The 48,138-nt window shown below is 63.7% G+C and carries 48 protein-coding genes and 4 tRNA genes; 24 read left to right on the top strand and 28 right to left on the bottom strand.

The window, feature by feature from the left end; translation table 11 throughout:
• Positions 1 to 130: 130 nt before the first annotated feature.
• Together C7411_RS37690 and C7411_RS31785 are read left to right on the top strand one after the other, a co-directional pair.
• Entirely contained in the window at positions 131 to 280 is a 150-nt protein-coding gene (locus C7411_RS37690; RefSeq protein WP_028226747.1) for a hypothetical protein, read from the top strand.
• Positions 281 to 530: 250 nt separating this feature from the next.
• Positions 531 to 1,121: a chorismate mutase gene (locus C7411_RS31785; RefSeq protein WP_110388020.1), complete on the top strand. Its 591-nt coding sequence runs from the start codon at positions 531 to 533 to the stop codon at positions 1,119 to 1,121.
• Positions 1,122 to 1,130: 9 nt separating this feature from the next.
• On the opposite strand, the gene C7411_RS31790 is transcribed toward C7411_RS31785, so the two are convergent.
• Both C7411_RS31790 and C7411_RS31795 read right to left on the bottom strand, forming a co-directional pair.
• Positions 1,131 to 2,297, bottom strand: coding sequence for an exonuclease domain-containing protein (locus C7411_RS31790; RefSeq protein WP_110388021.1), 1,167 nt, complete (start codon positions 2,295 to 2,297; stop codon positions 1,131 to 1,133).
• Positions 2,298 to 2,571: 274 nt separating this feature from the next.
• A complete protein-coding gene (locus tag C7411_RS31795) occupies positions 2,572 to 2,775 on the bottom strand; it encodes a cold-shock protein (protein ID WP_028205165.1) in 204 nt (67 codons plus the stop codon).
• Positions 2,776 to 3,188: 413 nt separating this feature from the next.
• On the opposite strand from C7411_RS31795, the gene C7411_RS38490 reads away from it, so the two are divergent.
• Entirely contained in the window at positions 3,189 to 3,389 is a 201-nt protein-coding gene (locus tag C7411_RS38490) for a hypothetical protein (protein ID WP_110388058.1), read from the top strand.
• A gap of 570 nt (positions 3,390 to 3,959) precedes the next feature.
• Positions 3,960 to 5,126 carry a porin gene (locus C7411_RS31805; protein ID WP_110388022.1) on the top strand — a complete coding sequence of 389 codons (1,167 nt, stop codon included), beginning with the start codon at positions 3,960 to 3,962 and terminating at the stop codon, positions 5,124 to 5,126.
• Positions 5,127 to 5,207: 81 nt separating this feature from the next.
• On the opposite strand, the gene greB is transcribed toward C7411_RS31805, so the two are convergent.
• On the bottom strand, positions 5,208 to 5,771 hold the full coding sequence (gene greB, locus C7411_RS31810; protein ID WP_110388023.1) for a transcription elongation factor GreB: 564 nt from the start codon (positions 5,769 to 5,771) through the stop codon (positions 5,208 to 5,210).
• A 150-nt stretch (positions 5,772 to 5,921) separates the two neighbouring features.
• On the opposite strand from greB, the gene C7411_RS31815 reads away from it, so the two are divergent.
• Together C7411_RS31815 and C7411_RS31820 are read left to right on the top strand one after the other, a co-directional pair.
• Positions 5,922 to 5,998 (top strand) — tRNA-Arg (locus tag C7411_RS31815).
• 85 nt (positions 5,999 to 6,083) lie between these two features.
• Positions 6,084 to 6,160, top strand: a tRNA-Arg gene (locus C7411_RS31820).
• 89 nt (positions 6,161 to 6,249) lie between these two features.
• On the opposite strand, the gene C7411_RS31825 is transcribed toward C7411_RS31820, so the two are convergent.
• The 5 genes from C7411_RS31825 to C7411_RS31845 all read right to left on the bottom strand — a co-directional run bounded on the left by C7411_RS31825 (position 6,250) and on the right by C7411_RS31845 (position 11,297).
• Entirely contained in the window at positions 6,250 to 6,732 is a 483-nt protein-coding gene (locus tag C7411_RS31825) for a phage protein NinX family protein (protein WP_110388024.1), read from the bottom strand.
• 166 nt (positions 6,733 to 6,898) lie between these two features.
• Entirely contained in the window at positions 6,899 to 9,265 is a 2,367-nt protein-coding gene (locus tag C7411_RS31830) for a RelA/SpoT family protein (protein WP_110388025.1), read from the bottom strand.
• 121 nt (positions 9,266 to 9,386) lie between these two features.
• The gene (rpoZ, locus tag C7411_RS31835) at positions 9,387 to 9,590 is read right to left on the bottom strand and encodes a DNA-directed RNA polymerase subunit omega (protein WP_006400783.1); all 204 of its coding nucleotides are present in this window, start codon (positions 9,588 to 9,590) and stop codon (positions 9,387 to 9,389) included.
• A 40-nt stretch (positions 9,591 to 9,630) separates the two neighbouring features.
• On the bottom strand, positions 9,631 to 10,344 hold the full coding sequence (gmk, locus tag C7411_RS31840) for a guanylate kinase (RefSeq protein ID WP_110388059.1): 714 nt from the start codon (positions 10,342 to 10,344) through the stop codon (positions 9,631 to 9,633).
• A gap of 14 nt (positions 10,345 to 10,358) precedes the next feature.
• Complete coding sequence (locus C7411_RS31845; protein WP_110388026.1) at positions 10,359 to 11,297, bottom strand: YicC family protein; 939 nt, start codon at positions 11,295 to 11,297, stop codon at positions 10,359 to 10,361.
• Positions 11,298 to 11,589: 292 nt separating this feature from the next.
• On the opposite strand from C7411_RS31845, the gene rph reads away from it, so the two are divergent.
• The 8 genes from rph to C7411_RS31885 all read left to right on the top strand — a co-directional run bounded on the left by rph (position 11,590) and on the right by C7411_RS31885 (position 17,541).
• Complete coding sequence (gene rph / locus C7411_RS31850) at positions 11,590 to 12,330, top strand: ribonuclease PH (RefSeq protein WP_110388060.1); 741 nt, start codon at positions 11,590 to 11,592, stop codon at positions 12,328 to 12,330.
• Positions 12,323 to 12,970, top strand: coding sequence for an RdgB/HAM1 family non-canonical purine NTP pyrophosphatase (gene rdgB / locus C7411_RS31855; protein WP_110388027.1), 648 nt, complete (start codon positions 12,323 to 12,325; stop codon positions 12,968 to 12,970). The genes rph and rdgB overlap by 8 nt, the downstream gene beginning before the upstream one ends.
• 44 nt (positions 12,971 to 13,014) lie before the next feature.
• Positions 13,015 to 14,184: a radical SAM family heme chaperone HemW gene (gene hemW / locus C7411_RS31860; protein WP_110388061.1), complete on the top strand. Its 1,170-nt coding sequence runs from the start codon at positions 13,015 to 13,017 to the stop codon at positions 14,182 to 14,184.
• A 65-nt stretch (positions 14,185 to 14,249) separates the two neighbouring features.
• Positions 14,250 to 14,339 (top strand) — tRNA-Ser (locus C7411_RS31865).
• Between the two features lie 308 nt (positions 14,340 to 14,647).
• Positions 14,648 to 14,860, top strand: a complete 213-nt coding sequence (locus tag C7411_RS31870; RefSeq protein WP_042261279.1) for a hypothetical protein — start codon at positions 14,648 to 14,650, stop codon at positions 14,858 to 14,860.
• A gap of 204 nt (positions 14,861 to 15,064) precedes the next feature.
• Positions 15,065 to 15,499: a TonB family protein gene (locus tag C7411_RS31875; RefSeq protein WP_110388062.1), complete on the top strand. Its 435-nt coding sequence runs from the start codon at positions 15,065 to 15,067 to the stop codon at positions 15,497 to 15,499.
• A 388-nt stretch (positions 15,500 to 15,887) separates the two neighbouring features.
• Positions 15,888 to 17,204, top strand: a complete 1,317-nt coding sequence (locus tag C7411_RS31880; RefSeq protein ID WP_110388028.1) for an MFS transporter — start codon at positions 15,888 to 15,890, stop codon at positions 17,202 to 17,204.
• A 157-nt stretch (positions 17,205 to 17,361) separates the two neighbouring features.
• A complete protein-coding gene (locus tag C7411_RS31885) occupies positions 17,362 to 17,541 on the top strand; it encodes a hypothetical protein (protein WP_110388029.1) in 180 nt (59 codons plus the stop codon).
• Between the two features lie 27 nt (positions 17,542 to 17,568).
• Here C7411_RS31885 and C7411_RS38690 read toward each other — a convergent pair whose 3' ends face one another.
• The 8 genes from C7411_RS38690 to map all read right to left on the bottom strand — a co-directional run bounded on the left by C7411_RS38690 (position 17,569) and on the right by map (position 23,642).
• Positions 17,569 to 17,694 carry a hypothetical protein gene (locus C7411_RS38690; protein WP_256094537.1) on the bottom strand — a complete coding sequence of 42 codons (126 nt, stop codon included), beginning with the start codon at positions 17,692 to 17,694 and terminating at the stop codon, positions 17,569 to 17,571.
• Between the two features lie 262 nt (positions 17,695 to 17,956).
• Entirely contained in the window at positions 17,957 to 18,964 is a 1,008-nt protein-coding gene (gene waaC, locus C7411_RS31895) for a lipopolysaccharide heptosyltransferase I (protein WP_110388031.1), read from the bottom strand.
• Positions 18,965 to 19,345: 381 nt separating this feature from the next.
• The gene (locus tag C7411_RS31900; RefSeq protein ID WP_110388032.1) at positions 19,346 to 19,663 is read right to left on the bottom strand and encodes a YXWGXW repeat-containing protein; all 318 of its coding nucleotides are present in this window, start codon (positions 19,661 to 19,663) and stop codon (positions 19,346 to 19,348) included.
• A 232-nt stretch (positions 19,664 to 19,895) separates the two neighbouring features.
• The gene (gene minE, locus C7411_RS31905) at positions 19,896 to 20,150 is read right to left on the bottom strand and encodes a cell division topological specificity factor MinE (RefSeq protein ID WP_028215841.1); all 255 of its coding nucleotides are present in this window, start codon (positions 20,148 to 20,150) and stop codon (positions 19,896 to 19,898) included.
• Positions 20,151 to 20,164: 14 nt separating this feature from the next.
• Complete coding sequence (gene minD, locus C7411_RS31910; RefSeq protein ID WP_042260914.1) at positions 20,165 to 20,980, bottom strand: septum site-determining protein MinD; 816 nt, start codon at positions 20,978 to 20,980, stop codon at positions 20,165 to 20,167.
• Positions 20,981 to 21,078: 98 nt separating this feature from the next.
• Positions 21,079 to 21,945 (bottom strand): septum site-determining protein MinC, encoded by an 867-nt coding sequence (gene minC / locus C7411_RS31915; RefSeq protein ID WP_110388033.1) that lies wholly within the window; start codon positions 21,943 to 21,945, stop codon positions 21,079 to 21,081.
• Between the two features lie 220 nt (positions 21,946 to 22,165).
• Entirely contained in the window at positions 22,166 to 22,714 is a 549-nt protein-coding gene (locus C7411_RS31920) for a GNAT family N-acetyltransferase (protein WP_110388034.1), read from the bottom strand.
• Between the two features lie 142 nt (positions 22,715 to 22,856).
• Positions 22,857 to 23,642 (bottom strand): type I methionyl aminopeptidase, encoded by a 786-nt coding sequence (map, locus tag C7411_RS31925; RefSeq protein ID WP_110388035.1) that lies wholly within the window; start codon positions 23,640 to 23,642, stop codon positions 22,857 to 22,859.
• 470 nt (positions 23,643 to 24,112) lie between these two features.
• On the opposite strand from map, the gene C7411_RS31930 reads away from it, so the two are divergent.
• From C7411_RS31930 to C7411_RS31965, 9 genes are all read left to right on the top strand, one after another.
• On the top strand, positions 24,113 to 25,402 hold the full coding sequence (locus C7411_RS31930; RefSeq protein ID WP_110388063.1) for a tyrosine-type recombinase/integrase: 1,290 nt from the start codon (positions 24,113 to 24,115) through the stop codon (positions 25,400 to 25,402).
• Between the two features lie 74 nt (positions 25,403 to 25,476).
• Positions 25,477 to 26,202 carry a hypothetical protein gene (locus C7411_RS37695; protein WP_165822930.1) on the top strand — a complete coding sequence of 242 codons (726 nt, stop codon included), beginning with the start codon at positions 25,477 to 25,479 and terminating at the stop codon, positions 26,200 to 26,202.
• A gap of 128 nt (positions 26,203 to 26,330) precedes the next feature.
• The gene (locus C7411_RS37700) at positions 26,331 to 26,648 is read left to right on the top strand and encodes a helix-turn-helix transcriptional regulator (protein ID WP_165822931.1); all 318 of its coding nucleotides are present in this window, start codon (positions 26,331 to 26,333) and stop codon (positions 26,646 to 26,648) included.
• 97 nt (positions 26,649 to 26,745) lie between these two features.
• The gene (locus C7411_RS31940; protein WP_110388037.1) at positions 26,746 to 29,445 is read left to right on the top strand and encodes a TOPRIM and DUF927 domain-containing protein; all 2,700 of its coding nucleotides are present in this window, start codon (positions 26,746 to 26,748) and stop codon (positions 29,443 to 29,445) included.
• 245 nt (positions 29,446 to 29,690) lie between these two features.
• Positions 29,691 to 30,080 (top strand): hypothetical protein, encoded by a 390-nt coding sequence (locus C7411_RS31945; RefSeq protein WP_110388038.1) that lies wholly within the window; start codon positions 29,691 to 29,693, stop codon positions 30,078 to 30,080.
• A 142-nt stretch (positions 30,081 to 30,222) separates the two neighbouring features.
• The gene (locus C7411_RS31950; RefSeq protein WP_110388039.1) at positions 30,223 to 30,609 is read left to right on the top strand and encodes a single-stranded DNA-binding protein; all 387 of its coding nucleotides are present in this window, start codon (positions 30,223 to 30,225) and stop codon (positions 30,607 to 30,609) included.
• A gap of 178 nt (positions 30,610 to 30,787) precedes the next feature.
• The gene (locus tag C7411_RS31955; RefSeq protein ID WP_110388040.1) at positions 30,788 to 31,363 is read left to right on the top strand and encodes a hypothetical protein; all 576 of its coding nucleotides are present in this window, start codon (positions 30,788 to 30,790) and stop codon (positions 31,361 to 31,363) included.
• On the top strand, positions 31,360 to 32,328 hold the full coding sequence (locus C7411_RS31960) for a hypothetical protein (RefSeq protein ID WP_110388041.1): 969 nt from the start codon (positions 31,360 to 31,362) through the stop codon (positions 32,326 to 32,328). Before C7411_RS31955 ends, C7411_RS31960 begins: the two co-directional genes overlap by 4 nt.
• A 145-nt stretch (positions 32,329 to 32,473) precedes the next feature.
• Positions 32,474 to 32,917, top strand: coding sequence for a hypothetical protein (locus C7411_RS31965; RefSeq protein ID WP_110388042.1), 444 nt, complete (start codon positions 32,474 to 32,476; stop codon positions 32,915 to 32,917).
• 367 nt (positions 32,918 to 33,284) lie between these two features.
• On the opposite strand, the gene C7411_RS31970 is transcribed toward C7411_RS31965, so the two are convergent.
• The 6 genes from C7411_RS31970 to C7411_RS31995 form a co-directional block, all read right to left on the bottom strand.
• Positions 33,285 to 34,010, bottom strand: a complete 726-nt coding sequence (locus tag C7411_RS31970) for a hypothetical protein (protein WP_133253730.1) — start codon at positions 34,008 to 34,010, stop codon at positions 33,285 to 33,287.
• Between the two features lie 481 nt (positions 34,011 to 34,491).
• Positions 34,492 to 35,466, bottom strand: a complete 975-nt coding sequence (locus tag C7411_RS31975; protein WP_110388044.1) for a hypothetical protein — start codon at positions 35,464 to 35,466, stop codon at positions 34,492 to 34,494.
• Between the two features lie 189 nt (positions 35,467 to 35,655).
• Positions 35,656 to 36,183, bottom strand: a complete 528-nt coding sequence (locus tag C7411_RS31980) for a hypothetical protein (RefSeq protein ID WP_165822932.1) — start codon at positions 36,181 to 36,183, stop codon at positions 35,656 to 35,658.
• A 197-nt stretch (positions 36,184 to 36,380) separates the two neighbouring features.
• Positions 36,381 to 36,471: transfer RNA gene (locus C7411_RS31985), tRNA-Ser, on the bottom strand.
• A 147-nt stretch (positions 36,472 to 36,618) separates the two neighbouring features.
• Positions 36,619 to 37,911: a serine--tRNA ligase gene (serS, locus tag C7411_RS31990; RefSeq protein ID WP_110388046.1), complete on the bottom strand. Its 1,293-nt coding sequence runs from the start codon at positions 37,909 to 37,911 to the stop codon at positions 36,619 to 36,621.
• A gap of 97 nt (positions 37,912 to 38,008) precedes the next feature.
• Positions 38,009 to 39,340, bottom strand: a complete 1,332-nt coding sequence (locus tag C7411_RS31995; RefSeq protein ID WP_110388047.1) for a replication-associated recombination protein A — start codon at positions 39,338 to 39,340, stop codon at positions 38,009 to 38,011.
• 221 nt (positions 39,341 to 39,561) lie between these two features.
• Here C7411_RS31995 and cytX point away from each other — a divergent pair, with 221 nt between their 5' ends.
• Positions 39,562 to 40,878 carry a putative hydroxymethylpyrimidine transporter CytX gene (cytX, locus tag C7411_RS32000; protein WP_110388048.1) on the top strand — a complete coding sequence of 439 codons (1,317 nt, stop codon included), beginning with the start codon at positions 39,562 to 39,564 and terminating at the stop codon, positions 40,876 to 40,878.
• A gap of 85 nt (positions 40,879 to 40,963) precedes the next feature.
• Here the strand turns inward: cytX and bioB are convergent, their stop codons facing one another.
• The 6 genes from bioB to C7411_RS32030 all read right to left on the bottom strand — a co-directional run bounded on the left by bioB (position 40,964) and on the right by C7411_RS32030 (position 48,109).
• Positions 40,964 to 42,040 (bottom strand): biotin synthase BioB, encoded by a 1,077-nt coding sequence (gene bioB / locus C7411_RS32005; protein WP_110388064.1) that lies wholly within the window; start codon positions 42,038 to 42,040, stop codon positions 40,964 to 40,966.
• 41 nt (positions 42,041 to 42,081) lie between these two features.
• Positions 42,082 to 42,792 carry a dethiobiotin synthase gene (gene bioD / locus C7411_RS32010; protein ID WP_110388049.1) on the bottom strand — a complete coding sequence of 237 codons (711 nt, stop codon included), beginning with the start codon at positions 42,790 to 42,792 and terminating at the stop codon, positions 42,082 to 42,084.
• The gene (gene bioF / locus C7411_RS32015; protein WP_110388050.1) at positions 42,789 to 44,012 is read right to left on the bottom strand and encodes an 8-amino-7-oxononanoate synthase; all 1,224 of its coding nucleotides are present in this window, start codon (positions 44,010 to 44,012) and stop codon (positions 42,789 to 42,791) included. The genes bioD and bioF overlap by 4 nt, the downstream gene beginning before the upstream one ends.
• Before the next feature lies 1 nt (position 44,013).
• On the bottom strand, positions 44,014 to 45,411 hold the full coding sequence (gene bioA, locus C7411_RS32020; RefSeq protein ID WP_110388051.1) for an adenosylmethionine--8-amino-7-oxononanoate transaminase: 1,398 nt from the start codon (positions 45,409 to 45,411) through the stop codon (positions 44,014 to 44,016).
• A gap of 439 nt (positions 45,412 to 45,850) precedes the next feature.
• Positions 45,851 to 47,245, bottom strand: coding sequence for a dienelactone hydrolase family protein (locus tag C7411_RS32025; RefSeq protein ID WP_110388052.1), 1,395 nt, complete (start codon positions 47,243 to 47,245; stop codon positions 45,851 to 45,853).
• Between the two features lie 522 nt (positions 47,246 to 47,767).
• Positions 47,768 to 48,109 carry a YchJ family metal-binding protein gene (locus C7411_RS32030; protein ID WP_165822933.1) on the bottom strand — a complete coding sequence of 114 codons (342 nt, stop codon included), beginning with the start codon at positions 48,107 to 48,109 and terminating at the stop codon, positions 47,768 to 47,770.
• Positions 48,110 to 48,138: the final 29 nt, after the last annotated feature.

Genomic DNA, 48,138 nt, shown 5'->3' on the forward strand with positions numbered 1-48,138 from the left:
TGCGCCGTTAATCCCTTGTATCGCTGTGCGAAGAAAGCAACACGCGTGCGAGAAAAGCACTGTTACGGTAAGCGGGACTAGCGCAGTAGAAGTGACGAGCCGGATAATCGGCTTACATAGGAGAAAGATCATGGATGCCAAACCGCCAAGGATTCCGACCCCGGACAAAGTCTTCAGCCCGGATCCGGAACCGGTGGCCGTCGAGTTTCTCGGCGACGAATTGCCCGCTCACGTGCGGGCATTTCTCGACGAGCAACGCAAGGCACACGAACAGAAGTGACGGGGAAGTGCACACCTACGCGCTCGCGGGTTCACACGCTGCAGGTGTTCGTGTGCATATCGACACGCGTAGCCGAGGAACGCGCGTGGCATGCTGCGTGCGCAATGTTGCGTCGTAGCGGCTAGTACCCGGTGCGCTCGATCGCGGGCGCGCCTCGCTTCGACCATCTCGATTCGACCTCAGCGCCGTTAAACGCAAGGGCACCATAACCGGCTATGCTTCGGTTTTTATTGCCGGCTTCTTCCACTCGATGACATTGCTGACCCGCGCGAGCGCGCGTTGCGCTGCTGCGCTGCTCTTCGCGCTGCCGATCGCATCCGTCCATGCCGATGGTGACGACACCGCCCTGACCAACCTCGTCGCGCTCGTTTCGCAGCGGCTGGCGCTCGCCGAGCCGGTCGCGCGCTGGAAATGGCAGCATCACAAGCCCATCACCGATACGCCCCGCGAAGACGCCCTGCTCGCCGACGTGCAGAAGCGCGCCACGGCAACCGGCGTCGATCCCGCGTTTGCGCGCGCGTTCTTCCGCGACCAGATCGACGCCAGCACGCAGGTGCAGAAGTCGCTGTTCGACACGTGGCGTGCCTCCCAGGCACCCAGCGACCCCGCGCCGGATCTCGCCACGGCGACGCGGCCGCAACTCGACAGACTCACCGGAGAACTGATCGGCGCGCTCGCGCGCGTGCAACCGCTGCGCGGCGCGCCGGATTGCCCGGCGCGCGTCGCAAGAACGGTGGCGAACTGGAAGGAGCTCACGCGTTACGACTCCGCCCGCGCGAATGCGATGAATCAGGCGCTCGAACACGTCTGCGAATCGGGCGGCGTGGGCGGGGTCGCCTAAGCGCGGCTGTTATGCCGCGCTCGTGAGGCCGTCGGCCTCGGAAGGCTGCAGCACCTGCACGCGCAGGCCGCGCTCGAAGTGTGTTTGCAGAATGCGCCAGGTCGAAAGCTCGAACACGCGCTCGGCGCTGCTGTCCACCAGCGCCTCCGCCTCGGCCGTACTCGGAAAGGCGCCCATATAGCACCAGCGATCGATCAGGTGATAAACGTCGGCGTCATTCGTCGAGTCCTGTTCGAGCACGACCACTGCGCCGGCGAATGGCCAAGGCGCGGCTCCAAGGTCGGCTGGGTCGCGCTTCGATACCCGCGGGACGCGGTTGAACGAGGGCTTGAGCCTTGCGATCCACTGCGCCTCGACAAGAAGCGCACCAAGCTCCCCGCCTGTTGCACGCCACTCCACGCGGCGGACCTGCTGCGCCATCCGTTGTTCGCGCGACGAGCGCCGCTCACCCGAAAGATGTGCGCGCACACGCTGGCGCACCCGCACGCTGCGCCCCACATAGAGCGGAACATCGTTCTCGCCGTAAAACGCATAAACGCCGTGGCCTGCCGGCGCCGTCTCGATCAGTTCGTCGGTGATGTCGCCAGCCAATACGTGGCGACGCGTCGTGCGCTCGATCTGCGATGCCAGCGCGTCCCCTGGCACCAGTGCGGGCAGGCGTTGCCAGAACTGCCAGAGCAGATCGGCATCGGCGAGCGCGCGATGGCGATCCGACGGCACGAGCGCGTGGCGCTCGACCAGCGCGTCGAGCCCGTGGCGCTTCTCACCCGGAAAAAGCGCCCGCGAAAGGCGCACGGTGCAAAGCACATCGGGGTTGAACGAATAACCGGCACGCTCGAACTCCGCGCGCAGAAAGCCGCGGTCGAAGGCCGCGTTGTGCGCGATGAAGAGCTTGCCGGCGAGTCGCCCGTGGAGTTCCGCGGCGATCTCGGCGAAGCGCGGCGCGCCGCGTACCATCTGGTCCGTAATACCGGTGAGCTGCTGGATAAAGGGCGGGATAGGCTGACCGGGATCGACGAGGGTGCTCCATCGTGTCACCCGTCCTTGCGCCACCTCCACAACGCCAACTTCGGTAATGCGGTGCTCGCCTACCGAACCGCCGGTCGTCTCGAGGTCCACGAAGACGATGGGAAGGTCGCCGGCCAGCTGTGCGGCGCTCAAGGAGGAATCAAACATGCGAAAACGACAGAGGAAATGGAAAACGGCCCAAGTATGCACCGTTTGGACGGCACCCGCCGACGGTGCCGGCAGTGTACATGTGACCTTTGGCTTTTAGTGAAAACCCGAATCAGAAAATCGCAGATTCCCAGGGTTTTCCCGATTAATTCCGGGCAAAAAAACTCGACCGGCAAACTCGGCCAAATATCAATATGTCAAAAATAAAAAAGCCCCGGGGTTAGACCGGGGCTTAGTGTCGCATGCGCGTTCGCGCAGCGATCGCTCGCTGTACTTACAGCGGCTGGATGTTCGCTGCCTGCTTGCCCTTCGGACCGACCTTGACGTCGAACGACACACGCTGGTTCTCCTTCAACGACTTGAAGCCGTCGGCGCGGATTTCCGAGAAGTGCGCGAACAGATCGTCGCCGCCGGCGTCAGACGTGATGAAGCCAAAGCCCTTCGCATCATTGAACCATTTGACGATACCGGTTTCCATGTTTCAGTTTCCCTCGAGATTTTAATGACGCGGGTCATAACCCTCACGCCGTATCCAGCCAATTCCCGCTGTTCCACTTCAGCGAATTCCACGTCTTGAAATTGCAGCAGAACGAAAATCAGCCTTGCCGTTATACGGGGAACGCCAATCGCCAGTCAAGCGAATTTTTTATAACAGCAATCCCGATTCAACGATAAAAGCGGCGCACATCAAAAAGCGGCAAGAAAATCGTATGCGAACCGGATCGATATATCGCGCCGCGTCATTATTACTCGATTATCTCGCTTGCGTCATTTTTACCGGGAAGTTTTCCCGAAATGTAACAATCCGTGTCAAACGTAAGTGTTTCTCCCGGTTGTTCGAGTAATACATTCAATTCATGATTCATATTGTTAGCGGCATCGGAGGTCATCATGCTGACAACTCTGCGGCGATGGATTCACTGGCTCGTACAAACGGACGGGATTACGCCAACGGCGGAAGAAGCCGAAACCTATGGCACATGGCACGGGGACCACTGGCACAACCTGCTGTGTTCCCCTATGGACGCAAGACACTACGTAATGGAAGACTGGAGCCTGCAGCCTGAGCCGCCGCAAGCCGGCACCCAGTAAGTGCTGCAGGTAGCGCTAGCGGTGCAGGTGGCGCGCCTGGCCTGAAGACGGGCAAAAAAAAGCGCGGCTGAAAAGGCCGCGCCGACAAAGGTTTGGAGATCTTTTTCGTCAACGAAAAAGTCTGCTTCGGAAAGCAGTGATTGAAGTATAGCCGGACCCACGTCTGACGATTAAGCATATGGCGCACAATCATCTGTTACGCGGGGCGCAATAATCAGTTGAGACCGTTTTAGGCCGTTTTTCGCAATCAATTGTTGTAGCGATTGCACAACGCTTGAGCGGTTGACAGTTCTACCTCCTTCCCCGGAAATCCGCTCAAAGCCTTTACCAGCAGGGCTTGAGGCGAGCGAGATAATCATTTCCGATAGCGCAATACTTTATTGCGAAATTCGGAATCCCCCCTCTTCGAGCACCCTCTCTACACTCTGCCTGTCTGGAAACCGACTCGGACGGATTGTCGCAGACGGATCAATTCGTACCACGCGAACTTTGCCTCTCGCTGCGCTTCGCATGGACGGTTTCCCAAACGGGGTTCAACGAAACCCACCTCTGTTCTCGGAGTTTACAAAGATGAAAAAGACTCTCATGGTCGCCGCCCTGACGGGCGTTTTTGCAACGGCTGCACACGCGCAAAGCAGCGTTACGCTGTACGGCCTGATCGACGCAGGCATCACCTACTCGAACAATCAGCGCGTGAACGCTACGAGCGGTCACAGCGCCTGGCAAGCCACGAGCGGCACGATCAACGGCAGCCGTTGGGGCCTGCGCGGTGCTGAAGACCTCGGTGGCGGTCTGAAGGCCATCTTCACGTTGGAAAACGGTTTCAACATCGACAACGGCAACCTCGGTCAAAAGGGCCGCATGTTCGGCCGTCAAGCGTTCGTGGGTCTGGCCAGCGACCAGTACGGCGCGGTCACCCTCGGTCGTCAGTACGACTCCGTCGTCGACTACCTCGCACCGCTGTCGAACACCGGCACGCAATACGGCGGCACGATCGCTGCTCACCCGTTCGACAACGACAACCTGAACAACTCGGTTCGTTTCAACAACACGGTCAAGTACTCGAGCGTCAACTACGCTGGCTTCAAGTTCGGCGGTACGTACTCGTTCTCGAACAGCACCCAATTCGCGAACAACCGTGCTTATAGCTTCGGCGCGACGTATAACTACGCCGGCCTGAACTTTGCAGCTGCTTACCTGCACGCGAACAACGACATCAACAACCAGCAGTTCAACGCGGCTACGTTCTCGGGCGCACAAGCAGGCGATTACACCTTCGGTGCAGCTCGCCAAAGCACGTTCGGCGGCGGCGTGAACTACACGTTCGGCCCGGCAACGGCAGGCTTCGTCTACACGCAGACGCAACTGGGCAACGCGATTGGCATCTCGCCCACGCAGTCGGGTACGGCCAACGGCATCAATCTTCACGGGAACAGCGTCCGTTTCCAGAACTTTGAAGGCAACATTCGTTACGCTCTGACCCCGGCACTGAGCCTGGCCGGCGCGTACACGTACACGCGCACGAACTTCGGCGGCGGCGTGAACCCGAACTACAACACGGTTTCCCTGCAGTCGGACTACGCTCTGTCGAAGCGCACCGATGTGTACCTCCAGGGCAACTGGCAGCACGTCTCGTCGAACTCGGCGAACATCGGACCGTACCTCAACGGCCTGACGTCGGCTTCGGCTACGCAAGACCAGGTTGCTGTGACGGTTGGTATGCGTCACCGCTTCTAAGCCGTATGCTGCTGGCCGCCTCGGCCAGCACTGCAGCTAAAAAGGCACCCTCGGGTGCCTTTTTTCATTTCTGCCCCTGGCTCAGGCGTGCCGCGGCGGATAGCTCACATCGAGCACATCGATGGGCTGCGGACCCGTAGGCGTATAGAGCGTCACCTGGTCGCCGATTTTCGCCTTCAGCAGTGCGCGCGCAACCGGCGAAACCCAGCTCACGTGACCGAGGTCGAGATCGACCTCGTCGATGCCGACGATCGTGATCGTATGCGATTCGCCATCTTCGGTGCCGTACTCCACGGTCGCCCCGAAGAACACCTGGTCGACACTCTCCTGCCGGCTGCTGTCCACGACTTCCGCCAGATCCAGCCGCTTCGTGAGAAAGCGGATGCGGCGGTCGATTTCGCGCAGGCGCCGTTTGCCGTAAATGTAATCGCCGTTCTCGGAGCGGTCGCCGTTCGAGGCGGCCCACGAAACGAGCTTGACTACCTCCGGCCGCTCCTCGTCGATCAGATGCAGCAACTCGCTGCGCATGCGTTCGTAGCCGGCAGGCGTAATGTAGTTCTTCGTGCCAGCGGGAATCTCCGGGTAACCGGCTTCGAGATCGTCGTCGTCGTTGTCGGTCGATTCTTTGACAAAGGCCTTGTTCATGATGGTTTGCTGCGGTGGTGGTGCCTGACTTGACTGGCGCGCTGCATCCCAGCGCGTACTACAGTCAGGTTACACGAAGCGCGTCTCAAGACAAATCGCGATAATGGTCTTCCCTTTTTCCGAAGCTCTGCTATAATCTTTTTTCTGCGTGCGGCTGTAGCTCAGTTGGATAGAGTACTTGGCTACGAACCAAGGGGTCGTGGGTTCGAATCCTGCCAGCCGCGCCACTTATTCGAAGCGTTTCTCGTCTGAAGATGATTCGGGAAGGGTTTCAGCAGTATCCTGTAGTACCAGGTTGTATCGTTTTAGCGTGCGGCTGTAGCTCAGTTGGATAGAGTACTTGGCTACGAACCAAGGGGTCGTGGGTTCGAATCCTGCCAGCCGCGCCACCCATTGAAGGGCCTTTCCAAATGGAAAGGCCCTTTGTCTTTTCAGCTGCAGAATTGAGTGCGCCTGGCGTCTCGCGCAAAGCGAAATCCTAGCGCGGCGGCGTGCCGATGTCGCCGATCTGGGCATCGGGACGCGGCAAGTCCTCCACGTCGCCAATCGCACTGGGCTCCGCCACAGGCTCCATGCCCATGCCCAGCAACGCCTGAGGCTGCCGCAGCATCTCCCCTACCGTCTTGCCGAAGCGGCTCGCGACGAACGCCCGCAGCAACGCTTCGCGGGTGGTTTCTCCGTAGGCCTCCACGACTGCCACTGATTCCCCCTCGAACTCGGCCACGCAGGAGGCCGGTTCGCCTTCGCGCAGCTCGACGCGCCTCGCGCGGTCGAGCACCACGCCGGCCGCCTCCCACGAATCGGTGGGCATGAAGCGGCCGTCCCACGCACGCCCACGGTCGTTGCCGCGCACGGCAACCGTCTCACCACTGTCGGTGAAATAGATTTCGCGCACGAAGTCCGGCAGGCTGCGCGCCACCCAGTAGTCGAGTGCGAGGCCGGTCAGTTCAGCTACGTTCATTGCGAGTCCCTCGTTTCGGTTCGAAGGAAGATGGCGACGTGACCGGCAAGCGCGGTCAGCGCTGCCGCGAAGGCGCGGCCGATAAGAAAACAATAGATTACCGCGCGAGACGCGCCATGGAAGCGATCCGTGCCACGCGACGGCGTTACCGGGCTCGCCGCCCGCGTCAATAATCCGCGCGCTCGCGCTCGATGCGCATGCCGCCGTCGTGGCGATGGTGCCCATCGTCGCTCGAACGCTCGCGCGCGATGCGCATCACGTCCGGATTCGTGCGCACGCGGCGCATGACGTTCGCGAGGTGCACGCGGTCGCTCACCTGGATCACGAAGCGCAACAGGTTCGATTCCTGCGCCAGATCATCGTCCATCGCGATGTGCACGATGTTGGCGTCCGCCGACGTAATGTCTGCCGCCACGCGCGCGAACACGCCCTTGGTGTTCTTCACGAGCACCTTCACCGCGACGTCGAACAGACGCCCCGGCTGCGGCGCCCACGCCACGTCGATCCAGCGGCCCGGGTCGCGCCGGTGGATGCGCTGCGCCACGCGGCAGTCGGTCGTGTGGATCGCCATCCCAAGACCGATGCCGATGTAGCCCATGATGTCGTCGCCGGGAATCGGTCGGCAGCAAGCCGAGAGCTGCACCGACATGCCCTCGGTGCCCGTGATGACGACAGGCGGCGCCTGCGGCGCATTCGGGTCGCGCGGCGGATGGTGATGCTCGGCGTCGTCGGCGTCCTGGCCGCTCATCAGCACTTCGATGCGCTTGGCCATGACCGCCGCCACGCGCCGGCCAAGACCAATGTCCGCGAAAATTTCCTGGCGGTTTTTGTTGCCGGTCCACAAGACCAGCTTCTCCCACACTTCCGGCGTGACCTCCGAAAGCTGGTAGCCATAGCCCTTGAGCGCCTGATCGACGAGCCGCTCGCCCAGCTGCACCGACTCCGTGAGACGCATCGTCTTCAGGTAGTGCCGGATCGCCGAGCGGGCCTTGCCGGTGCGCACGAAACCGAGCCACGCCGGATTCGGCTTGGAGTACGGCGCCGTGATCACCTCGACGATGTCGCCACTCTTCAGTTCCGTACGCAGCGGCAGCAGTTCGTTGTTGATCTTCACGGCCACGCACTGGTTGCCAAGGTCGCTGTGGATCGAATAAGCGAAATCGAGCGCTGTGGCGCCGCGCGGCAGTGCCATGATCTTCGACTTCGGCGTGAAGACGTAGACGGCGTCCGGGAACAGGTCGATCTTGACGTGCTCGAGGAATTCGCTCGAGTCGCCCACCTCGCTCTGGATGTCGAGCAGCGACTTGAGCCACTGGTGCGCGCGCTTTTGCACGTCGTTGAGATCCGCGCCGCCGTTCTTGTAGAGCCAGTGCGCCGCCACGCCGGCTTCGGCGATTTCGTGCATCTTGCGCGTGCGCACCTGGAACTCGATCGGCGCGCCGAACGGGCCCACGAGCGTCGTGTGCAGGGACTGATAGCCGTTCACCTTGGGAATGGCGATGTAGTCCTTGAACTTGCCCGGAACCGGCTTGTAGAGCGCATGGAGCGCGCCGATGCAGGTGTAGCACTCGAGCGCCGACTCGACCACGACGCGAAAACCGTACACGTCGAGCACCTGCGAGAACGACAACTGCTTGTCGCGCATCTTCTTGTAGATGCTGAAGATGGTCTTCTCGCGGCCGGTGACTTCGGCGTCGAGCTTCGCGTCGGCAATGGCGCGCTGCACCGCTTCCAGAATCTTGCTCACCACTTCGCGGCGATTACCGCGCGCGGCCTTCACCGCTTTTTCGAGCGTGGCGTAGCGATTCGGATTGAAGTTCGCGAAGCTCAGGTCCTGCAGCTCGCGATAGGTGTTGTTCAGGCCGAGACGGTGCGCGATGGGCGCGTAGATGTCGATGGTCTCGCGCGCTACGCGGCGGCGCTTTTCGGGCGGCACCGCACCGAGCGTGCGCATGTTGTGCAGCCGGTCGGCGAGCTTCACGAGAATCACACGCACGTCGCGCGCCATCGCGAGGAGCATCTTGCGGAAGTTCTCCGCCTGTGCCTCCTCGCGGTTGCGAAACTCCATCTTGTCGAGTTTCGACAGGCCATCGACCAGTTCCGCGACCTTCGCGCCGAAGCGCTCGGCGAGTTCCGCCTTGGTCACGCCCTGGTCCTCCATCACGTCGTGCAGGAGCGCGGCCATGATGGACTGCGCGTCGAGCTTCCAGCCGGCACAGATTTCGGCAACGGCGACGGGATGGGTGATATAGGGTTCGCCGCTCTGGCGATATTGCCCGAGGTGGGCTTCATCGCTGAAGTGGAACGCCGCCTTGACCTCCTTGATTTCCTCGGGAGTGAGGTAACCGGAGAGCGCGGCGGTCAGATTGGCGATGGAGACGACCCCGTGTTTGCGGGGCTGCTCTGGCGTCGCGGTCGGCCCGAACAGATGGCGAAACGACTGTTCGAGGACCGCGTCGATGTAATTGCGCGCAGGGCTCGCAGTCTCGGCTTCCTGGTCCACCTCGGTGGCCGGCGAGGGCGTGGTGCTCATGTTCCCCTCCGTATCAGGTTTGGCGTTGACGGTTAAAGCGGCTGCGGCGGTACGAAACTACGGGGCAAACTATGGTGCAAACCAAACTACAGGGCGATCGACAATGCCCCGGAACGCGCCCTTAGACGGGCACCTTCTTCAGCATTTCGAGGCCGACCTGGCCAGCCGCGATCTCGCGCAGCGCGACAACGGTTGGCTTGTCGCGGCTTTCGATCTTGGGCGTGTGACCTTGGGCGAGCTGGCGGGCGCGATACGTCGCGGCGAGCGCCAGTTCGAAGCGGTTCGGAATCTGTTTCAGACAGTCTTCGACGGTGATGCGGGCCATGTCGGGTTCCTTCTCATTCTCAGCAGGTTCTTATTCTACCTTATGTGCCCGATGCGCCGGGCTGCGGGTGGTGGATACCGAGCTGCACGAAGAGCTCGGTATGCCGGGCGTATTGCGAAGCGAAGCGCAGACGCGTAGCGCTCACGATATTGCGCAGCTCCTGCAGCGCGCGATCGAAGTTCTCGTTGATCACGACGTACTCCGATTCGCTCGCATGCGCGATCTCGCTGCCCGCTGCAAGCAGGCGTCGCGTGATGACATTCGGCTCGTCTTCGCCGCGCTTTTTCAGGCGGTCGGCGAGCGCTTCGAGCGACGGCGGCAGGATGAAGATTTCCACGGCATTGCGGAACTGCTTCTTCACTTGCTGCGCCCCTTGCCAGTCGATTTCGAGCAGGACGTCATGGCCGATTTTCATCTGGTCTTCGATCCATACGCGCGACGTGGCGTAGTAGTTGCCATGCACTTCCGCGCTCTCGAGGAACTCGCCCGCAGCGTGGCGCGTGAGGAAGTCGTCGACAGTCGTGAAGTGATAGTGCTCGCCGTCGCGCTCCTTCGAACGCGGCGCGCGCGTCGTGTACGAGATCGACAGGCGGATCGCGCTGTCTTCAGCGAGCAGCGCGTTCACGAGCGTCGACTTGCCCGCCCCCGAAGGCGCCACCACCATGAAGAGGTTGCCGGGGTACATGCCCGCGTACGGATTGCGCTTCTTGTCCTGCTTCGCGTCCGTTTTGGGGGCGCTGCTTTGGTCGGTCATGTTCGTTGCTTCCTTCATTCGAGATTCTGGACCTGCTCGCGCATCTGCTCGATGAGCAGCTTGAGCGTCATCGAGGCGTCCGCGAGTTCCTTCGCCGCCGCCTTCGAGCCAAGCGTGTTCGCTTCGCGGTTGAGCTCCTGCATCATGAAGTCGAGACGCTTGCCGACGCGGCCGCCCTTCTCGATCACGTGGCGCGTTTCGTTCAGGTGCGCCGTGAGGCGCGAGAGCTCTTCGGCGATGTCGATACGAATGCCATACATCGTCACTTCCTGGCGAATGCGCTCGGCGATTTCTTCGCGCGAAATGTTGCCGATGCTGCCGCCGTTGCCGTTGCTGTCCGGCGCGGCGATGCCGAGCGCTTCCTGCAGACGCTCGACGATCTTCTGCTGGTGCTTCGCGATCAGCTCCGGCACGAGCGGCGTGATGCGCGCGACGATCGCTTCCATTTCGGTCACGTTCGCAAGCAGCATGTTGGCGAGCTGCGCGCCTTCGCGAGCGCGCACTTCGATCAGGTCAGCGATGGCCTGCTTGCCGCAGCCGAGCACGGCGTCGCGCAGCACCTCGGCCGCGACGCCGCTTTCCGCCAGCACGCCGGGCCAGCGCAGGATCTCGCCCGTGCGCAGACGGCCCGACTCGGGAAACGCTTCGAGCACGGCGCGCTCGAGCCCGGCAAGCTGATCGAGCGCGTCGCGGTTGAGCGCGCCAGCGTTGGCGCCCTGCTCGCTCTTCTGGATGTTGATGCGGATGTCGACCTTGCCGCGCGAGAGCTTCGTCATCAGCATTTCGCGCAGCGTGGGCTCGCACACGCGCACGTCTTCGGGCATGCGGAAGTTCAGGTCGAGAAAGCGCGAATTCACCGTGCGCAATTCGACGGAAACGCTCGCGCCGCCCGTGCCCGAAGCCGCAGCAAGCTCGCGCGTGGCACTGGCATAGCCGGTCATGCTGTAAATCATGGTTCGTCTCGCGAAGAAAGCCGTGGCATCGTGCGCAGGGCGCGCGGGTCACGGCGAGGAAATCGAGGCGCCCGGCGTGTTGTCGCGAATGGACGAAAAGCGCGGGGCGGAGAAATCGCATTATCCCATTTTTGAAGGCGCGCCTTCGCAAGAGCGGGCCGCACGTCGCGTCTGGCTGGGGCGGCCCCCTTTTTCCCTTCCTGCCGCCTTCCGGCCGCGCCCCTCGCGTGGCGCGCGGAGGCGGTAAAATCACGGCTTCCCCTTTCCTCTCGTGCCCTCGCGCACCTTCACGATGACCCAATCCATCCAGCGCCCCTCCGGCCGCGCCGCCGACCGGCTTCGCGACGTCCGCATCACCCGCAACTACACGAAGTACGCCGAAGGATCGGTCCTCGTCGAGTTCGGCGACACGAAGGTGTTGTGCACCGCAAGCGTGTCCGAAAGCGTGCCGCCGTTCCTGCGCGACAAGGGCCAGGGTTGGCTCACCGCCGAATACGGCATGCTGCCGCGCGCCACGCACACGCGCAGCGACCGCGAAGCCGCGCGCGGCAAGCAAACGGGCCGTACGCAGGAAATCCAGCGCCTGATCGGCCGCGCGATGCGCGCGGTGTTCGACCTCGAGGCGCTCGGTGCGCGCACCATCAACCTCGATTGCGACGTGCTGCAAGCCGATGGCGGCACACGCACGGCAAGCATCACGGGCGCGTTCGTGGCGGCCCACGACGCCGTCTCGAAGCTGCTGGCCACGGGCCGCATCGAACGCTCGCCGATCTCCGACTACGTGGCCGCGATCTCGGTCGGCGTGTACGAAGGCGTGCCCGTGCTCGACCTCGACTATGACGAAGACTCGCAGTGCGACACCGACATGAACGTCGTCATGACGGGCTCGGGCGGCATGGTCGAAGTCCAGGGCACGGCGGAAGGCACGCCGTTCTCGCGTGAAGAACTGAATGCGCTGCTCGATCTGGCGCAAAGCGGCATCCGCTCGCTGATCGAAAAGCAGAAGGCCGCGCTGGAGATCTCGCATGGCTGACCGGCAGCCGGCTTCGGCGGCACAAACCCCGGCTCGCGCGCTCTCGCGCGTCGTGCTCGCCTCGAACAACGCAGGCAAGCTGCGCGAGTTCGCGGCGCTCTTCGGCGCGGCCGGGATCGAACTCGTGCCGCAAGGCGCGCTGAACGTGCCCGAAGCCGAAGAGCCGCATCCCACCTTCGTGGAGAACGCGCTCGCCAAGGCACGCCATGCGGCGAAGCTCACGGGCCTGCCCGCGCTCGCCGACGACTCGGGCCTGTGCGTGCGCGCGCTGCGCGGCGCGCCGGGCGTGTATTCGGCGCGTTACGCGCAGCTCGCGGGCGGCGAGAAGAGCGACGCAGCGAACAACGCGCTGCTCGTCGCGAACCTGAAAGGTCACACGGATCGCCGCGGCTACTACTACTGCGTGCTCGCGCTCGTGCGCCATGCCGACGACCCCGAGCCGCTCATCGCCGAAGGCCGCTGGCACGGCGTGGTGCTCGACGCGCCGCGCGGCGACAACGGCTTCGGTTACGACCCTTACTTCTACGTTCCGGAGTTCGAGGCCACGGCCGCCGAGCTCGATCCGGCGCTCAAGAACGCGTCCAGCCATCGCGCAATCGCCCTGCGCCAACTGCTCGCACGACTCGAGGAGGAAGCGTGAGCCAGCAGCATCGAATTGGCGTCGACGTGGTCCAGTCGTTCACGATGCCTGGCAGCATTCGCCTCACTTCGCTGCCACCGCTTGCGCTCTACGTGCATTTTCCGTGGTGCGTGCGCAAGTGCCCGTATTGCGATTTCAACTCGCATGAATGGAAGGGCGAGCGCTTCCCCGAAGACGATTACCTCGACGCGCTGCGCGCCGATCTCGAGCAGGCGTTGCCGCTCGTCTGGGGCCGCCAGGTGCATACCGTGTTCATCGGCGGGGGGACGCCCAGCCTGCTCTCCGCTGCGGGTCTCGATCGACTGCTTTCGGACGTGCGCGCCCTGCTGCCGCTCGACGCCGACGCCGAGATCACGCTCGAAGCGAACCCCGGCACGTTCGAAGCCGCGAAGTTCGCGCAGTTCCGCGCGAGCGGCGTGAACCGGCTCTCGGTGGGCATCCAGAGTTTCAACGAGGCGCATCTGAAGGCGCTCGGACGCATTCACGACGCGGCGCAGGCACGCCATGCGGTCGAAGTCGCGGCGAAGACTTTCGACAATTTCAACCTCGACCTGATGTTCGCGCTGCCGCAGCAGACGCTCGCCGAATGCCAGGCCGACATCGAGACGGCGCTCTCGTTCAAGCCGCCGCATCTGTCGCTGTATCACCTGACGCTCGAACCGAATACGTTGTTCGCCAAATTTCCGCCTGCCCTGCCCGACGACGACCAGTCCGCCGATATGCAGGACTGGATTCACGAGCGCACGTCGGGCGCGGGATACGGACGCTATGAGGTTTCGGCTTACGCACAGCCGGATCGCCAATGCCGGCACAACCTCAACTACTGGCGCTTCGGCGACTATCTCGGGATCGGCGCCGGCGCGCATACGAAGCTCTCGTTTCCGAACCGCATCGTGCGCCAGGCGCGCTACAAGCATCCGGCGACCTTTATCGAACAGGCGCGAGCGGGCACGCCGGTCCAGGAAGAGCACGAAGTCAGCGCGCGCGATTTGCCGTTCGAGTTCATGCTCAACGCGCTGCGGCTCGTGGAAGGGTTTCCGGTGCATCGTTTCATCGAACGCACGGGCTTGCCGATCACGACGATCGAACCGGCGCTGCAGGAAGCCGAGCGGCGCGAGCTCATCACGCGCGACTACGAAAAGATCGCGCCGACCGAGTTGGGGCAGCGCTTCCTGAACGACTTGCAGGCGCTGTTCCTCAAAGACCCGCACTGAGGCCGACGCAGATCGATTGGGCGACTGCCGCCGCGTGTGCGTTTCGGGTTACAATGCGCGGCTCCGGAGGTGTGGCAGAGTGGTTGAATGCACCGGTCTTGAAAACCGGCGAAGGGGTAACCCTTCCGTGAGTTCGAATCTCACCGCCTCCGCCAATTCTTGAAGCCTGGCGCGTCTGCGCGCCAGCGTGTCGTCAAGGTCCCGGCCGTCAGGCCGAAACGCCACTGATCAACGAGATACCGCCCCTGCGCCACGCGAGAATGCGTGGTCAACATCGGATCGCGAATAATCAGGACTGCAAGGTATTTTGCGCTGACAGATCGTGCTCGCGCAGAGCACATCGACATTCCCACCTCGATTAAAGGGTCAAGTTCAAAGATCACCTCGGCAAATGGCACCCAATTCACTAGGTGAAAACCCTAATCATGAGGTAAAATCCCACCCATTGATGGGAAAGATTGCCATGCCGCACCAATACCAGCTGCTCGAAAAATTCGCGTTTTCGCTCGTCGTCCTGTTCGCCGTGATGTGCTCCAGCTACATCGCGTGGGAAAGCTCGCCCAATCTGCGTGACAACTTCCAGGTCGGCAAGGAACTGTTCCTGAAGAGCGGCGAATACTCGTACGCCTGTGCAACGACCGCCTCCGATCCCTGCGCGCAGTTCCCGGTCGAATAAGCAGCCTGAGCATCTCGCCGTTTCGCACGTCCCGTGAACGACACGGGACAGTTCTGATTGCTTCCTGCTGCGTATCGTCTAAGCTCGATTCAGGTTCCGCTTCCGAGCTTGCTCGACATGCTCATCCGCGTCCAGTGGTCCTGCGGTTCATCCGCACCTCGCGCCTCCCTCGCACGGCGCCTCGGTCTGGTTTTGCTGTTCGCGATGCTCGGGTGCCTCGGCGCCTGCACGATCACGCCGCCGCCCAGACCGCTCCTCGTCATTCCCCCCGCGGCGATCAACAGCGTCACACTCGACGACTATCGCAACACGGTCGCGAAACACATCGTCGAGCACAACCCGTCCTACGTTCTGCATGGCGCGCCACAGGCCATGCTGCGCTCGCTCGTGGTCGTCTCGTTCACGGTCAATCGCAATGGCCAGATCGTGAAGTCGTCGGTTTACCGGACCAACGGCGACGACGAAGCCGAAGCCACCGCCCTCGCAACATTGCGCCGTGCCGCGCCGCTGCCGCCGCCGCCGGGCGGCCTGCTGAATTCCGCCGGCCAGCTCGAGATGTTCGAGGACTGGCTCTTCAACGACAACGGCAAGTTCCAGTTGCGCACGCTCGCCTCGCCCCAGGCGCAGAACTACCAGTGACCAAGGCCCTTCGCGCCGATGCCTGACGCGCGCGAGCCTGCTTGGCCCGCCTTGCTGCACGGCGCGCACGGTCGTTATAATTTTCCGCTATCCCCAGCCGGCACCCGCCGGCCACGCCTGTCGCCACGCGCCATCCGCGCCGCCGCGCGAGGCTTCGACCGCGCTTTCGCTCTTTTGCGCCTATCGGCGCGCGCTCCGGCCGGTCAGGAATCAACGCGCACGGCTCGCGCCGGGCGATGCATACTGGCGACGCGTCGCCGCCTGACGGACGCTGCCGCAGCGTCGAGCGCCAACTATGCGCCCCGCCACGTTTCGAGCCTGAACAAAGACGCCCGCGCAAGCCTCGCAAGACCCAGCGCAAGCGCGTCACAACGACTGGAGACCCTGGATGTCCACCTCACCCATTTCGCCCGCGCGCGCCGATCAGGCAGACGCAGCGAAGCAGCAAAGCACCGCGCGCGTGATCTTTGCGAGCTTTATCGGTACCGCAATCGAGTTCTACGACTTCTATGTGTACGCAACGGCCGCCGCGCTCGTGATCGGCCCCGTGTTCTTCCCGCACGGTTCGGCCACGGCGCAGGCGCTCTCGGCGTTCGTCACCTTCGGCATCGCGTTCGTCGCGCGGCCGATCGGCTCGTTCATCTTCGGCCACTTCGGCGACCGTATCGGCCGTAAATCGACGCTGGTGGCGTCGCTGCTCGTCATGGGCCTCTCCACCACGCTGATCGGCTTCCTGCCCGGCTATGACGCGATCGGCAGCCTCGCGCCGATCCTGCTGTGCATCCTGCGCTTCGGCCAGGGCATCGGCCTCGGCGGCGAATGGGGCGGCGCCGCTCTTCTCGCGACGGAATACGCGCCGCAAGGCAAGCGCGGCTGGTTCGGCATGTTCCCGCAGCTCGGGCCGTCGGTGGGCTTCCTTGCCTCGAACGGCCTTTTCTTCGGCCTCGCCTCGACGCTCTCCGACCAGCAGTTCCGCGACTGGGGCTGGCGCGTGCCGTTCATCGTCTCGGCGGTGCTCGTCGCGCTCGGTCTGTACGTGCGCCTGAAGATCGCCGAAACGCCCGCCTTCAAGGCCGCCGTCGAGCGCGAGGAACGCGTCAAGGTGCCGGTCGCGACGCTGCTCTCGCAGTACTGGTGGCCGACGCTGCTCGGCGCCCTCGCCATGGTCGTGTGCTACACGCTCTTCTATAACGCCACGGTGTTCTCGCTCTCGCACGGCGTGACGGCGCTGCACATTCCGCGCCCGACCTTCCTTGGCATGCTGTGCATCGCGGTGGTGTTCATGGGCATCGCCACGCCGATCTCGGCCTGGCTTTCCGACCGCTTCGGCCGCAAGCCCGTGCTGATCGTCGGCTGCATTCTGGCGATTCTCTCGGGCTTCACGATGGAGCCGCTGCTCGGCAGCGGTGCGACGCCGCTCGTGTTGCTCTTCCTCGTGATCCAGCTGTTCCTGATGGGCGCCACGTTCGCGCCGATGGGCGCGCTGTTGCCCGAGCTGTTCCCGACCAGCGTGCGCTATACAGGCGCGGGCGTGGCGTACAACCTGGGTGGCATTCTCGGCGCATCGGTCGCGCCGTATATCGCCCAGGTGCTGGCCGCGCGCGGCGGTCTCTCCTGGGTCGGCGCGTATGTGTCGATTGCCGCCTGCGTGAGCCTGTTCGGTGTCCTGTGCATGCGCGAAACGCGCCATACTTCGCTCTCGTAACGCATCGCCTCATCAACAAAAAAGCGCAGGTCGCCAGACGGCCTGCGCTTTTTTTACGCCTTTTTGATCGCTTTGGGTACGCGCGATGCGTGCCTATACTCGAATCGACAAGCGCTCGAATCGACAAGCGGAAACCATCTCCCAGGGGGAGCCGACGATGAACCTGCATCTGGGCAACGCCGACATTGTTCTGATCATCGCCCTCGCCCTGGGCATCTCGCTCCTGCTGGCGTTTCGACTGCGCACCTCGACCTGGCGTGCGGTATTGCTCGAAGCGCTGGCGGCGAATGCCGCGGCAATTGCCGCGGTTATCGCGCTCGAAATACTGCTCGCCTGAACGCCGTCATGCCGCGTCCGGCGGCGATCAGCGATAGTAATAGCCGTGATGGTAGCCGCCGCCGTAGTAGCCGCCGGCCGGCACCACGACGCAGCCGCCCAGCGAAGCCGCGAGCAATGCGCCGGCGATGAGGGTAAGCGTCAATCGTTTCACAGTGGTCTCTCCCTTCAGGTCAGTGTCTGTGTCCGGCCATGCGATGTCGGGCTGGACGGTTACGATTGAACACGACGGCGAAGGCGTGAGGCGTTGCAATTTGTAAGCGGCGGTGTGGCTCATGTAACAGCGTCGGCGCTCAAAGCCTTTTGCGTGCGCTGTCAGACGCGCGCCTGCAATACAAGCGCGACACTTTTAACAAGCTCGTAATGGGAAACTGCTGGGAAAGCACGCTGCAACGCGCGTGCCGGCCCGCGAAATCTCAAGCGGCGTGAACGCGCGATGACTGCGCAGACGCGCCGCCATGGCGCGCCGGGTAGATACGATCGACGGCATCGATCGCCACCTGCACGGGCGGCACGTGACGACCGTCGCCAATCGAGATCGAGCGATTGGGCGCATGCACGCCGCTGTGCTCGGCGTCGGTCGAAACGAAGATCATCACGGTCGGCTTGACGAGCGCGTGCGACAGATGCACGAAGCCCGTGTCGGTGCCGACCACGAGCGCGCAATCCTCGATGCGCTGTGCGACCTGGGAAACCGTGAGCCGAGGCAGCACCGTCGCGCCCGGAATCAGCGCTGCGATCTCGCGAGCCGTGGCGTGCTCGTTGTCGGAACCCCACGGCAGTTCGACGCGCAGGCCACGCGCGATCAAGGCATTGCCCAGTTCGCCCCAATGCGCGACCGGCCACTTCTTCTCGTCTTTCGAAGTGGCGTGAAAGAGCAGCGCCGTGGGCGCTTCAGGCGCAGGCAGCGCGGTGCCGTCGCGCGGTACGCGCATCTGGAACTCGGGCGGCGTGTCGACCGTATAGCCGAGCGCCTCGCCGGCGCTGATGCGCAAGCCGTGCCACGCATTGCACTTCGGACGCGGCCCGAAACGGCCGTTGTATGCGAAGGCCGCGCCGCGCTCGCCGAGGTCCTGCGAGAGATAGCCGAAGCGGCGCCGCCCGCGCGCGAGAAACGCGATGATCGCGCTCTTGTACACACCGTGAATGTCGACGATAGCGTCGTAGCGGTACGCGCGCAGTTCCGCAATCGACGCCCAGATCGCCTTGAAGTCGCTCCAGCGGCGCGCCTTCTTGAAGCGCCGCAGCGGCGCGCAGAGCACGCGGTCGACGCCGGCGTTCCAGCGCACGATATCGGCAAAGGCCTCGTCCGCGGCCCAATCGACCTTGACTCCGGGGAAGGCGCGCTGCACGTCGGCCACGACCGGGAGCGCCTCGACGATATCGCCGAGAGAAGTCACTTTGACAATCAAAACTCGTTTCATTGTGCTGCGGACCGCAGGGCCCAATATTCCAGTCTTCAAGGGATTTGCAGAGATTTTAGCGGACGAACCCTTGCATCGGCCGGCGAACGGGCGAGCCACGATGAGCGAAATCTGTCCCTTTGTTACAGGGTCCTCGTGCTGCATCGACAATGTATGCTGCAAAAGGCGCCGGGCCCGACACGCCAATACGCGTCGGGCCCGATCGGGACGATCCGTCGAGGGATCAATAAAAGCGGTCAACGACTAGTAGACGACAACCGGTGCGGGTCTCACGTACATGGGCCGCGCCGGCACGACGATGCAGCCCGCCAGCGTAAGCGCAAGCACAGCCGCCGCGAGCAGTTTTTGACTCATGCCGGGGCTCTCCTCAGGCTTGAAAGATCAGGCAGCCCAGTGGCCTTCGACCCAGCGCCAGTTCGGGCCGTGGGCGATCCAGTGGCCCGGCACCCAGTGGTAGCCGACACGCTCGGCCTGCCAATGGCCCCGCACCCACACGTACTGGCCGTGGTCCCAACGCCAGTGGCCCTTGTCCCATACGTAGCCCGCACGCGGCGCCGGCACGACTTCCACGCGTTCGGCAGGCGGCGGCGCGCTCGGCTCGACCACGACGATTTCGGCAAGCGCCGGAGCCGCGACAGCGCAGGTGCCAGCGGCAACGATCGCGGCCTTGGCGATGAAGAGGCGAATGGAGTTGTTCATGTGGATCACCCTTGATTGTGGACGCCATGATTGGCGTTAGCCGATCAATGCGCGAGCACGGCGATGCGCTGACAGCGGCGGTGTTACGGCGCAGGGTGAAGTGAAACCGAATATTTCGGTAAGGCAGGCGGCTGGGCCAAAGCGCGGCGCGCGGGAAAGGAAGGCGTGCGGAGGAAAAGTGAAGCAATACGACGAGCGGCGCGCGCAGCGCAGCGGCTGCGCGCGTTGAAACTCAAGCCTGGGGAATCTCGATCTTGACCTCGAGCACTTCGAGATCGTCCTGACGTTCGAGGCTCACGCGAATGTCGTCATCGGAGATCTTCACGTACTTCGAGATCACCGCGACCAGTTCGCGTTGCAGGGCCGGCAGATAGTCGGCGGGCGGATGGCCGCCTGCGCGCTCGTGAGCAATGATGAGCTGCAGGCGTTCCTTCGCTACCGAGGCGGACTTCTTCTTCTCGCCGAGAAAAAACGAAAGAAACGACATGACGTTCGCCTCCCTTACTTGCTACCGAAGAGGCGCTGCAAGAGGCCCGGCTTCTGGTAATCGGTGAAGCGAAGCGACTTGTCCTCGCCGAGAAAGCGCGACACGACGTCCTTGTACGACTCGGCGACGTCGGTGCCGTCCAGATGCACTGCCGGCAGACCCTGGTTCGATGCGTGCAGCACCGCTTCCGACTCGGGAATCACGCCGATCAGTTCGATGCGCAGGATCTCCTGAATGTCGTTCAGCGAGAGCATCTCGCCTTCGCTCACGCGCTTCGGGTTGTAGCGGGTGATGAGCAGGTGCTCCTTGATCGGGTCCTTGCCTTCGATCGCGCGCTTCGTCTTCGACGACAGCATGCCGAGGATACGGTCCGAGTCGCGCACGGAAGACACTTCCGGGTTCGTCACGATGAGCGCTTCGTCGGCGAAGTGCATGGCGAGCAGCGCGCCCGACTCGATGCCCGCAGGCGAATCGCACACGATGTACTCGAAGTCCATCTTGCGCAGGTCCTCGATCACCTTCTCCACGCCTTCCTTCGTGAGCGCGTCTTTATCGCGCGTTTGCGAGGCCGGGAGAATGAAGAGGTTTTCGCACTTCTTGTCCTTGATGAGCGCCTGATTGAGGTTCGCCTCACCCTGGATCACGTTGATCAGGTCGTACACGACGCGGCGCTCGCAACCCATGATGAGGTCGAGATTGCGCAGGCCCACGTCGAAGTCGATGACCGCGGTCTTGTGGCCGCGCAACGCGAGGCCCGATGCGAAACTCGCGCTCGTGGTCGTTTTACCGACACCACCTTTGCCCGAAGTCACCACAATGATTTTTGCCATTCCCTTACCTTGCGTTCGTCAGTTTCCCAATTTGGTCTCGTCCTGGTCTCGCGCCGCTCATGCCCCTGCCCGCCTGCGCACGACGCTCGAGCTGCGGCTCAGGTGAGCCTCAACGGTTCGATCAACAGCTTTTCTTCCTCGAGCCGGATCTGAGCCGGCTTGCCCCGCACGTCGTCGGCGAGTGGCACTTCAGTGGTACGGTAGATGCCCGCAATCGAAATCAGTTCCGCCTCGAGGCTCGTGCAGAAAATGCGTGCGTCGTGGTTGCCGTGCACGCCCGCGAGCGCGCGGCCGCGCAACGGCGCGTAAATATGGATGTTGCCCTCGGCGATCACTTCCGCGCCGTTGGAAACGAGGCCGAGCACGACTACGTCGCCCTTCGCATAGATGCGCTGGCCCGAGCGCAACGGCCGGTCGATCACGAGCGTGGGTTCTGCGCGCGCGCCCGATGCGCCGGCGTCGAGCGTCGCCGCCGCGCTCACCGTTGCCGCTGCGCTCGTTGCGGCGGCGGCCGGGTCCGTTTCGGCGGCAAAGAGTTCGGGTTGCGCGGCGGTGACTTGCGGCGCGGTGGAAGCGGTAGCCGAAGCATTCGATAGCTCGCCGTCGCTTGCGCCATCTTCGGCGGCCGGCTTCGCGCCTGCGCCGCGGCGGTCGCGTGCCTCGAGGAACGGCAGGCCTGCCGCTGCGGCCCAGCCGTGTTGCTCAGGTTGTGCAACCACGCCGACCGGGCGCATGCGCACGCTTTCGAGCAGACGCGCGATGTCGCCGAGCGCGACCTGTTCTCCGTCGGCGAGACGCCGCACGTCGATCGCGACGGTGTCGTTTGCGAAGAATTCGGGCGTCGCCTCGAAGCGCCGCGTGAGCTCGGCGCGCATGGCATCGAGCTCGGTCGTCTTGACCACGAACAGAAGCGTATCGACTGAACCGCTCTTCAGTTCGAAATATGGCGATTTCCTGGGCGACATGGCGTTCGGCTAAAAATTTTGCGTATTTTACAGGCGCGGACGCACACGGCCATTATTTTTAATGGGGCATTCAGCCAAATTCGCTGCCGGATACGTACAACTCATGCACCAGCAAAAATCGCGCAAACAAAGAGCGCGCGAAGCGCGAACGCGCCGCGCGTGTACAGACGGACTGGTTCGGTGTGGCGTACGCAGGGAAGCGAAACGCGAACGCCGGGCGTTATGACGGTGAAGCGGGCGATGAAGCGGACTTCGTGTGCTCGCCGAGCGCGCGCATAAGCAGCGTTTCCCACTGCTCGGGCTGCTGCTGGCTGCGCGCATGGTCGCCGGTGGCCACGAAGCCGAGGCGCTCGTAGAAGCGCATGGCCGTGGTGTTCGTGTCGGTGATCCAGGCGTAGACCTGCGTGGCGCCTTCGCTCACGAGCCAGTCGATGGCGCAGTTCAGCAGCAATTCGCCGCCGCTCAGATGACGCACTGCAGGCGCGACCCACAGCGCCGAGACGAACGCGCGGCGCGCCGGCGCGCTTTCGAAGCTCGCGCCGATCAGACCGGCCGGATGGCCCTCGGTGTAGAGAATGAACGACGTGCCCGTATGCGACACCGCATGCCGCGCCGCCGCGGCGTCGAAAACGGCGGCATCGGCGGATAGCGCGTCTTCGAGCGTGTCGCCAAATGCATAAGGCGCGTCGCGCAGCGAAGCGGTTCGAAGCTCGCGGAGCACGGCACCCTGATCGGCGGCGATACGGCGAACGGTCAGTGACGGACTCATGCAGTCGTAAACCCCAATAAAGCGCTAACGCGTAGCTTTAACCGAACTGGCTTGAGAGTCAAATCCTTATTTGACAATTGCCGGCATGCGACGCCCTGCGCGCGCGCCTTGACAGACGGCCCCAGAGGCCGCACAGCCATGCTCATGGGGCCTCATAGGCGCCTGTGCCGTCCGGCCAGGGCGTGAGGAGCTCGTAGCCGTCGTCGGTGACCGCGACCATGTGTTCCCACTGCGCCGAGAGCGAGCGGTCGCGGGTGACGACCGTCCAGCCGTCGCGCTGCACGGTTGTGCCGGCGCGGCCCGCGTTGACCATCGGCTCGATCGTGAAGACCATGCCCGGCTTCAGGCGCACGCCCTGCCCCGGCTGGCCGTAGTGCAGCACCTGCGGTTCCTCGTGGTAGACCTTGCCGATGCCGTGGCCGCAGTACTCGCGCACGATCGAGAAACCGTCCGCCTGCGCGCGCCTCTGGATGGCGTTGCCGACGTCGCCGAGCGTCGCTCCGGGCTTCACCTGGCGGATGCCGGCAAGCATCGCCTCGTAGGTCGTGTCGATCAGTTGCCGGCCCACGGTGCTCGGCGTGCCGACGCAGTACATGCGGCTCGTGTCCCCGAAATAGCCGTCCTTGATCACGGCTACGTCGATGTTGATGATGTCGCCGTCCTTGAGCACCTCGCCGCGATTCGGAATGCCGTGGCAAACCACGGAATTGACGGACGTGCAGATCGTCTTCGGAAAGCCGAGGTAGCCGACATTGGCCGGCACGGCCTTGAGCGTGTTGACGATGTAGTCGTTGCAGATCGCGTCGAGGTCGTCGGTGGAGACGCCCGGCTTCACGTGCTCGCCGATCATCGCGAGCACGTCGGCGGCGAGCCGGCCAGAAATGCGCAGGCGGGCGAGATCGTCGGCAGACTTGTAGGTGATAGGCATCGATGGACCGAAGTGGGCGCGGCGGCGGGCGAGAACCTGCGCCGCGAATTCAAAGGAGCGATTGTAACGGCGCTAGCGGCGCTGCGGCGTCGCTAGCGCTGCAACCCGCAGCAACTCGTGTCATCCCGATGACGCCGGACGCGGAATTTTCAGAGGTCTCCGCTTGTTCGAGCTCGAGCCGCCGTCAGGAATGGGAAATATCTTACATCGCGGGCGATTCCGGCATGCACGCCGGAACACGAGCAGAAAAGCAAAAACCCCTGCAGCGGTTAAGCATGCAGGGGTTTTCTGAATCTGGCGGAGAGGGTGTCCGCCATAATAAAACTCTCCTATCGTGACTGATAGTGCCCTACTGTCACCCGAAACCCCTTGTATGGTGGCGCTTGTGTCGATTCGATGGTCTCCTACCGTAATCACAGGTACACTCCAATTTCACCCGAAATCATGGGAAAAAAATGGGGGCGCCGACGATGGCGACACGCGAAAAGAACCGATTGAACCCATTGGCCGTCAAGCGCGCAACCAAGCCTGGGTATCTGGCCGACGGCGACGGCCTCTACCTGCTCGTCGCCAAGGGTGGCAGCGGCGGCAAAAGCTGGGTGCTGAGATACACGATTGACGGCCGGACGCGTGAAATGGGCCTCGGTAGTGCGGGCGAGAACCGCAAGGACCGGTTGAGCCTTGCCGAGGCACGGAAAAAAGCCATCGATGCGCGAGCCAGATTGCGCGACGGCGAAGATCCAATCGACGCGCGCCAAACCGCACAGCGTGCCAGGAAGCAAGCTAAAGCCCAACAACGCACATTCGCCGAGGCCGCCGCCGAATGCATCGCAGCGAAACGCGTCGAATGGACCAACGTCAAGCACTCGCAACAGTGGGAAAACACCCTCGCCACCTATGCCTATCCGCATTTCGGCAAATGGCCCGTCGAGCAGGTAGACAAGACCGCGATCCTGCACGCGGTGCGCCCCATCTGGACCGTGAAAATCGAGACCGCGACGCGCCTGCTTGGCCGCATACGGGCGGTATTGAGGTTCGCCGCCAGCGCCGGCTACCGCCCCGCCGTTGACCCGTCTGTGTGGGATGACATTGCCGAGGTGTTGCCAAAGGCGTCAAAGCTGCGGCGCGAGAGCCGTGAGCATCACGCTGCCGCACCCTATCGTGAGATACACGGCATCGTCCGGTCGGTACGCGCCAGTACGGCGTCGCCGGCCACGCGCAGCATTTTCGAGTTCATCATCCTCACGGCCGCGCGCAGCGGCGAGGCTCGTGGCGCACGCTGGGGCGAACTCGATATCCGCAACAGGTGCTGGCTCGTGCCGGCCGAGCGCATGAAAGCGCGCAAACCGCATCGCGTACCCCTGTCCGACCGCGCCGTCGAAATCCTCGGTGACATGCGTGAGGCGCGCGGCACGAAAAACCCGGCAGCCGACGAACTGGTATTTCCGGCGCCGCGCGGCGGCATGCTCTCGGACATGGTGCTGACACAGCTCATGCGGCGGACGGAGCTGCCGTACACGATGCACGGCTTTAGGTCGTCGTTTCGCGATTGGGCCGCCGAACAGACCGCCTTTGCGCGCGAAGTCGCCGAGCATGCACTCGCGCACCAGGTCGAGGACGAAGCCGAGGCTGCGTATTTCCGTTCTGACTTGTTCGCTCGCCGCCGCGAGCTGATGAATGCATGGGCGGAGTTTCTGGAGACCGCGCCGGCCGCCGAGGACGACGACGAAAATGTGATCCCTCTGCGCGCAGCGAAGTAATCGAGGCGCCCCCGCGCGCCGTTGGAGCGCCGCGCGGGGGCTAACCACAACCCTGCTCGACCAGGAGCACGGCAATGGCTAGTTCAAATCCTAATCACGACGGCGTGCGCTGTCTCGTGAAAAGTACGTGGCGCACGCGTCGCGTCCTCCCCGACGCACCGAGGCAGCACGAGCACGCTGCGCGGCGCCGTTTCGATTTCTGGCGCCTCGTCGCCAGCGTCGAGACTCACACGACTGCCATCGGCGTGGAACTGATCGACCCCGGCCAGTGGATCGACGTCGATACGTTCTGGCTCGAGCGCCCGACGCTCCAGTACCGGCGCGCGTGCGGCACGCGCATGTGGCCGTACCGGCCTGCAACACACCGCACGACCCGATGGCGACTCCAGGAACGCTCCGACATTGCGCGCTCGATGCGCGAGACCGTGAGCAAGGCCGTTGAATCGGGCGTACTGGAGGCGCTCGGCGACGACGGCCGCCCCTATGCACGCCTGCGCGAGCCGCTGGGACGCTATTTCATCGAGCGCACGAAATGGGAGTGGTTTGCACGGCTCACCTGGGGCGAGTGGATCGGCACGCGCCGCGTCACCGCCGACGCGGCGAGACCGCCAGCCGGCGAATGGACCGACGCGCGCCTCGCCACCATGGCAGACGCGCACGCGGCGCTGCTCGCCGGAAATGTGCGGAACGCAACTCAACAGCTCGCGAAACAGCATGGCGTATCCGACCGGCAAATCCGCAAGCTCCTCAAGCGCGCCCGCGAAAGCCCCCGCGTACTGCTCCTGCGAAAGCGGAAATGAGCAACGCGGGCGCCAGGGGATTCCGGGTAAGGCCCGCAAACCCTTGTCCAGCAAAGCGCAAGGGGTTCCGGGTTGCGGTCGCAGGGGGGGCCGGGTTCATGCTTGCTCCGATCACTGTCGGAGGGAATATGAAAAAAACGGAACCCGCGAACGTCACGACACCGGACGACACTCCTGTCGCCGTGCTCCGCCCCGAGGGCGCCGCGACCTATATCGGCGTATCGGAGGGAAAGCTCTGGAAGCTCGCGAGAGACGACCCCGACTTCCCAACGCCGTTCAAGCTCGGGCCGAGGATCACGGTTTTCCGAGTCCGCGAGCTTGATCGCTGGCTCGATATCGCCGCCGCCAGGAATGTGGCGTCGAAAGTCGAGCCGCTGAGAAAGGCGCGCGCCCAGCGTGAAGCGAAGCGCTCCACCGGCGACGAGCCCCGTAACGAGGCGGCATAACTCAACAGTTAAAAAAAATCCGGCACGAGGCCGGAAAGGAAAATAGCGTGAGCATTCTAGCGGCCGTTGATCGGCCCGTAAACACGAGGACCGCGCGATGAATGCGCGCCATCCCGTTTCATTGGAGACCGCGCTGGCGCGCGCCTGCGATGAGATCGGCGTCCGGTTTCCCGGCGTGCCATCACGCCCCGGAGAGTGGCACCGCGCCGACGTCGGCGAGCACGCAAATGGCAAGAGCGATGCGAGCATCAAGGTTTTTGCCGGAGGTGCCGGCGGCATCGTCAAGAACTGGCAGACCGACGAGATCCGCGTGGTTTTCGCCGACGATGGACGCGCGCTCTCCCCGGACGAGCGGGCCGAGCGCAAACATCGACTCGACGAGGCGCGCCGGGAAGCCGAGGCCGAGCGCGAGCGTCGCGCGAAGGATGCGGCGGCGACGGCGTTCGCTATCTGGAACAAGGCAACGCCAGCGCGCGACGATCATCCCTATCTGGCGCGCAAGCTCGTGCGGGCCGTCGAAACGTTGCACGAAATCGACGTGAAGGGACTCAAGTCAGTGGCGGGCTATGCACCGAAATCGGACGGCGAGCCGTTACAGGGCCGCGTGCTCGTCGCGCCCGTCTATACAGGCGCCAAGCTCGACAAGCTCTCAACGATCGAACTGATCGACGAGACGGGCCGTAAGTCCGCACTCGCCGGCGGCGTGAAAAGCGGCGGCGCTTGGGCCGTCGCGCCAGTCCCGGCCGAAGCTGCCAGCATCGTAATCGCCGAGGGTGTTGCGACCGCATGCTCGATTCACGAAGCGACCGGCTGGCCGACCGTGGCGGCGCTCTCGGCCGGTAACCTCGCCGCCGTCGCGAAAGCGGTGCACGCGAAACATCGCGGGGCCTCGATCATCGTCGCGGGGGACCTGGGCAACGGCCAGGAAGCGGCCGGCAACGCGGCGCGCGCCGTGGGCGGAATTGCGGTGTTTCCCGACTTTGGCGCCGACAGCGCCGACGGCCAAACCGACTTTAACGACCTCCGCCAGGCGCGCGGCACCGAAGCCGTGCGCGCGCAGATTGAGGCGGCGATTGCGAGCGCCGACGACGAATACCCCGACATCAAACATCGGCCCTGCTGGCGAATTTATCCCGAATGGAAGGATGCCGAGGGCGTCAAGCTCAAGCCCGGGGTCTACCTCCACACCGTGAAGCACGGCAAGCATGACGAAGCGCCCGAGCTGATCGACAAACACATCGCTACACCTATATGGGTCAGAGCTAAGACCCGCAACCGCGAAGATTCCGACTATGGCCGCCTGCTCGAAATGCAGTCCGACGCCGGCCTTAAGAAATGGGCGATGCCCATGGAAATGCTCGCCGGCGACGGCAACGAAATACGTGCCGTGCTACTGCGCGAAGGCGTGACGTTCGAGAATCGGAACCGTAGCAGTGTGCTCGATTACATTGTCGGCCAGCAGCCGAAGCGAACAATGCGCTCGGCCAGCGTTACGGGTTGGCATGAGGGCGCTTTCGTCTTGCCGTCTCAAGTGATCGGCGCCGACGACATCTGGTTTCAGTCGACCGGCCGCGAGGCGCCTTACGCAACAGCCGGAACGTTCGAGGGCTGGCGCGAGCTAGCCGCGCTCGCGAACGAGAATCCGCTCATGATGTTCGCCATGGCATCGGCTTTCGTCGGCCCACTGCTGCACTACCTGAATATCGACGGGGGCGGCGCGCACCTTTACGGTGATTCTTCGTGTGGCAAAACGTCTGCGGGGCGCGCGGCAGTAAGTGTTTGGGGGAGCCCGCGATTCGAGCGTAAGTGGAAGGCTACGAGCAACGGCCTCGAAGGTGCGGCCGTTTTGCATTCCGACACCATGCTCATGCTGGACGAGATCAACGAAATCAAGCCGCAAGACCTTTACGACACAGCCTATGGCCTCGTAAACGGTGTAGGCAAAACGCGCGCAAACCGGTACGGCGAGGCACGACAGGCAGCGCGCTGGCGCGTCTTTCTGCTGTCGACGGGCGAGCTGACGGTGGCGGCCCGTATGGCGATGGGAGGCATTGAGGCAATGGCGGGCCAGCTCGTGCGCATTCTCGACGTCCCCGTGGTTGGCACTCACGGCATTTTCGAAAACCTGCACGGCCGAAAATCCGGCGGCTTGCTGGCCGACGAGGTGCGCGACCTGGCCGCGAAGCATTACGGCCATGCCGGACCGCTCTTTGTCGAAAAGCTGATCGGCGAGATCCGCGACGGCTTGCGTTTGACCGAGGCGCTGGCGGCCATCGTGAAGGACTATTTCACGGCGGAATCCGATCAGGAGCGCCGCGCCGCCCGCATTTTTGCCCTATGCGCGCTGGCTGGGGAACTGGCCGCACGCTGGAATATTGCACCGTGGCGAGCGGGCGAGCCGTCCGAAGCCGCGCAGCACGCCTTCATGCTCTGGCGGTCGCAGCGGCAGGATGACGGGCGCGGAAGCGAGCACGCGGCAATCCTGCGCGCGGTTTCTGACTTCATCGACAGACATGGCGACAGCCGCTTTTCCAACATCGCCGTCGAACGAGCCGACCCAGTCCGCGAGCGTGCCGGGTACTACCAGCTAGACGGCGACAGACGCTTGTATCTCTTTACGTCGGGCGCTCTACGCGAAGCGACGCGTGGATATGACTTTTCCCGCGTGCTGCGCGCGCTCGACGAAGCGAAGGCGATCGTCAAGCAGGCTCCGAATCGCAAAGACCAACAAGCTCGAACGCTCGACGGTCGGCGCCCATGGTTCTATCACATCGACGCCGAAAAGCTCGACGGTTGAAATGATTAGTGCGGATTTATTTTTTGTGTGGTGACAGTGGTGACACCGTGCAACTCATATCCAGCAAGGGTTTTGCTGTCACCACTACTAAAAAATTAACTGGTGACGGTGGTGACAAACTGAATCGCCGTCATCACTGTCACCGCGTGTCACCAAGGGGGCTGTGAAGCGCAAAGCCTTATCTGGCAAGGGTTGCACGACGTCACCGCCGTCACCACCGAAAAAGTAATAACCGGAGCGCAATCATGTTGTCGAAAGGGATTCAAGACGACGGGAAATCGCCAGCAGCCAATGCGCCAGCCAGCGGTGTCGACGTGCCGCGCGCCGACGGTGGCGAGGACGCCCCCTGCTGGCCGTGGGCGCCCCTCTTGACGGTCGACGACGTGCGCCGCATGCGGGTCGCACTCGTCCAGACAATCGAGACGCTGGCGGAATTTGAGGGCTGGCCGCGCGAACTGCTCGACGACGTGCTCGCGCACGCCGTGCGCGGGCCGCTCTCTGCCCTGTTGCCGGATCTGAACCACTTCGCGGAGCGCCTCGCCGAAGCGCGGACCGAACGGGCCGCGCGCATCGCGCTCAAGCGGCGGACGTGGCGACTCCAGGGACTGGACGACCGGCGAGGTAAATATCGATGAAAGTCACGCGGAAACGGACGCTGGCGGACCGTATGTCCGCCACAGACCCACGTTTGACTGCACTTACAGCTAGTTTCAGATTGTTTTCCAACGCCTGTTCCCATGTTTGCCGTGTGCGCTGTCACGGCGATCGGAGAATGAAATGATCGACGCGTTAATAGCCGGGACACTCGCGTGCGAGTCGCAGCAGCGCCGCGCGGGCAATGGGAACAGTTATGTGCTCGCGCGCCTTCGCGTGCCGCAGGGTGACGGGCCGGCTCTTTTCGCGGCCGTGTTCGCGTTCGATCGCGACGTGTGCGAGCAACTCGTGGCGCTCTCGCCTGGCGACGCAGTATGCATCGTGGGCGCGCTCAAGATGGACGTGTGGACACCGGACGACGGCGAGCCGCGCATCAATCTCACGATCACGGCCAGCGCGCTCGTGACGCCCTACCACGTCCAGCGCAAGCGCAAGGCAATGCAGGGCATCGCCGGCCGCCAGCGAGCGACGGCGAATAGCGCGGAGGAGGAGTTCCAGGACGACATTTAGGCCGCTGGTAATTTTCCTGGCCGCTGCGCCTGATTTGTGAAATTTGTCGCTACGACAAGGGTTTCCGAGGCAGCGGATATCGCAATTAATTATTTTCACATTGCCAAAGGGTTTTCCCCCCGCCGGTCTTCCCGGTTTTTCCCGGCGGATCTTTTTCCCGTTCGAGAGGAGCGCAACCATGGAAACCATCATCCGCCGTAGCGTCGCCGGTTACGACATCATCAACGCGAAAACTGGCGTGATTTTGGCGACGTTCTCTGACTGTTCCTGCAACGGCTCACCCGTCAGCGACGCCGCTGGCCCCGATCCCGACGCCGCCCGCGCGGCGTGGCTTCGCAGGCTCACCGATAGCCGTATGCCGCCCACGCCTGACGACGTTGCACGTAGCATGTCGCGGGCGGCCGTCGCGGGTGGACAGGCGCCGAGCTGGAGCCCGGCAATGATGCAACCCGGCGTCGGCAGTGCGAACGAGCAGGCGCAACAGCACTATCGTACGATCGCGGCCGAGCGCGAGCGCCATGCCGCCGAGGAGCAAAACCGCGCCGCCCGCAATATTGCTGAGCAGATCCTCCGCGAGCGCGATGCGTTGGCCGCACGAGGCAACGAAGCGGCGGCGGCGCGTGAGCGCTCGCTCGAAAGCGCCAGAATCGCGAACCAGGCGGCTCAGCGGACTGTCGTTCCCGATGAAGCTATGCCAGACGTCGATGCCGCACGGGCCGTGTATGTCCGGAGCCTGACGCGAGGTGCGCAATGAGCAGCGAACTCAACACCCCCCGGAACCCGTCAGAAGCCGCCACCGGCAAGCGCGGCCGGCTAGCGACACGACAGGCCGTGCGACGCGCGATCGCGGCAGACCCGGAAGTGAGCAACGCCGAGATCGCGCGGAAACTCAACACTTCGAGAAATACCGTGATCGACGAGCGCTTGCGTCTGCAACAGGACGCCAGCGCAACACCGGACGCTGAATCCCAACAGGACCAGTCCGCCGACCGCCCGAGAGCGAGCGCGCCTCCCGCCTATAACAAAAAGGCCGACGCGATCGCGCTACCTGTTGAGCAGGTGCCTGCGGCCGATGTTGCTGACGCACTGCCGGGGCTGCTGCTCGACCGGCTCCGCGAGCTGCGCGAACGGCACGAGGCCGCGAATGCCGAGCGTCACCGCCTCGCACGGCCGGCCGAGGATGATCGTGGCGCCATCGAGGCGAAGCGCGAGGAGCTGAACCGCCTCCGGAAAACCCGTGCAAAGCTGGAATTGCGCGGCAAGCGCGACGAGCTGCGCAAGTGGATCGAGGCGAACGGCGAACGTGTTGCCGAGCTGCACCGCCAGTTGTCCGTGAGTGCCGAACTGGCCGAGGCGAACGCGATCGCCCGTCGCGATGTGCTGCGCGATCGGCTGGCCGAACTGGACGCCGAGCAAACCGAAATCGAGGTTGAACTGGCCGGGACGCTGGACGACTACGCCGCCTGGCTGACGCAATCGTTGCGCGTGCAACGGGACGCGCTCAATGCGGCCGCTACGCGCGTCAGCGCAACGATTGTGGCCCTGGGCCGCCTCGGTCGGCAGAGCGACTTCGGCGACGCACGCGCACCGCGCGTCATGGTGCGCTCGGCGCAGAAATTCCGTGGCGAGGGCTTCGGCGCATTTGTCGACGAAGCGCGAGCGCGGGAAATAGTCGCGGCGTTTTCACGACAGGTTGGCCCGCAGTTTTTGCGCGCGTGAGCTGTAACACCGACAAGCCGGCGAGTGTCGGGCTGGCGAAGAGTTACTCCTGCCTTCGCCAGCGAACAACCCCGGCAGCCGCGCGGCCCCGTTCCGCATCCGGAGATGGGCGCGGCACCGACCATTTTCGCGGAGGTATCCCGACGTGAAGCACGACAGCGCGAAGAAACCCAACGGACGCCCCGCATTTTTGCCGACCAAAACGCAGCGGGAGATCGTGTGTGCGCTGCTCGCGTGCGGCGTTCCGCACGACCTCTGCCGGCTGCACGTAATCAACCCAGAGACGCACCGACCGCTCAATTATCGGACGTTCGTCCGCGCCTTCGAGCACGAGATCCAGACCGCCGTGACGATGCAGTGTGCTCGCGTGACGCAAAACCTCTACAGGATCGCCGTCGGCGACTCGCCACAGGCCGTCCAGGCCGCGATGTTCTGGTTGCGCTGCCGTGCCGGCTGGCGGGCCGCAGAGCCCGAGGACGTCAAGCCGCCGCTCGACGGTCCGCCGCGCACATTCACGAGCGAGGCCGAAGTCGAGGCGCACGTCAAGGAACTGATCGAGCGTTATGGCCGCAGAAGTCGCACGAATTGAATCGGGGTTTTTGCAGGCTAATTAGGGGGGCGTTTTTCGTTGTAGAAACCCCTAGGGCTTCGCGCTCTCCCCTGCCTGACGGGACGTCACATCGCATGCGGAGGCGATGAGTATCAGCCGCGAACTCAAGTTCAACTCTTCGCTGCGCTCAACAAGCGCCGGCTCACGAGCGGTTCCGCTACAGGTAGAGACCGGACGGTCTCGACGCAATTCGTCTCCGGTTGCATCGAGGCCGACTGATCGCGGTATACGCTCGCGTCACAAGCATCGCTGATCGACCCTAAGTCGCCACTCCGCGCTTAAGGTAGAGCAGAAAACCCGCTTTACGGCTTCAGGAAAAATACGCTCCCCACGACTTGCCAAGTATTTATTGCCCAGAACTAGCGACAGCTTGTGGAATAGCGCCCCAATCTGTGAATAGCGGGTATAGATAGAGATGAAATGTTATATTTCCAGGAGTGTATTCTTCGAGCGTGGCCCATTCGTGGTCGTTGATTTTCCACAGAGTCTTATGCTTCTTTTGAGCGTATGGCTCTCCAAAACCGGTGAGCATGAGCTTTTTTACCAACTCCGCACCCGCCTCGCGATCTCTGAATTGATATAGAATCGCGGAGACTTTCCGATTTTTATCGAAATAGTATGCAGCCTGCGAGAAAACAGCATTCTCATCCGTTACGTCATACGTAATATATTGATTATCCTCATCCCATTTTGCACCGGGTAAGCGTGTCAGAATCTCTTGAGCAGGTGTGCCGATGATCACGCTGTCGAGCCCGAGAGGATAAACGCTACCGGGGATAAATGGTGACTTCATGACGGCGAGGCGCTCATCCGCGCGAGAAGCCGCTAGTTCCTTTTTGACCTTTTCCAGTTCTCCGGCAGTGTTAGCTGCACCTGCTGATAGCTCTGTTAATTTTTCGATCTTGTTGGTCAATAGCGTGTTGGACAGCGGCATGATAACTGTCGCAAACAGAGTGGCAGTGCCTGCCGCCGAAAGCGCGGCTACCACCAGCCTGCTATCTTTCCAGTCGCTACGTGTTGGTGATTGAGCATTCAATCGCCGCTGTGAAGGTTTGACTTGCGCTCTCTTCATTATTTTTCGTGCGTGAGGCGATTCCTCGGAGTAACTTCCCCGAATGGTATGAGATGGCGATGTAGATCGGTTTTTCGACGATTGGCGGCCGTAGGAGATTTTTTGCACTGGCTACGACCCAAGAATCGCTTTCTTACCACGTTACTAAAAGCTATATCTCTCCTATCTCCATTGACAACTTGACAATTTCGGCCCAAGGATAGCAGTTTGCCCGTATGCAAGCCAGTGGACCAGTGATCATTCAAGAGGCGCCAACCAAGGGTTGCAGCGAACACGGAAGAGCGGGACGCTCTGACGCGCCCTGCCGCCACGCTATCGAGAAGTGCATGCACGCCCAACAGCGCGTCGGAACGTTCGAGGCAGCTCTAGTCGAATATCCGTAAGCGGCCGGACCCAAAGCGGCACGTTGCTTCGACCATTAGCGCCCATGTATTGGGTGCACCTCTGAACGCGAGGGCCTTTCATGCGACTCTTGCTTTCATCACCGCTCGATCGTAGGGGCCGCTGGATCGCTAGTCGCTTGTTTCGAATCGCCCAACAAATCGGGTGGTAGCGGGAAAATCATGGTCGCTATGAATGCGCCGATTATCGACCAGTTATCCCGCCAGGTGAACAGTGGGACAATCTGATAATCAAACATCCTGACGACTGTGTCGGCAGTAATCCATGCTAGCGTAACTCGACCCGCGAGCCATAAGATTTCCTTTGTCTTGAACGACTGCGTCGATTTTGTTGCGCTGAACTTCTTGATCTGTAGGCCGCTAAGTAAAAATCCAACAAGCACAAGAGCGATTACGCCATACCCTAAATGAGCCGTATAGAGCACAATCCCCCGGATGGGATATGTTGTAGGCATCTCTACATGTGGCGCACCAACCACGCTTAAATCAGCTCCCTTTATATCTGCTGTCCAGCTGAGAACGCCGGAATCGTCCGCATATGGATTTTCTGCTAGCGGAACTCCGGCCGCTCGGTAAAGCAGGATATTAATCGAAACTTCTTCATTAATATTTAGCAACATCGGATCAACTACGGCTTGGGTATCGCCAGTGAGTGTTACTTTAACGGGCGCATGACCCGGCGCAGGATTCACACCGACGTAAAGTATTCTTTGACCGGGTGTCGCCTTTATCGTAATCGGCGTCTCAAAATCGGCCTTCGCCAAGTTACGGCCACTGAGATTGCGCAATGTGTAAGGGCGCATTTCAAGGTGCCCCAGCGGCACCGGTTTATCGTTAAGCGTCAAGCCAAATTGCGGAGCGTCGCTGCCGTTGATCAAGGTTGGCGCGCCAAACAGGGCGTACGTAAATCCGCGCTGAACCTGTACCGCGCCGGCAGTTGGCGCTGCCTCCTGCTTAAAATAAGGAGGGACCACGGCGAGGGCAATCGGAACAATGACGCCCACAACCACCCCGTCGCCCAAGATCCTGCGAATTTTGCGAATCAGCTCTTGCATCTCCGTTACCCCGTATATCGTCGCTTTCGTACGATCTAGAGAGTGTAGCGGAATCAAAACCAAACAAACGCCGCCCCGATCGCCATGCCTCGGCTTTACAGCCTCGGTGGTTGTCCAACTACGCTAGGGGCGACTCCGGTCGCTTCGCCAGGGACCGGCGCGGGGTAGAGATCGGGGCTTGGGGCTGGGTTACTTGGCGGCATCTCCGATAAGTTGCGTTACGGACTGACGGCGAACCTTGATTCCATGCTGAGCCAGGTACGCGCGCCAATAGCTCATGATTTCCCGAGTGAATTCATGTAGCGGCATCGCCGCGCCGTCTGAAAGATGGACCGTGATGTCAGGCCCTTCGACTTCGGCGAATTTAACCTCGCCCCGTCCATTGGCGTATATCTCGATGAATTTGGACTTGTGGCGGCGTACTGCCTTGGTGGGCGGTGGCTCGCGGAGCTGGAAGTGCTTCGTGGAATTGGCAATGTCCCTCGCAGCAGCAAGGGAAGGAACTTTGCTCCACTGCTCGTGAAATTGCTGTTGGTCTATCTTTTCGATGCCAAGGTGCTCAAGGACATAGTCACGCATGGCATGCGCGGTAACGCAGAAATTGAAGAAGTGATCTGCCTTATGAATACGACTGCGGGCGTGGAATGCGCGATATGACTCGCGTTCAAGTTTCCGGTACAAGGCCCCGGGCGAATTCAAGGAAGGTGTGAGCGTCACAATTGCACTCGCTTGCAGATGGGGATTGGTCCGCTACGGCACAGAGAACCCGCACGCGAGGTACGAGGCCGCGAAAGTAGAAAAGCGGCGACCCAAAAGCAAAAACGCGCGCACTTCACAGTGCACGCGTCGAGCATGGGATAAAGCATGGGAAATCGTCACGCGCCTTCCTGATAGCCTTATCCCATAGGGGAATTTGGCGGAGAGGGTGGGATTCGAACCCACGGTACGGGGAAACCGTACGCCTGATTTCGAGTCAGGTACATTCGACCACTCTGCCACCTCTCCGGGGCACTGCTTTTTTACTGCTTCCCCAGCGTTGGTCGGCAACCGGAGAAGCGAAGATTATAGAACATTTTTTGAATTCTGCAAGCCCTCATTGGAAAAAGTTTCGAGAGCAAGGAAATTCGCATGTTCTGTGCGCGGAACAGCGCCTCAGGCGCCTGCTTCGAGACGCGCCACGCCGCCCATATACGGCCGCAGCACTTCCGGCACGGTGACCGAGCCATCCGCTTCCTGATAGTTCTCCAGCACGGCAACGAGCGTGCGGCCCACGGCGAGGCCCGAGCCGTTGAGCGTGTGGACGAGTTCCGGCTTGCCCTGCGCGCTGCGGTAGCGGGCCTGCATGCGGCGCGCCTGGAACGCTTCCGTGTTCGAGCAGCTCGAAATCTCGCGATAGGTGTTCTGCGCGGGCAGCCACACTTCGAGGTCATAGGTCTTGGCCGCCGAGAAGCCCATGTCGCCCGTGCAAAGCGTGATGACGCGATACGGCAGGCCGAGCTTCTGCAGGATGGTTTCCGCGTGGACGACCATCTGCTCGAGCGCGTCGTACGACGTTTCGGGCGCAACGATCTGCACCATCTCGACCTTGTCGAACTGGTGCTGACGGATCATGCCGCGCGTGTCGCGGCCATACGAACCGGCTTCCGAACGGAAGCACGGCGAGTGTGCCGTGAGCTTGATCGGCAGCGCGCTGCCTTCCACGATGCTCTCGCGCACCGTGTTCGTGAGCGAGATTTCCGAGGTCGATATGAGGTACTGCGTGACCGTGTTCTCGCCGCCGCCCTTTTCCACGCGGAACATGTCGTCGGCGAACTTGGGCAGTTGGCCCGTGCCGTACAGGATTTCCGGGTTGACGATGTAGGGCGTGTACGCTTCCGTGTAGCCGTGGTGGAGCGTGTGCGTGTCGATCATGAACTGCGCGAGCGCGCGGTGCAGACGCGCGATCTGGCCGCGCAGCATCGTGAAGCGCGCGCCAGAGAGCTTCGCGCCCGTCTCGAAGTCTAGACCCAGCGGCGTGCCGACGTCCACGTGATCCTTCACCTCGAAGGCGAACGCGCGCGGCGTGCCCCAGCGGCGCACTTCCACGTTGTCCGCCTCGTCCTTGCCCGCGGGCACGCTTTCGTGCGGCAGGTTCGGCACGCCGAGCAGCAGGTCCGAAAGCTTCGCCTGGATCTCGTCGAGCTTGCCGGCCGACGTCTTCATCTCGTCGCCGATGCCGCCCACTTCGGCCATGACCGCCGAGGTGTCCTCGCCGCGGCCTTTCATCGCGCCGATCTGCTTCGACAGGCTGTTGCGGCGCGCCTGGAGCTCTTCGGTGCGGGTCTGGATGGCGCGGCGTTCCGCTTCGAGCGCGGCAAAAGCCGCGACGTCGAGGGTATAGCCGCGGTCGGCGAGGCGCTTCGCGACGCCGTCGAGGTCTTTGCGCAGCAGCTGGATGTCGAGCATGGGATTGTGAGACGCAGTGTCGTTGTGTGAAGGGACGATTTTAGCGCACCGGCCAGGGCATCCCGGCGCGGCTGGCATCGCCGTTGTTCGAGGCAGCTCAGCCCTTGCGCTTCCTGTCGCGAAGTTCATCGCGGTGTTCTTCGCGCCATTGCGCGTCGAGATCGGCCAGACGCGCGAGCTTTTCGCCGATCTTGCCCTCCAGCCCGCGCGGCGTGGGCTGATACCAGCGCGGCTCGCGCATGCCGTCAGGCAGATAGGTTTCGCCGGCCGCGTAGGCGTCGGGTTCGTCGTGCGCGTAGCGGTATTCGTGGCCGTAGCCCAGCTCTTTCATGAGCCTCGTCGGCGCGTTGCGCAGATGGATGGGCACTGCGCGCGACTGGTCCTTGCTCACGAAGCGCCGTGCCTCGTTATAGGCGTTGTAGCCCGCGTTCGATTTCGGCGCGACAGCCAGATAGATCACGGCCTGCGCGAGCGCGAGCTCGCCTTCGGGCGAACCGAGGCGCTCGTAGGTCTCGGCGGCGTCGAGCGTGATGCGCCCGGCGCGCGGATCGGCGAGGCCGATGTCCTCCCACGCCATGCGCACGATGCGCCGCGCGAGATAACGCGGGTCCGCGCCGCCGTCGAGCATGCGGCAGAACCAGTAGAGCGCGCCGTCCGGGTTGCTGCCGCGCACCGACTTGTGCAGCGCGCTGATCTGGTCGTAAAACGCATCGCCGCCTTTGTCGAAGCGGCGCAGGTTTTCGGCGAGCGCGCTGCCGAGCAGTTCGCTGTCGATCCCGGTCTTCTTTTGCTGGGCGGCCGCGCGCGCGACGATTTCGAGGTTGTTCAGGAGCTTGCGCCCGTCGCCGTCGGCGGAACCGATCAACGCCTTTTTTGCTTCGTCCGTGAAAGTCAGGCCGCCCAGTTCCCCGCTCGCGCGCTCGAGCAGTTCGCCCTGCTCCTCCTCGTCGAGGCTCTTGAGCACATACACGGCGGCCCGGGAAAGCAATGCGCTGTTCACCTCGAACGACGGGTTTTCCGTCGTCGCGCCGATGAACACGAAGAGGCCCGACTCCACATGCGGCAGGAAGGCGTCTTGCTGGCTCTTGTTGAAGCGATGGACCTCGTCGACGAACACGAGCGTCTGGTGGCCGTGCGCACGATGCAGCTGCGCCTGCTCCACGGCCTCGCGGATGTCCTTTACGCCCGAGAGCACCGCCGAGAGCGCGATGAATTCGGCGTGGAAGGCATCGGCCATGAGGCGCGCGAGCGTGGTCTTGCCCACGCCCGGCGGCCCCCAGAGGATCATCGAATGCGCTTCGCCCGACTCGAATGCGACGCGCAGCGGCTTGTTGGGCCCGAGCAGATGCTTCTGGCCGATGACCTCGTCGATGGAGCGCGGGCGCAGCCGTTCGGCGAGCGGGACGTTGGCACGGGTTTCTTCAAACATGACGTTTTCGCGATAATGACGGCTTGCCGGCTGGCCGCGGGTGTGTTGCAAATTCGGTGGCAGATCGGGGCACGGCGCCCGACACCACAAAACGGCCCGTCGCACCGGATGCAGTCGTGCATTATGACAGCGTGCGCCGCGGCGCGAAGCGCGGGCAGAGCCGCTCGAGCCGCCCCCGGATGAAACAGACAAAACAGACGATACAGAGGAAAGCGTTCCAGATGACTCAAGATTCGCACGCCGGCGAAGCCGGCTCCACCTACGCGCCGAACGTGCCCGTGCCCGACGCGCGCCGTCAGTTCCGCACCGGCGACGCCTTCGCGCTGTGGTTTTCGCTCGGCATCGGCCTGCTCGTCGCGCAGGCGGGCGCGCTGCTCGTGCCGGGCCTCTCGCTGCCCCACGCACTGATGGCCGTCGTCATCGGCAGCGTGATCGGCGTCGTGCTGCTCGCGCTCGCGGGCGTGATCGGCACGGACACGGGCCTCGCCGCGATGTCGTCGCTGCGCCCGACGCTCGGCGTTCGCGGCGCGTCGGTGCCGGCCGTCATCAACATGGTGCAGCTCGTGGGCTGGGGCTCGTTCGAGATCATCGTGATGCGCGATTCCGCCGATGCGCTCGCCAAGCAAGCCTTCGGCCTGTCGATGCCGCTCGTCTGGACCCTGATCTTCGGCGTGCTCGCCACGCTGCTCGCCGTCAGCGGTCCGCTCTCGTTCGTGCGGCGTTTCCTGCGCACGTGGGGCATCTGGCTGCTGCTGGCGGGCGCGGCCTGGCTCACGTGGAGCCTGCTCGTGAAGCAGGACCTGGGCGCGCTGATGCGCCGCCCGGGCACCGGCGAGATGCCGTTTGGCAGCGCCATCGACCTCGTGGTGGCGATGCCGCTCTCGTGGCTGCCGCTCATTGCCGACTACACGCGTTTCGGCCGCAAAGCGGGCGAAACCTTCCGCGGCACGCTGTTCGGCTATGGCATCGCGAACCTGTGGTTCTATGCGCTCGGCGCCGTCTACGGCCTCGCCGCGGGCGGCGGCGACGCGCTCCTCACCACGGCGCTCGCGCAGGCCGGCGGCGGCTTCGCGCTGCTGCTCGTGCTGATCGACGAAATCGACAACGCCTTCGCCGACATCCACTCGGCCGCGGTCTCGACCGGCACGTTCTGGACGCGCGCCAGCGTGCCATGGCTCTCGGCGGCGTTCGGCGCGCTGTGCACGCTGATCGGCCTCGTCGTGCCGATGGCGAAGTACCAGAATTTCCTGCTCTTCATCGGCTCGGTGTTCGCGCCGCTCTTTGGCGTGGTGCTCGCCGATCACTTCATCGTACGCCGCCGCCGCATCGACGCGCAGGCGCTCACCGAACTGAACGGCGCCTATGGCTATTCGGGCGGCTGGCACGTGAGCGCGTTCGTCGCGTGGGCGGTCGGTTTCGGCGCGTATCAGGCGCTCAACCAGTGGCTGCCGAACCTCGGCGCAACGCTGCCTTCGCTGGTGATCGGCGCGCTGTGCTATCTCGTGCTCGCGGGGCGCCGGCGCGCGGCTTACGCGTAACCCGCCGCGCCTCCTCCGTTTGGAGAATAAAAAAACGCCAGGCCTGGCCAGCCTGGCGTTTTTGCTTTCGGCTACGGGCGAAACGTCACTCGCAGTGGCCGCAGCCGCCGTGCGAATGTCCGTGATGCGCATGGTCGTCGGTCGGCAGATGCTGCGCGGCCTGCGCCGTGATGCCCAGGCGTTGCAGCAGCTTGCGGTCGGCTTGCGCCTGCGGATTGCTCGTGGTGAGCAGCTGGTCGCCGTAGAAGATCGAGTTCGCGCCCGCCATGAAACACAGTGCCTGGAGCGCGTCGTCCATCTGCTCGCGGCCCGCCGAGAGGCGCACCATCGCCTTGGGCATCGTGATGCGCGCCACCGCGATCGTGCGCACGAACTCGAACGGGTCGATCGGTTCGGTGCCTTCGAGCGGCGTGCCCGCAACCTGCACGAGATTGTTGATGGGCACCGATTCCGGATACGGCTCCATGTTCGCGAGCTGGGCGATCAGGCCCGCGCGCTCGCGGCGCGACTCGCCCATGCCGACGATGCCGCCGCAGCACACGTTGATGCCCGCGTCGCGCACGCGTTCGAGCGTCTCGAGGCGGTCCTCGTAGGTGCGCGTCGTGATGATCTTGCCGTAGTACTCAGGCGACGTATCGAGGTTGTGGTTGTAGTAGTCGAGGCCCGCATCGGCAAGTTCCTTGGCCTGGTGATCTTCGAGCATGCCGAGTGTCACGCAGGTTTCCAGACCCATCGCCTTCACGCCGCGGATCATGTCCTTGATCGGCTCCAGATGGCGGTCTTTCGGATTGCGCCACGCGGCGCCCATGCAAAAGCGCGTCGCGCCGTTGGACTTGGCCGCGCGCGCGGCTTCCAGCACGGCGTCCACGGCCATCAGCTTGCCCGCTTCGAGTTCGGTTTCGTAGTGCGAGGACTGCGGGCAGTACGCGCAGTCCTCCTCGCAGCCGCCGGTCTTGATCGAGAGGAGCGTGGAAAGCTGCACGGCGTTCGCGTCGAAATGCTCGCGATGCACCTGTTGCGCGCGGAACATCAGGTCGTTGAACGGCAGCTCGTAGAGCGCCGCGACGTCGGCGACTTTCCAGCGTGCAGCGGCTTCGGCTGCGGCCTGGGCGCTCGGCGCGGTGGCCTTCAGCGAGGTAAGGTCGATGTGGGTTTGCGTCATGGTGTCGTGGTCCTTCTTTACGTGACTGTGCTTGACTTGCATCAGGCGTCGGCGCGCAGGCGCGCGAGCAACGCGTCGATGTTCAGATGTCCGGCCGCGTCGTCGGCGCTGGCACCGCGCATATGCGGCACGACGCCGACGAGCGGCGCGCCGTACTGGGCGGCGAGACGCTCGCGCAGCGCGGCGATGTTTTCTTCGGGGAACGTCATGGCCGGATCGATACGGTTCGCGACCCAGCCCGCGAGCTTCAATCCGCGCGCGGCAATCGCTTCGGCCGTGAGCAACGCGTGGCTGATGCAGCCGAGCCGCATACCCACCACGAGCAACACGGGCAGACCGAGCGCGACGGCGAGATCGGCGGTGTCAACGGTTGCCGTGAGGGGCACGCGAAAACCGCCTACGCCTTCCACGACGACGGCGTCCGCGCGCTCGCACGCCGCCTCGTGGCAATCGGCGATGCGCGCCATGTCGAGCGTCACGCCTTCGAGCGCGGCGGCGATGTGCGGCGCGGCGGGCTCCTTGAGCAGAAACGGCGTGCGGACCGCGGGCGGCAGCAGCACGCTCGCGGCGGCGTCGAGCTGATCGGCGTCCTCGTTGTGCCACACGCCGTCGCGCTCGTACGCGCCCGCCGCGACCGGCTTGAGCGCCGTGGCGCGCAGCCCCGCGTGGGCGAAGCCGCGCAGCAGCGCCGCGCTCACGAAGGTTTTGCCGATCTCGGTATCGGTGCCGGTGACGAAAAGCGAAACCGTCATTGCGCGCACTCCTGCGCGCTTGTCCGTGCCTCGAGGCTCGCGCGCTGCAGCGAGGCGTTCAGCCGGTCGAGGTCGGCGTCCGAATGCGCGGCGCAGAGCGAAATGCGCAGGCGCGACGTGCCCTCGGGCACGGTGGGCGGACGAATGGCCGGCACCCACAGGCCGTCGCGCTCCAGCGCGGCCTGCAGCGCGAGCGTTGCCTCGTTCGCGCCGATGACGAGCGGCTGCACCGCGGTATGCGAATCGACGGGCTGCCAGCAGGTTCGCCCGAGCAGCGCACGCGTGCGCGCGATCAGATGCCTGAGATGCGCGCGGCGCGCATCGCCCTCCTCGCCTTCGATCAACCGCAGGCTCGCGGACACCGCATGCGCCACCGCCGGCGACGAAGCCGTGGTGAAGATGTACGGCCGCGCACGCTGCACGAGCCACTCGATCACGGTGCCGTGCGCGCAAACGAACGCGCCCGACACACCCGCCGCCTTGCCGAGCGTGCCGACCATCACGAGATGCTCCGAGCGCAGCGCGGCTTGTGCGAGCGCGCCGCGGCCTTGCGGCCCAAGTACGCCGAAACCGTGCGCGTCGTCGACCACGAGCCAGGCGCCATGCTGTTCGGCAAGTTCGACGAGACGCGCGAGCGGCGCGACGTCGCCGTCCATGCTGAACACCGTATCGCTCACGATCACTTTCGCGCTCGCGTCGGAGGCTTCGAGCAGCGCGGCGAGCGCCGCCATGTCGGCATGCGGATAGATCTGGATGTCGGCGCGCGAGAGCCTTGCACCGTCGATCAGCGAGGCGTGGTTGAGCGCATCGGAAAAGATCGTCGTGCCGCGCCCCGCAAGTGCGGTGAGCACCGCCAGGTTCGCCATGTAGCCAGTGCTGAAGTACAGCGCGCGCGGCGCAGCGGCAAAGGTGCCGGCGAATGCAGCGAGATCGTCTTCGAGCTGGGCGTGCGCGCGCGAGTGGCCACCCAGCAGATGCGAGCCGCCGCTGCCCGCGCCGTAGCGCTGCGCGCCTTCGGCGATGGCCGCGGCCAATTGCGGGTGCGCGGCGAGACCGAGATAGTCGTTGCTCGCAAAGCCGATGGTCGCGCGGCCGTCCACCTGCATGTGGGCGCTGCACGGCGTATCGGCGGTGCGGCGGCGGCGGCGCAGGCCGCGCGCGTCGATGTCGCGCAAGCCCTGTTCGAGGGTATCGAGCAGCGCGTTGTGATGATGCGCCATGTCAGAGGTCCTCCGCGACGGTGGCGTCGAAAGTCTCGCGCGTGCGTGTAGCGAGGAACGCCTGCATTTCGTTGTCCAGAATATACGGCGGCATGACGTAGACCGTCGTGCCGATCGGGCGCAGCAGCAGTTCGCGCTGCAGCGCGTTTTCGAAGAAGCGGCGCGAGAACGTCGCCGCGCGCCGCGGGTCCGGGAGCGCAACGTCGAACGCGAGTATCGTGCCGCACTGGCGCAGATTGCGCACGAGAGGATGCGCCGCGAACGGCTCGAACCATTCGCGCAGTTGCGCCGATTTGTGTACGTTCGCGGCCAGCACGTCGTCGCGCTCGAACAGGTCGAGCGTGGCGAGTGCGGCCCGGCACGCGAGCGGATTGCCCGTGTACGAATGCGAATGGAGGAAGCCGCGCGTCGTGTCGTCGTCGTAGAACGACTCGTAGATCGCGTCGCGCGACAGCACGATCGAAAGCGGCAGATAGCCGCCGCTGATGCCCTTCGAAAGCGTGAGCAGATCGGGCCAGATGCCCGCCTGCTCGCACGCGAAGAACGTGCCGGTGCGCCCGCAGCCCACGGCGATCTCGTCCGCGATCAGGTGCACGCGGTGACGGTCGCACAGCGCGCGCAGGCCCCTGAGATACGCGGGATCGTGCATCGCCATGCCGGCTGCGCACTGCACGAGCGGCTCGACGATCAGCGCGGCGATACGGCCTTCGCGCTCGACGAAAAGACGCTCGACATCGGCCAGCGCGCGGGCCGCGACATCGGCCGCCGTTTCGCCGGGTTGCGCCGCGCGCGCGTCGGGCGAAGCGACCACATGCGCATGGTGCAGCAGCGGATCGTAAGCATCCCTGAAGAGCTTCACGTCGGTCACACCGAGCGCGCCGATGGTTTCGCCGTGATAGCTGTTGGCGAGGCAGACGAATTCGCGCTTGCCGCTGTCGCCGCGGTTGCGCCACGAATGAAAGCTCATCTTGAGCGCGATTTCGACGGCCGACGCGCCATCGGAAGCGAAGAACGCATGACCGAGCACGCCGCCCGTGCGCGCCGACAGCCGCTCGGCAAGTTCCACGGCGGGCTCGTGCGTGCAGCCCGCGAGCATGACGTGCTCGAGCGTGTCGAGCTGCGCCTTGAGCGCGGCGTTGATCGACGGATTGGCGTGGCCGAAGAGATTCACCCACCACGAACTGATCGCGTCCAGATAGCGGCGGCCCTCGCGGTCGTGCAGCCATGGACCTTCTGCGCGCGCGACGGCCACGAGCGGCAGGCGCTCGTGATGTTTCATCTGGGTGCAGGGGTGCCACACGGCGCGCAGGCTGCGGGCGACCCAGTCGGTTGCGGCGCGATCTTCGCGGGCAAGGTGCTCAGGGCGTGCAGGGTGTTCAGGGTGTGATAGCGAATTCAAATACGACTCCCGATGCGACAGCGGAACCGAGATTAACGTGTTCGCTGCCGCAATGCACTACCCCGGAATTCGCCCTCCAACCCGCGGCCGCTCGACGTTTCGAGCTGTTCGGGACAACTGCGGACCGATGGAAAAGAAAGACCGGAAATGCGCGGAATTGACGACGGCAAAGTGAACCCGCCTTATGCAAAAAATCTGTGCGGCGGTGGGAATTTGCATAACGCGGGAGGGCGCGGCGGGAATTTTGGCGACGCGCGGCGAGTGCGCCGGCGCGCGAAAGTCAGACGATAGGGGCGGCACAACGGGGCGCGTACAAGGAAATGCCCTGCGCGATTAGAAAGCAAAACGGCCCGCGCAAAAGCAAAGCGACCCGCTTTGGGGCCGCAAGCTTCAGGCTGCGATGGAGAGTTTGTGCCCGGCAGTCGCCAGGCAACGCGCCTTACCGGCTCGCCAGCGGGTGGTCGCCGTCGTCGCTGTTGTTGTCTGCGGTAGCGCGCGTCGTGTCGCTGTCGCCGGTCTGGGCGGTCTGCGTGCCGCCGTTGTTCCAGACCACCGTATTGTTGACGGCATAGAGGCGGCAAGGATCGGCGCTGTGCTTTTCACAGTTCGAGATCGCCACGGCCATCGGATTGTCGCCGCCTTCGGCCCATGACCACGCGCCCGAGTCGGACACCGCGAAGGCCCGGCTCGGATACTGCTTGAGAAAGTTGCGATAACCGTCGCGGCCCGCCTGATCGACGTAAGGCACCGCGCCGACCGAGTCGATCTGCGCGAAGCCGGTGCCGCGCGGTGCGACCGGCGTGGCCACGCGGTATTGCACCGCAGTCGGCAGGCCGCGGTTGGCGAGGAACGCCTCGACCGTGGGCCACCAGATCTTCACGCCGTCGCGATCGCCCACGAGGCGGTGCGCGTCGTTCTTGTAGGCGCCGAAGTCCACGAGCTTCGCCATCGCCGCCGTGCGGTTCTCACCCGTTTGCGCGTCGTGATAAGCGGCGAACATCTTCGCAACGAGATCGGGCGACCACACCGAATCGTTGTCGCCGTAGAGCCAGAGCGAGGCCACGCGGGCCTTGCCGCCGTAGTCGCCGAACGCCTGTGTCAGGTTGCTCTGCCAGCCCGTGCAAGCGTCCTGGCGCAGGCCGCCCGAGAAGTTGATGAGCGCGCGCACGCCGCTGGCCGCCTCCGTGCCATAGGCCATGGTGGCCAGGCCGCCGTGCGAGGTGCCCGCGACAATGATCTGGCCCGCGTCGACATAGGGCTGCTTCGACATGTACGCGATGGTCGAAGCGACATCGGCCGCCTGGCCGAGGCCGTTGCTCGCGACATCGCAGCCGTCCTGCTGATACGAGCCGCCCGAATCCGCGAAGCCCTGGCGGTTCGGCGCGACGACGACGTAGCCGCGGCGCACGAATTCGCGCGCGAACGAAAGCGGGTCGCTGCGCGACTGGAGGCGCGGGTCGCCGGGAATCTTGCCGTGATTGAAGATCACCATCGGGAACGGGCCGGGGCCGTTCGGGCGGTAAATCGTGGTTTCGAGCGTGACGTCGCCCGATGCATCGACGGGAACGCGGATCACCTGCTCGTTCATGCTGGCGGGCACGACGGGCAGATACGCGTCGTCGAGCGCAATGCGCGGTACGTTGGCGCTGCCGAGGGGACCGCCTGCGAGGCCGGATTGGGAAGCGTTGGCGGAATGCGTGACCGTGGCGTTGGCGGCGAGTTGCGGGTTCGCACTCGCACTTGCCGGATCGGACAGCGACGCGGCGTGAGCAACCGAAAGCACACACGCGGTGCCGGCTACGACCCATCCGGTAAGGAGCTTCCTGAACGCCATGCGCTACACCACCTGCAAAAGACCTGCTGCTGTGAATCCGCCAACCGTCCGACCTTTCCCCATACCCGACCCGTTCAGGGCACAACGAGACACCGTTGCGCCTGGCCGCGAAGGCGGGAGCGAAGGCATGACCCGTAACGGGGATTTACATCGATCGGAGCACCTGCGCGGCGCAGTTCCATCGTCGATCAGACCCGCCGCCAGCACCCGTTTGCAGTCGCTACATGCATATGCGAAAAAGCTTTTTCCCGTATGCACTTACGTATCGCGCCGGACACTGTGAATAGATACTCGCACGACAAATAATTGTTGTGCAATTCAGGAGTAACCCGGCATAAGGCATGCCAGCGGCCCGCAGCCCCGCAAGGCATGGCGCGCACGGGATTCGGTTCGCAGCGAAGGTGCGGGTTTTTAAAGGGGGCCGGTGGGAGTGTCGCGCGCGGGCAACAGCCGCGCGATTGCGGATTGTTCAGTAAGCGCTTGTTTGCAAAGGCGTTATTTCCGGCGGCGGCGAGCGATTCGTTAGCCAGACGAAACGTCGCCGTCAACATAACGCCAGCGGCCGTCGTCGCCGCGCGTGAAGCGGCTCGTTTCGTGCAGCCGGTACGCGCGGCCGCCTGTCTTGTAGCGCGCGACAAATTCGACGACCGCGTGCGCGTCGTCGCGTTGTTCGTGGCGCTTCACGGCAAGACCCAGCCAGCGCGGGGCGCCCTCGGCCGCGGGATCGACGTCGAGATCGGCGGGACAGGTTTCGGGCGCCCATGTCGAGCGCAGATACGCCTCCTCGCCCAGTACGTAGTCGGGTCTGAAAAATTCGAAGGGCCCTGTGCAGCAAGGATTTGAAGCCGAAAGTGGTTGATGCATTTGCAGGATCCTGGCAGATTATGGGGAGT

It is taken from the genome of Paraburkholderia silvatlantica (genome assembly GCF_003096715.1).
GTDB lineage: Bacteria > Pseudomonadota > Gammaproteobacteria > Burkholderiales > Burkholderiaceae > Paraburkholderia > Paraburkholderia silvatlantica.

Excerpts from the sequence above, each read along its gene's own strand:
- waaC (WP_110388031.1), bottom strand. The coding sequence starts at position 18,964 with ATGAAACGAGTTTTGATTGTCAAAGTGACTTCTCTCGGCGATATCGTC.
- C7411_RS31975 (WP_110388044.1), bottom strand. The coding sequence starts at position 35,466 with ATGCAAGAGCTGATTCGCAAAATTCGCAGGATCTTGGGCGACGGGGTG.
- rdgB (WP_110388027.1), top strand. The coding sequence starts at position 12,323 with ATGGCTGACCGGCAGCCGGCTTCGGCGGCACAAACCCCGGCTCGCGCG.
- hemW (WP_110388061.1), top strand. The coding sequence starts at position 13,015 with ATGCCTGGCAGCATTCGCCTCACTTCGCTGCCACCGCTTGCGCTCTAC.
- C7411_RS31785 (WP_110388020.1), top strand. The coding sequence starts at position 531 with ATGACATTGCTGACCCGCGCGAGCGCGCGTTGCGCTGCTGCGCTGCTC.
- C7411_RS31830 (WP_110388025.1), bottom strand. The coding sequence starts at position 9,265 with ATGAGCACCACGCCCTCGCCGGCCACCGAGGTGGACCAGGAAGCCGAG.
- C7411_RS31995 (WP_110388047.1), bottom strand. The coding sequence starts at position 39,340 with ATGTTTGAAGAAACCCGTGCCAACGTCCCGCTCGCCGAACGGCTGCGC.
- C7411_RS31805 (WP_110388022.1), top strand. The coding sequence starts at position 3,960 with ATGAAAAAGACTCTCATGGTCGCCGCCCTGACGGGCGTTTTTGCAACG.
- C7411_RS31790 (WP_110388021.1), bottom strand. The coding sequence starts at position 2,297 with ATGTTTGATTCCTCCTTGAGCGCCGCACAGCTGGCCGGCGACCTTCCC.
- C7411_RS31945 (WP_110388038.1), top strand. The coding sequence starts at position 29,691 with ATGTTGTCGAAAGGGATTCAAGACGACGGGAAATCGCCAGCAGCCAAT.
- serS (WP_110388046.1), bottom strand. The coding sequence starts at position 37,911 with ATGCTCGACATCCAGCTGCTGCGCAAAGACCTCGACGGCGTCGCGAAG.
- C7411_RS31885 (WP_110388029.1), top strand. The coding sequence starts at position 17,362 with ATGAACCTGCATCTGGGCAACGCCGACATTGTTCTGATCATCGCCCTC.
- minD (WP_042260914.1), bottom strand. The coding sequence starts at position 20,980 with ATGGCAAAAATCATTGTGGTGACTTCGGGCAAAGGTGGTGTCGGTAAA.
- C7411_RS31845 (WP_110388026.1), bottom strand. The coding sequence starts at position 11,297 with ATGATTTACAGCATGACCGGCTATGCCAGTGCCACGCGCGAGCTTGCT.
- C7411_RS31960 (WP_110388041.1), top strand. The coding sequence starts at position 31,360 with ATGAGCAGCGAACTCAACACCCCCCGGAACCCGTCAGAAGCCGCCACC.
- C7411_RS31950 (WP_110388039.1), top strand. The coding sequence starts at position 30,223 with ATGATCGACGCGTTAATAGCCGGGACACTCGCGTGCGAGTCGCAGCAG.
- C7411_RS32030 (WP_165822933.1), bottom strand. The coding sequence starts at position 48,109 with ATGCATCAACCACTTTCGGCTTCAAATCCTTGCTGCACAGGGCCCTTC.
- bioB (WP_110388064.1), bottom strand. The coding sequence starts at position 42,040 with ATGACGCAAACCCACATCGACCTTACCTCGCTGAAGGCCACCGCGCCG.
- C7411_RS31920 (WP_110388034.1), bottom strand. The coding sequence starts at position 22,714 with ATGAGTCCGTCACTGACCGTTCGCCGTATCGCCGCCGATCAGGGTGCC.
- gmk (WP_110388059.1), bottom strand. The coding sequence starts at position 10,344 with ATGACCGACCAAAGCAGCGCCCCCAAAACGGACGCGAAGCAGGACAAG.
- C7411_RS37690 (WP_028226747.1), top strand. The coding sequence starts at position 131 with ATGGATGCCAAACCGCCAAGGATTCCGACCCCGGACAAAGTCTTCAGC.
- rpoZ (WP_006400783.1), bottom strand. The coding sequence starts at position 9,590 with ATGGCCCGCATCACCGTCGAAGACTGTCTGAAACAGATTCCGAACCGC.
- C7411_RS31900 (WP_110388032.1), bottom strand. The coding sequence starts at position 19,663 with ATGAACAACTCCATTCGCCTCTTCATCGCCAAGGCCGCGATCGTTGCC.
- C7411_RS32025 (WP_110388052.1), bottom strand. The coding sequence starts at position 47,245 with ATGGCGTTCAGGAAGCTCCTTACCGGATGGGTCGTAGCCGGCACCGCG.
- C7411_RS31930 (WP_110388063.1), top strand. The coding sequence starts at position 24,113 with ATGGCGACACGCGAAAAGAACCGATTGAACCCATTGGCCGTCAAGCGC.
- C7411_RS31825 (WP_110388024.1), bottom strand. The coding sequence starts at position 6,732 with ATGAACGTAGCTGAACTGACCGGCCTCGCACTCGACTACTGGGTGGCG.
- C7411_RS31970 (WP_133253730.1), bottom strand. The coding sequence starts at position 34,010 with ATGAAGAGAGCGCAAGTCAAACCTTCACAGCGGCGATTGAATGCTCAA.
- C7411_RS37695 (WP_165822930.1), top strand. The coding sequence starts at position 25,477 with ATGGCTAGTTCAAATCCTAATCACGACGGCGTGCGCTGTCTCGTGAAA.
- C7411_RS31795 (WP_028205165.1), bottom strand. The coding sequence starts at position 2,775 with ATGGAAACCGGTATCGTCAAATGGTTCAATGATGCGAAGGGCTTTGGC.
- map (WP_110388035.1), bottom strand. The coding sequence starts at position 23,642 with ATGCCTATCACCTACAAGTCTGCCGACGATCTCGCCCGCCTGCGCATT.
- C7411_RS37700 (WP_165822931.1), top strand. The coding sequence starts at position 26,331 with ATGAAAAAAACGGAACCCGCGAACGTCACGACACCGGACGACACTCCT.
- C7411_RS31875 (WP_110388062.1), top strand. The coding sequence starts at position 15,065 with ATGCTCGGGTGCCTCGGCGCCTGCACGATCACGCCGCCGCCCAGACCG.
- cytX (WP_110388048.1), top strand. The coding sequence starts at position 39,562 with ATGACTCAAGATTCGCACGCCGGCGAAGCCGGCTCCACCTACGCGCCG.
- C7411_RS38490 (WP_110388058.1), top strand. The coding sequence starts at position 3,189 with ATGCTGACAACTCTGCGGCGATGGATTCACTGGCTCGTACAAACGGAC.
- greB (WP_110388023.1), bottom strand. The coding sequence starts at position 5,771 with ATGAACAAGGCCTTTGTCAAAGAATCGACCGACAACGACGACGACGAT.
- minE (WP_028215841.1), bottom strand. The coding sequence starts at position 20,150 with ATGTCGTTTCTTTCGTTTTTTCTCGGCGAGAAGAAGAAGTCCGCCTCG.
- C7411_RS31880 (WP_110388028.1), top strand. The coding sequence starts at position 15,888 with ATGTCCACCTCACCCATTTCGCCCGCGCGCGCCGATCAGGCAGACGCA.
- C7411_RS31870 (WP_042261279.1), top strand. The coding sequence starts at position 14,648 with ATGCCGCACCAATACCAGCTGCTCGAAAAATTCGCGTTTTCGCTCGTC.
- rph (WP_110388060.1), top strand. The coding sequence starts at position 11,590 with ATGACCCAATCCATCCAGCGCCCCTCCGGCCGCGCCGCCGACCGGCTT.
- bioF (WP_110388050.1), bottom strand. The coding sequence starts at position 44,012 with ATGGCGCATCATCACAACGCGCTGCTCGATACCCTCGAACAGGGCTTG.
- C7411_RS31955 (WP_110388040.1), top strand. The coding sequence starts at position 30,788 with ATGGAAACCATCATCCGCCGTAGCGTCGCCGGTTACGACATCATCAAC.
- C7411_RS31940 (WP_110388037.1), top strand. The coding sequence starts at position 26,746 with ATGAATGCGCGCCATCCCGTTTCATTGGAGACCGCGCTGGCGCGCGCC.
- minC (WP_110388033.1), bottom strand. The coding sequence starts at position 21,945 with ATGTCGCCCAGGAAATCGCCATATTTCGAACTGAAGAGCGGTTCAGTC.
- bioD (WP_110388049.1), bottom strand. The coding sequence starts at position 42,792 with ATGACGGTTTCGCTTTTCGTCACCGGCACCGATACCGAGATCGGCAAA.